The organism is Motilimonas pumila, from assembly GCF_003596335.1.
Taxonomy (GTDB): Bacteria; Pseudomonadota; Gammaproteobacteria; order Enterobacterales; family CBDFNC01; genus Motilimonas; species Motilimonas pumila.
Genome location: NZ_QZCH01000007.1, coordinates 1 through 57,268 on the forward strand (window position 1 = coordinate 1; position 57,268 = coordinate 57,268).

Genomic DNA, 57,268 nt, shown 5'->3' on the forward strand with positions numbered 1-57,268 from the left:
TTAAAAAAGCTGGTTGGTGCGATGATTATAGAGCGCAAGTCTTCTTTGGGCTATAAATTAACCAAAGTATGCTCGCGCCCTGTGGTTTGCGGCGGGTTCGGTATTGCGTTGCTCAACCCTTAACAGGGCGTTAGAACTCTTAATTATGCGTAAAACTACAGTATTAATACTCTTACTAATGAACTGGAATGCTATGGCTGCTTACAATTTACATATCAAGCGTGAAAATGAAATTTTGGATTCTGAATGGTTAGCAATTTGCGCTCAAGATAAAACTTTAAGTGTTCAGCATGTGGCTATTGCAATTAACCCTCAGACCGGTGAAAAAATTGAAATATCTACTCCCAATAGCTGTGTATGGACTAGCCCTGCTTCGTGTAATAAATACTACTTCAGTTACTTTAATGGCAGAATTACCTTCGGTTCAGATGAAATACAAGTTAACAAAGCAAAAGAAATCGCAAAACTACTCAGGGCAAAAGTCGTAGGTGATGAAGGCGAAGAGTATTAGAAATATAACAAGAGACTAAAGCAGGACTCGTAACCGTTGGCTAGGTTTCGCTTCGCTATAGATTTTAATCAATTGTTTACGTCCGCTAAATGCTAGGCTAAGTGCTATTCTCCCTTCTCTAAATTTTGTAGGTGTACAAGATGTCAAAAATGTATACGAAACATGCTGTTAAGTATGCTGAAGTTGTAAAAGGTAATATTTACAACGCATTGTTAGAACGACCGTCAACGATGAGTTTGCTGGACAACTTACAAGGTAAAGATGTCGTTGATATGGGCTGTGGTCCAGGTGAGTATGCTCAATGGTTTCTCGAACAGTCAGTCAATCGATTGACTTGTATAGATATATCACAAGAGATGGTGGCTCTAGTTAAGAGCAAGTTCGGCTCCAATGTTCACGCTTACTGCCAGAATATATCCCAAGGTTTACCCTTGGAGAAGGATAACAGTGCAGATGTGATAGTTTGCCCGTTGGTACTTCATTACGTTGAAGATTTAACGCCGGTTTTTGAGTCGGTTTATCGCATCTTGAAACCGAGTGGTTATATGGTTTTCTCTACTCATCACCCATTTGCTGACTTCGAATGTTCTGAATCAGGCAACTACTTTAGTCGTGAGCTTGTTGAAGAAGAGTGGAACACAGTTGGAACTCCGGTAAAAGTGCAATATTATCGCCGTTCATTAACTGAGATCAGTGAAGCTATTACGCACTCTGGGCTACTGATATCAAAAATGAGTGAGGGGGTGATTGATGAAAAGGCAAAAGACTTGTCTGAATCAACCTACCGCCACCTAAAGAATAACCCAAACTTTATATTCTTTAGGTGTGAAAAAGTGCGCACGTCACAAAGCAATGAAGTCTTATTCCATGCGCGCCAACTTGCTTACATTCAAAAATAGCACGCGTAAGTCACCGCTTAAGGCGGCGTGAGTTACACAGGGAGGTATTGTGGAAGCATTATCAGGCGGCAGAGAGTCTGCCATATATCGAGATGGTGAAGTTGTCTATCGACCACTACAGCCGTGGAGCGCTACCATTCACCTGATTTTGGCGCACCTTGAACAAGCAAACGTAAAGGAAAGCCCCAAGTTTCTTGGTCTCAATCAAGGGCAAGAAATGTTAAGTTTTGTTGCCGGTAATACCTACAATTATCCGTTAATCGGTGCAATTGCAACAGATGAAGCACTTATTTCAGCGGGTAAGTTACTACGTAAAATCCATGACTCGAGTGTTTCATTTATAGAGCAACTTGATGTCAATGCACACCCATGGATGTTAGCGCCAAGAGAGCCATTTGAGGTGATCTGTCATGGTGATTTCACCCCATACAACGTTGCCTTACTAGAAAATACAGTTGTAGGCGTGTTTGACTTTGACACCGCGCATCCAGCCCCAAGAATATGGGATTTAGCCTATTCAGTTTATTGTTGGTCGCCTTTCAAAACAGACAGCAATGACAAGCTAGGAACAATCGCAGATCAGGTGGCCAGAGCTAAGTTGTTCTGCGACAGTTACGGTGCAACTGAAACACAAAGGGCGCAATTAGCTGACGCCATGGTTTTACGGTTACAGGCTTTAGTCACTTTTATGCGGGGAGAAGCCGAAAGGGGTAATGAATCATTTGCTGAAAACATAGAGCAAGGACATCTTCAAGCTTACTTAAATGACATTGTATATATCACTGAAAATAAGCAAAAAATTAAGAGCTCTTTGGGCAATTAACAATAGTATGTTAGCGTGATTTTCAACCCTTGGCGTTTTCGCCTCGCTCAAGTATGGCCAAGGGCTGCCCACGCCTTAATGTGGCGCTATGTGACATAGAGTAACGCATGGTATTAAACACTCAGGCTAAGCTGTCGAAGTATCTTGAGGAAAATCAGATGACTTGTGTTCTCAATAACACGCAGTGGTAATCCTTGTTTGAAGAACTAAAAGAAATCAATAACGGATTGATTTGCAACCAAAAGCCCTCGATGGAGCAGGGCCCAGTCCAGATAACTGGGAATGGCACCAGGTTACAAGCTATCTTTGGGCTCGCCGCGAAAACACTTAATACAGCCCAGCGAAAAGCCCAGCATACTCGTGCGGCCGGCTTCAGTCATCACCCAAGGACGTTGGATAAAAGGCGGCTGGTGGCGCACATGCTGAAAGTGACCGCATGCAAGCTCAGCCACCCAGTCGTGTTTTTCGTCTAAGTGATAACCACAAATGGCTTGTGGAATGGCATCTTTGTGTGTTGGCATTTTGACTTCTGGTTATCCTACCGTGATCTGGTATTGTACTTCGAGGTGAAAGCCTTCGTTGTTACATACTCTGAAGAGCATGTTCGACAGAGCCTTCGGTTTTAGCCCTAGGTTTTGAAATATCTTGTTTGCCTAATGGTAGAGAGTGCAAACTGGCTTGGCGCTGTCAGCTGACCTAGTCGGCCAAAGATAGGCGTGAAGCCTATTCACGCCTTGGCTTTTGTGGTTATACCCAGCGCCGCACCGTGGTTTTATAGTGACGGTATTCTTGGGTAAATGCTTGTTCAAGGTGGTGCTCTTCTACCAAGGTTTGGCGATAAAGCGTGCTCCAACCAATTACAAGGCAAACGAGGGTAAAGACCGAAGGCAGCGCCAAGAAAAAGCCAAGTTGCGCCAGTGCCACGCACACAAACATGGGGTTACGTGAATAGCGATAGAGGCCCGTTTGGATCAAGCGAACCGGGCCGCGAGGGTCTACCCCTGAGCGCCAAATTGTCCCCATTTTCCAGTGCACTACAGCTGTGATGGCAAATCCTACGGTTAATAAAACGAATCCTAAGCATTGAATGAGTGGCTGTATTAATGGCGCTATAATGCCTAAATATTGATCCCAGTGAGGCGCAAATAATCGGCCCACGCAAATGAACCAGATTGCCGCTCTAAAGCTTTTAAAGAGCATGTGATTCCACCAACTTGCGCTAAATCGTTGGCCTGGGAAAATAACTTCTCCGCTGCTGACCTGGGGCTTTATTAATATAATGCGTGCGGTATAAAACACCGCGACAAAAGTAAAGAAAGCGGCTAAATATAGTCGGCTGAAAGCGAGGACCTCCGCGCTCAGTGGGCTAAGGTGTGTCATGAGCATAAACCTGGCTGAATGAACCGCGTTACCCGCACCGCCGTGTTGCTGGCCTTGTTGCTGATTGTGCCTGCCTTGATGTGAACCTCCTTGTTGGTCGCTAATCTATTTCGATAAGCTTGCCGATAAGGTATCACAAACCGCCATTTTTTGTTCATTGCGAGCCTGCAAAAGCCTTCGTTACACATTTTATTCACTGTTGGCTAGGTGCTATTTAGGGACTGAGCTGAGCACTTTGGCTTCTGACGCTTTGCCTATGTCGATTGCTAAAACGTAAGGTTCATATCTGAGGAGTCCTGCTTGATAAAGGCTGGCTAAAGGCTGTTTATCAACTACCCACACAATAGAGCCTTGATCAGTGGATGCAAACTGTATAAATCGGCTGCGGCGCTGTTCTTGTTGGGCCACTTTATTTAGCAAGTCGAGCACTGCCACGACATCATACCAATCGCCATAATTTTGCGCCTGTTGTTGATAGCGATGGCCATTAACTTCTGCAAAAAGCTGGTAGGGCTGGCGGTCTGACGATGAGTATGGCGGTGCAACTTCTTCAAATTTAACATCGCTTAAGTCGGTATGTTTGGCCAGCATATGCAATAAGCCATCATGCTCATTGGGGAAAAAGCCGGTCTCGGTGTCAAACCAAGCGACGGCGGCCAATGATGACAAGTAATCACTGGCGGTTATCGCATATTCGGGAGAGGGCAATTGTTGCCAGTTATGAGCAAGCAAGCCAAGCGAGGACAAATAGTCGAGTAATTGACCCGGTTGAGGATAAAGGTGCATGGCTGCAATCAGCTCTGGTAAATCAGAGTTGGGCACCAATTTTATCGGCCAGTCAGCCATAATAGTCGCTTCTGCGACGGCCTCAGCCCGGTTGGTGCGGGCTAATTCGCGCAAACAATAAGCGACATCTTGCTGCTTTTTACCCTCAGAAAGGCTGCGTTGCCAACCGGCGCACTTGCCTTGTGCGGGCGGGTGATTCTTCAGACCGTTGTCTTTGTGATGGGTATTCAAGGTAGGGTTATCACTGCAGGCAATAAGCCCAATTCCCACTGCCAACAGGCAAAGGCTACGACGGAGCGGGACTATATTCATGGTCATGCTTACACTGCTGTTGAGAAATGGAATAGGGTAAACACAAACAAGGTGAGCATGGTAAAGCCGATCACTTTTTGAGATTGGCGAATATCATCGATTTCTGCTTCAGATTTGTGTGCCATGCTGGTAGGGGTAAAACGGTTAAAGCCAATTAATAAGGTATAAATTGCGACGAGAGGAGAGAGGGTTAAAATGATTAAGGTCATTGGCTTATCTCAATAAATAGGATGAAAATACAGTATTAAGTAGCGTCAATTTTTTATCAATGAGCGAGTGTGAAACTTGTGCTCTTGCCAATTTTTTTATAAGCGGCTTTTTATAATTGAAATTGACCATTTTTATGATGGCAGCAGCGCGTAATGCTTCAGGCAATGGCGTTAAGATAGGGGGCTCACGCTATGAATGACCATATAAGTAAAACCACTGTCATCTTTGGTACGGTATGCGCCAATGGCGTTGAGGTGTTTTGCCATTACCGCGGTCATTTCCCAGCCATCTGTTTCATCGGCCGGCCAAATAGCGGCTTCTAAGGCCAAAAAGCTATTGGCTTCTCCCAGTTGTTGTAGCGCTTTAGATTGTGCTTTTATATTGCTAAGTAATGAGGTGTTGGCCCATGCCCACATCCATGTATTCGACTTGGATGAAATACTGCCTGAAAAGCTGACTTGGGCCGCGAGTTGCTGTTGACCATTCAAACTGAAAATTAAGTGTTCACTGGCTTGATCCCAGTCCCATCTGTCGTATTGATTTAAGTCATGGCGGGCAATAAGGTCAGCTTGTTTATGTTGTAAGTAGTGAAAGCTGTCACGAACTAATTGGTGATAAGCCGCATCATCTTGACGCCAATTAGCTTGCCTTGCGCTGTGGTAGCAATGGCTACAATGAGCGGAAAAAGCAGCAAAATCCTCAGCAATTTGGTTCCACTCCCCTTGTTGCATCAACACTTCTAAGCACTTATCGCACCATGCATCCGGGTACAACACATCAGGGCTCTCTTCGTCATAAGCGGTATTAAAGCCAGCTTGCTTTGCGGCGATCAGGTGCTGACATAAGTAGGTGACTTGTTGAGAGTGTGGCTGATGGCAACCTGAGCAAGACATGAATGAACCTTTGCGTAAATTGGGGTTGAGACATCTTAGCAAGATATAAAGCCGCAAGGTTGATGAAGCTACAAGAATTTGATTCGCGATCGCATTTTGTTACCGCTTTGACAAGGCATCATTAGACGGTTTTTCTGAATATGCGGTAAACCAGCGCCATGAGGCCACAAATGCTCGCCGGTAATAATAGTGCATTGACGCCAAAGGACTTAAATAAACCAGCGCCAAGGGCACCGCCAATGATAAAACCGCTGATAATACACAAAAACAGCTTGGCTTTGCGCTTGTCTAGGCCTTCGCCTTTTAAGTACTTGCCTAACATTATGCCTAAATCGGTAAAAATGCCGGTAACGTGAGTGGTTCTTATAATGGCGCCGCTATAGGTGGTGGCGAGTGCATTTTGTAAACCGCACGCCGCCGAAGCCAAAAAATGACCGTAGATGCTGCCTGAATTCAGCTGCCACAATGCCGCAAACAATAACAGAGACTCTAACATTAAAGCCGTATCATAATGTCTGCCTAGTTTTAAGCTGGCACTCGATAGCAGCAACCCGGCCATAGCCGCGCCAATCACAAAAGACAGCAGCACGCCTAAGAGATGCCATATCAGAGTGGTGTTTTGAGTTATGACTTGCGCGCCCAGTAAAGTGGCGGTGCCGGATAAATGGGACACAGACTGATGCTCAAAACTCAATAAGCCAATTGCATTTATAAAACCGGCGATAAACGCCAATAACCACGCCCCTGTTTCTACCCATTTTGGAAGTGTTGAGATCAAAGATGGTTTCCTTTGTAAAAATTAAACGGGTTCACCATTGCACCAGCGTTTAAGTATAACCTGCATTATTTTTCCCACTACTACGATGAGTATGGCGCCAAGCAATACTGGCGTGAACAAAAAGGTCCAACTTTGGCCAGAAAGCATGATCAGCATGGGGTTCGCTCCCGCCGGCGGGTGAGTGGTGTTACTGAGAAACATGGCGGCAACGGCTAAGCCGGTTGCTAACGCTAAGGTGAAAGGCGTAACGGTCAAGTATTGTACGAAGGCGATGCCGATGGCGGCGGTAATAAGGTGACCCCAAATGACATTTTTTGGTTGTGCCAACGGACTTTTCGGCAATCCAAAAACCAGTACGGTAGAGGCGCCAAACGGTGCCATCACCAAAGCCACTTGGCTAAGGTTTGCCTCGATAGCGGACAACGCAAAAATGGCTAAAAAGGCGCCGAAGCCAGCAGTGAGAGCAATAACGGATGTTTTCATGGGTTTCCTCTTTATGAAAGTAGACCGACTTGTCTACCTCTTGATTGTAGACAGACTGGTCTCCTTTTGTCAATATGGCAATTAAAGGAGCACATTTATGAATGCCAAACGACAGTTACTTATTGATACTGCGCTCACCCTGTTTTATCAACATGGCATTAACGCCATCGGGATCAATGAGGTGTTGAGTGTTTCAGGTGTCGCTAAGCGTACCCTTTATAATCATTTTGAGAGCAAAAATGCGTTGGTATTAGCCGCGTTACAGCAACGTCATGAAGTATTTATGCTTTGGCTAAAGCAACAGTTGCATGGTGCCAACTCTGACCATGAAGTGATCGCTCGGCTATTTGAGTCCTTGGCCCGCTGGTTTAACCATCAGGCTCCGGAACTTGGTGTTTTCCGCGGTTGTTTTTTTATTAATACCTCAGCCGAGTTTACCGAGCCGGAGTGCAAGATTTTGCATTTTTGTCACCAACATAAACAAGCAGTTCGTGAGTTACTTGCTAGCTACATCAGTCATGACAATACATGTTTATTGAACGCGGTTTGCTTAATGAAAGAAGGTGCCATTGTATCAGCGCACCTTGGGGGAGAGGGCGACAAAACGTGCAGGCAATGTATTCAGGCGCTGAACGTGATGATGCCAAGCACTGGTGAGTGATTACGCGCTTCTCAATCATTCGCTGCTGCCGTCATTGACCATTCATAACGACGTCACGCAGTCCCTGCCTTAAATAACGCAGTGGCCGGTTCACATCAGCTCAATGTCGCCAAAACATAAGCTTCTGGGCCATTACATACGCCAGCACTGGCGCATAAAAACAGCCAACACTCTGTTTTATATGTTGTTTTTAAAGAAGGTGAATCACGTATTATGCTGGAGGGTGCTGTTCAGAACATGGCTTTGTTCAGGCGCTTTATGTAATGAATATGCTGCGCCAGTATGATTCTGGTGCACCGAGTCAAAGCAATAAGCTTAAACGTGTGGGCTGGGACGATGATTACAGGGCTAAAGTGTTCTTTGAATGAAAAACACTCAAAGTATACTCCCGCCCTGCGACTAATGAACTGGCTTCTTTGTTGCTGATATAGCTAATTCCGGCAGGTTGCTAATAATGGAAGCCGCGGCAATTTTCCCAATGCCTTTCATGTTTTGTAAAAGTTAATTAGTTTGACAAAATAGCTTGAAAAATACGGGGTCGACAGCCAATGCGCTCAGTTTAGGTGGTGACACGCCATAGAATATCGATTTTATATTTATTTGATTTCGACTGTTTTGTGTTAATCTTTCTCCATTCTTTTCTACTATCAATATCAATTTTATGTACCGATTAAGAGCCCTACTTTTTGCTAGCTTGCTTTCAACCTCGGCGGTTGCTGGAAACGTGTATACTTGGACCGATGAGAATGGCACTGTCCATTACAGCTCGCAGCCTTTGAATTCAGGTGAGTCTAAACAAGTAAAAATTCCCACAATTAATACATTGAAGTCTGAGCCACAGCCCATAGTTTCAAATACTAAAAAAGAAAATCGCCTCCAGACAAGCAGAAAAAAAGTCGATACAGCGAGTATGATCTCTTCTGATTTGTGCGCGGGGGCGAAACGAAAATTAAAGTTTAGCTCCGAAATGCTCGCTTCGGGAAACTTTGTGTGGAAAGGAAATACATTTAAAAAAGAAAACCTTATAAAAGCGAAACGTTCAGCGAAGAAGCAAATCAAAGATTACTGCTAGCGATGTTAGATAGTGCCATTGAGTTTGTTTGATTGTTTTGGCAACCTTCTTTCTGAGATATTCACTATGACAATTAAGTTCATAAATGGGCTGAAGATAGACGCTTGTTTCTGTCTCAAAAAATAGCGTGGTTGAGCGCTAAGCTAAGGTGCAAGATAGCGATCTTGGCGCTGTGCTGCGGTTGCAGAAGGCAATACAAATATGGCTAAGGCCCCTTATTTAAAGTCTATCAGGAATCTGAGCAGAACCACGAAGAAGATTTAGGGTTTGGTTAGGCCTGGAATTCCTAGACACTTTATAAATGAAACTGGCTACAGGCTTGAGGTAGTTAGAGAGTTCGCCCAGAAGCGAAATGCCCTTGTATATCGAGGTGTTGAATTTGAATAAAATGGCTTACGTTTCGATTCATTGCACACTCTCGGTCACTGTTTTTTTGCCTAAGTTCTAACTCGTTAATGTGTAATAATACGCCAGAATAAAAATCAGCCACATACAACCTGAAACAAGTTTCAAACCGATTGTCCAACAGTTTGACCGCTAAGCCGAGTAGGGACGCAGAGCCGGCATCAAAATCAACTAATGCTTGCAGTCATCCCGATGTATGACTGCAAGTTATGGTGCGGCTTATGGGCAGGTTACTTGCTCCCAAAACCAAGAGCCAACACGAGGTGTTTCCCAAGTACCAGGGCTATTTTTAGCCGCGTAACAACTGGCTTTGTAGCTTACTACGTCACCATTGCTCACTTTTGTTTGCCCTAGCACAAACGGCACCGCGCTAGTAGGAGGCTCGGTTGGCACTTGCGTAGGCTGCGGTGGCTCTGTTGGCGCGGTGGTAGGTACCGGCGTTGGTGTCGGCGACGGTGCTAGCGTTGGCTCAGGAGTAGCGGTTGGCTCAGGTGTTGGTGCCTGTGTTGGGGCTTGAGTTGGAGTGGCACACGCAGTCTCAGTCCAGAACCATGATCCAAGGCGCGGCGTTTCCCATACTCCAGGGTTGTTTTTCGCTTGGTAGCATTTGCCATCATAGCTGACTACATCACCATTACTGACTTTGGTTTTACCCGGTACAAAGGCGATGATATCGCCCGTAACCGGTGGCGCTGTTGGTGCTGGTGTTGGTTCAAGTGTTGGCGCTGGCGTTGGTGCGGTAGTCGGTGCAGTTGTTGGCGTTGGCGTCACACTTGGCGTTGGTTCAACAGAACTAGCACAGACAGTGTCATCCACCTGATTGATTACATCGTCCATAGCACTGAGTAAAGAGTATTGACCAAAGCTATCTTGGCCGAGCTCCCAATTCATAATGCCGCCAACATTGTCGATGGCATATTGGGTTTTTTGGCGAATGGTAGGAATACCGTTGTATTTTTTACCGCCAGCATCATCAACACAAGCATTGTCGGTGCTTTGTTGAATAATTTGCGCGTAGGTTTGCACGGCTGCACCGCGTGAGTAAAACGGCACCCCGAGTACCAGTTTGTTGGCGTCGATATTTCGGGATTTCCAATAGCTCACTGAGTCAATGGCGACTTGCATGGATGAATGGTGTGGGCCTTGGGCGTCGTATGCCATTAGGTTCAAGAAATCGACTTTCGCTAACACGCCATCACGAATATGGCTGGCTAATGAGCCGTAAGAGACCACAGCAGCCGATAAGAACAAGTTCTCAGCGTGCAGCGCATCTCCCAGCTCAATCATAAAGGTTTCATAGTTAGCAGCGGAGCTTGCGGTAGGGTGCTCCCAGTCCATGTCAACGCCATCAAGTTGATGCTGCTTGGTAAAATTGACAATGTTTTGAATTAAGTTGGCGCGAGTTGTTGGGTCAGCAGTGAGGTTTTCAAAAATCCGCGCGGTGCTGTAGTTATCGTCCCAGCCCCCTAATGCAATACCTACTTGGGTACCTACTGCATGGGCTTTTTGACGAATGTTGGCTAAGTCTGCCGCGCTGCCCCCATTCATGATGTAGATATTGCCGTTGGCATCTGGGCGGGCAAACGAGTACATCACGTGGGTAAGCTTATTAAACTCTATTTGGTTAATGGTATAAGCGCGATAAATAGGTAAATACCCCACGCTTTTAAAGCTATCGTCAGCCACTGCTGCACTAGCACTGGTGCTAAATAATGGTGCGGATAATACAGTGCAAAGCGCCAGTGAGCGCGCTATCTGGGTCAATTTCATGATTACATTCCTTGTAAACGAGTCTGATTGTAAGTTGCGTTGTTTAATTTATGAGCAAATATTATTGCTGTAAAAGTTCAGGCAGGCAAATACGAGTATTGAGTTTGAGGGCGAAATCACTGTTTTTTCATAGTGTTATGTTAGCTGTTAATAGTAAAGGATGATTCTGGCGAGGATTTTTTTCGCCGTGTGTTATGTGAAATATCAGCTAATATGGATACCTTGTTGTTGATTATTTTATGATATTCACTGGCGTTATATAAAAACACATGGGTTTTCAATGGCTTCTATTAAATATGTGACGGTTGCTCTCGCGCTTATGGGCCTTAGTGCGATGCCTTCTTATTCACTTGCGAAAGAGTCATTCGCTGCTCAATCCGTTTCAAGCGGATCCGCTACCACAATAGGTAATGCAGCTGCCCTGCAAGGGTTTGATAGCCATGCAGAGGCGAAAGCTTGTTTAGAGGATGCGCTGTTAAAAATGGAGGCGCTGGATTTTAAGCGCTACTCGCGTGATTGGCCTGCTATCAAACGCGCAGTTTTTGAAAAGTATCCCGCGCCGCTGTATAAAACCCAAGTCTATAACGCCATTAATTATGCGGTGGAGCTAACGGAAGAAAAGCACACTTCGTTTGTTCCAGCTTATCAATTAGCTCAAATTGATGATTACAACAAAGCAAACCAAGAAGCCATCACGAGTTTTATGCTCAAAGACGATATCGCCTACTTAAAAGTGATGGGGTATTTATCGTTAGATAACAACATTGAACATGGGCAGGCGTATCTAAGTTCTGTGCTACGTGCAATTAAACAAGTAGACTCCGCCAGTTTATCTGGCTGGGTGATTGACTTGCGGTTTCATAGAGGCGGAGTTATGTCATGGATATACGCTGCCATGAGCCCTTTTTATCCGCGTGGGCGATTAGCGTATACCGTTAATGCCTCTGGTAATAAGCGCTGGGTCATTAATGGTAAAAGCCACTTATCGTCTTTGGGGTATGGGATTGATACTCCTGGCTACCAATTAAAAAGCCCATCGGCAAAAGTTGCCGTGTTGATTAATGGCGGCACTGCGAGCATGGGAGAAGTCACTGGACTCACTTTACAACAGAACCAGGCCAAGCTATTTGGCAAGCCCAGTTATGGGGTGATTTCTGTAGTTACTCCAAACGTTTTATTGGACGACTCACAAATATGGGTGACTTCAGACATCTTTTTAGACTTAGCCGGTAATCCGGTTGACACTGTACTTACGCCAGATTTCTTGGTTGACTCACCGCTGGATGAAAATGTGTTTGATGCCAGCTTGCTGCCTGCTCCCGAGGATGATGCCGTGATCCAAGCTGCGTTGGCATGGATTGATGATAAACAAGTCGCTTCGGCAGATTAGCCATGACTTGCCCGTGGGCGATGGTGTGCACGGGCAAGTGGTATGCACTTTCTTGGTTAGCTTTCCATTGCGATATTGCTGACAGCACCCTGATCATCAAAAGTGACGCTGAGCAGATAGTCGCTGACCTGATTGAGTAAAGCAAAATCATAGGTTTGCTCCCATTGATCTACCAGATCTAAGCTGGCGATCATGTCTTTGGCGCTGGGGGCCGGTTTACCTATTAATTGCTGCCAATCGTCTTCGCTTAACAGGTTTAAGTGATGGCTGATAAACAAGTCGATGCTGTATTCGCCTTGTTCAGTGCCAATGGCTGCTTCAATGGCGTTAAGGGCTTGGCTAATTTTTGGTCACTATTCCAAATTATGTTTGTAGGCTAACTCTGGCGAGTATTATTGGCTTTTAAGTTGTGATGATAGATGCCAGAGGGTGTTTCAGAACGCCCTCTAAGTGAGATAGCCGTGTTCAGCTAACTAAGGGTTTAACCTTACCACTTGCCACCCGTCGCCGTGTTTTTGATAGTCAAAGCGGTCGTGTAACCGGTCTGCTTTACCTTGCCAAAATTCAATACGCTCTGGGATCACCCGATATCCGCCCCAAAACTCGGGTAACGGGATAGGTTTGCCGGCAAACTCTTTTTCGTAATGTTTTACTTTGTCCATCAACTCTTGGCGGCTTTGGGCAACGTCACTTTGGTGCGATGCCCAAGCGCCAATTTGGCTGCCGCGACCACGGGAGTGAAAATAAGCCTCTGACTCGGCTTGGCTAACCCGTTCTAACCGGCCTTCGATGCGTACTTGGCGTTGTAAAATGTTCCAGTGAAACAACAAGGCGCAATGCGGGTTAGCGTCTAGCTGCTGCGCTTTACGGCTGCCATAGTTGGTGTAAAACACAAAGCCGCGGCTGTCGACTTCTTTTAATAACACCATACGTGATGACGGTTTACCTTCTGGCGTGCAGCTGGCCACTGACATCGACTCGGGCAAAATAATGCCGGATTCTTCGGCTACCTTGAGCCAACCGTTGAAAAACTCAATTGGATCATCCGTTGGTTGTAATTCTGGCATATCAATTAATACGCCTTGGCCCAGCGTAAAGGCACATTTTAGCTTGGTTAACAAAGACATGATGTTCTTCTTAGTAAACGAGATGATGCTAAGTATACGATAAAGCCAGGTAAATGGATGACCATTAACCGGTTAATTTTAAGGGCAAACGCACACCTGGTATGGCAAGCTCAACGTCGCCTTTGGGTTTGCTACAGCAGGTTAAGATATGACCGCTGCGTACATACGCCATGGGCGTTTTGTCGTAAGCCACTTCGCCGCTGAGCAGTTTGCACTGGCAAGCGCCGCAGTGGCCGTCTCGGCAATGGTATTCTGAACCAATACCATTGCGCTCTAACGAGTCGAGTATCGTCTGCTTGGGGTCAATGGCAAACGCGATGCCGTTAATGGTCAGTTTGACTGCCATTAGAGCTCAAAATCACCCAAGTCGTCGTGGTCAATTTCAGAGTCGATTTGACCTACTAGGTACGAGCTAATTTCTGACTCTTGCGGCGCCACTTGGACGTTGTCACTGACCAGCCAGTTATTGATCCACGGAATGGGGTTGGAAGTGGTTTCAAACGGGGCATCGAAACCAATGGCTTGCATACGCACGTTAGAAATATATTCTACGTATTGGCACAAGATGTCTTTGTTAAGGCCGATCATCGAGCCGTCTTTGAACAAGTATTCAGCCCATTCTTTTTCTTGTTGCGCAGCGCGCATAAAGATGTCTCTGGCTTCTTGCTCACATTCTTTGGCAATTTCAGCCATCTCAGGGTCATCTGCGCCGTCTTTCCACAGGTTTAGAATGTGCTGAGTAGAGTTAAGGTGCAGCGCTTCGTCACGAGCAATTAAGCGAATGATTTTGGCGTTGCCTTCTAGCAGGTGGCGCTCGGCAAAGGCAAATGAACACGCAAAGCTCACATAAAAACGAATGGCCTCGAGTGCATTAACTGAGTTGATACATAAAAACAGTTTTTTCTTGATGTTACGTACCGTAATTTGTTCCTTGCTGCCGTCTTCTTTGGTCAGTTCGCCAGCACCGTTTAGCTGATAAAACTGGGTGGCGGTGATCAAGTCGTCGTAATAACAAGAGATATCATCGGCGCGCTTTTGGATTTCTTCGTTGACCACGATGTCATCAAAAATTTCGCTTGGGTCGGTAAACAGGTTGCGAATGATGTGGGTGTAGCTACGACTGTGAATGGTTTCGGAAAACGCCCACGTTTCAATCCAGGTCTCTAATTCAGGGATAGATACTAAAGGCAGCAGCGCAACGTTAGGGCTTCGGCCTTGAATTGAGTCGAGCAACGTTTGATATTTCAGATTAGAAATAAAAATATGTTGCTCATGCTCTGGCAGCTCTTGGAAGTCAACACGATCACGGCTGACGTCCACTTCTTCAGGGCGCCAGAAAAAGCTTAATTGCTTTTCAATTAGCTTTTCAAAGATCTCAAATTTTTGCTGGTCATACCTAGCCACGTTCACTGGGTTGCCAAGAAACATAGGCTCTTTCAGTGGGTTGTTTTGCAGTTTTGAGAAGGTGGTATATTTATTCATTGAGTCTGCTCTAATACATCTATATTTAGTGGGGAAGACAAGCTTCCCCTGGGCTAGGATTAAATTTTACACGCGCCGCCGGCACAGCCGTCGTCTTCTTTTTGCACGTCTGTTTGGTTATCTTCTGCGCCGTCACGGGTGTTATGGTAGTACAGGGTTTTGAGGCCCATTTTATAGGCGTTTAGTAAGTCTTTAAGCAACAGCTTCATTGGCACTTTGCCGCCTTCAAACTTACTTGGGTCGTAGTTGGTGTTGGCAGAAATGGCTTGGTCAACAAACTTTTGCATAATGCCAACTAGCTCGATGTAACCCGTGTTATCTGGGATATTCCACAGTAACTCATAGTTTTCTTTTAGGCGCTCATATTCAGGTACAACTTGCTTTAAAATGCCGTCTTTACTGGCTTTCACACTGATATAACCGCGCGGCGGCTCAATGCCGTTGGTGGCATTTGAGATTTGGCTCGATGTTTCAGAGGGCATTAAAGCGGACAGAGTTGAGTTACGTAAACCGTGAGTTTGAATGCTACCACGTAAGCCTTCCCAGTCGAGGTGCAAGCCTTCGGTGCATATTTTGTCGAGCTCAGATTTGTAGGTATCAATTGGAAGAATGCCTTGAGCGTAAGTCGTTTCGTTAAACGCCGGGCACGCGCCTTGTTCTTTCGCTAGCTCGTTAGACGCTTTCAATAGGTAGTATTGAATGGCTTCGAAGGTACGGTGAGTGAGGTTGTTAGCGCTGCCGTTTGAGTAGTATACGCCATTCTTGGCGAGGTAATAGGCGTAGTTAATCACGCCCACACCTAAGGTACGACGGTTTAAGCTGCTGGTTTGCGCTGCTGGAATTGGGTAATCCTGGTAATCCAACAGGCTGTCTAGGGCGCGTACGATCAAATCGGACAGCTCTTCGAGTTCGTCTAGGCTTTCAAGCTTACCGAGGTTAAACGCAGAAAGCGTACAAAGAGCAATTTCGCCGTTTTCATCGTTAACATGCTCTAATGGCTTGGTCGGCAATGCAATTTCCAAACACAAGTTACTTTGACGTATTGGCGCCACTTTTGAGTCGAATGGACTGTGAGTATTACAGTGGTCGACGTTTTGAATGTAGATGCGGCCCGTGCTCGCACGCTCTTGCATTAGCAGGGCAAATAGGTCGACGGCTTTAAGGGTTTTCTTGCGAATACTGTCGTCTTGCTCATATTGCAGGTAAAGCTGCTCAAATTTTTCTTGATCTTCAAAAAAGGCGTCGTAAAGGCCCGGTGCATCGGATGGGCTGAATAACGTAATGTTACCGCCTTTGATCAGGCGAGTGTAAAATACTTTGTTTAATTGCACGCCGTAATCTAAGTGACGGACACGGTTTTCTTCTACACCACGGTTGTTTTTAAGAACCAGCAGTGACTCTACTTCCATGTGCCAAATTGGGTAGAACACGGTGGCTGCACCGCCACGTACGCCGCCTTGCGAACACGATTTTACGGCTGTTTGGAAGTATTTATAAAATGGAATACAACCCGTGTGAAATGCTTCTCCGCCACGGATTTCACTGCCAAGGGCGCGAATGCGACCGGCGTTGATACCAATACCGGCGCGTTGTGATACGTATTTCACCACGGCGCTTGCGGTGGCATTGATTGAGTCTAAGCTGTCACCCGTTTCAATCAGTACACACGAGCTAAATTGACGGGTCGGGGTACGCACGCCAGACATGATTGGCGTAGGCAGCGATAACTTAAAGGTAGATATCGCATCGTAGAAGCGGCGTACGTAGTCCATGCGCACGTTTTTATCGTAGTTGGCAAATAAACACGCCGATACCAACATGTATAAAAATTGAGCGCTTTCAAAGATTTCACCGGTGACACGGTTTTGTACCAAGTATTTCCCTTCCAGCTGCTTAACAGCGGCATAAGAGAAGGTCATGTCACGCCAGTGGTCGATAAACTCATTCATTTGCTCAAACTCTTCTCGGGAGTAATCGTTAAGCAAATGGCGATCGTATTTGTCGGCTTCACACATTTTCACTACGTGATCATAAATATGTGGTGGCTCAAATTGACCGTAGGCTTTTTTGCGTAGGTGGAATATGGCTAAACGTGCTGACAAATATTGGTAGTCAGGCGTGTCTGGCGAGATTAAATCGGCCGCGGCTTTGATGATAGTCTCATGAATATCTTCAGTTTTAATGCCGTCGTAGAACTGGATGTGAGATTTTAGCTCTACCTGAGACACGGATACGTTATTTAAGCCTTCTGCTGCCCAGGTAATGACACGATGGATTTTATCTAAATCTATCGCCTCTTTTTCGCCATCACGTTTGGTAACCAACAGATTTTTATTCATGAAACAAGCCTTTTTGTAGTGATTGGTAATCTAGTGACCAGCTAAAGACACAAAAGGCTCTATCAGGTATAGGTTTTGGATAACTTATACGCAATACAGCCTTTCTCTAAGAATTCGCGCTAGACACTACATCTAGTGTTTTAATTTTTATTTTATACAAGATAATGAGGTATTCGGATTTTTGCAAGTTGACCGAGAAAGCAATTTTTGTGGATAAAGTGTGAAAAAAACCGCTTTGTTAGTGACTGCTAACTGCATTTGGCCTCGCCCGTTTGTACGATGCAAAATTCAAGTAATATTTCTGCTTAATTTCAAAAAAATAAAATTTTATATTTGTTTTTTTTTGTTGCTCAAATTGCCATCAAAGCCTACGTTGAGCTGGCTAAGGCTTGAGCAATTTGTGACGAAAAAATGACGGCAAAAATCCATAGAATTCTCGCGCCAGAGTGTGCGCGAGATCGAAGATCATTTATTTACTTAGCGAGGTCGACACATCAGCATGTAATTGGTGTCGACATTTTGGTCAAGATAAAAGCGTTGGCTCAGCGGTTGATACAATACGCCCGTTAAATCTTCACACTTGAGGTTCGCTCGGTCGGTGAAATTAAGCAGCTCAGAAGGGCGTATAAATTTGTCATGTTCATGAGTGCCTTTTGGTACCCAGCGCAATACATATTCTGCGCCCACTATCATGGTCAAATACGATTTTAGGGTACGATTAATGGTAGAAAAGAAGATCATGCCATCAGGTTTTAGTAATGCAGCGCAAGCTTGAATCACAGAGGCTGGGTCGGGCACGTGTTCGAGCATTTCCATGCAAGTGATCACGTCATAATGCGCTGGCTGCTCCGCTGCATGCTGCTCTACGGGCATTTGAATGTAGTTCAGTTCTGCGCCGGTTTCTAAAGCGTGCAAACGTGCTACTTCAAGTGGCTCAGTGCCCATGTCTAGGCCGGTGACAAACGCCCCTTTATGGGCCATGCTTTCAGATAATATGCCGCCGCCGCAGCCAACATCCAAAACCGTTTTGCCGAATAATCCACCGCAACCTCGGTTGATATAAGCCAATCGTGTGGGATTGAGGCGATGTAAAGGTTTAAATTCGCCTTCTAGGTCCCACCAGCGTGATGCCATGGCTTCAAATTTTGCAATTTCTTGTTCATCTACATTCATGGTTTTGTTGCTTTTTTAATCGTTGCGGCTGATGCGGGCTATTATAAGCGCGAGTTAGATCTAAAAACCCCATTTTTTTTAAAAAACTTCCACTTTTTCCACCCAGTTGAACGCTGCCTCCGTCATGAAACTGTGGTAGAATCTTCGGCTCGTCAAATTAGACTGAAATAATAGATTTAGGGATTTAAGCTTATATGAGCGATCTTGCAAAAGATATTACGCCGGTAAATATTGAGGATGAGTTAAAGAACTCCTATCTCGATTATGCCATGAGCGTCATCGTGGGCCGGGCACTGCCGGATGTCCGCGATGGTTTAAAACCTGTTCATCGCCGTGTGCTGTATGCAATGAACGTACTGGGCAATGACTGGAACAAACCCTATAAAAAATCTGCCCGTGTGGTAGGTGACGTAATAGGTAAATATCACCCACATGGTGATACCGCTGTTTATGACACAATCGTACGTATGGCGCAGGACTTCTCACTGCGTTACATGCTAGTAGACGGCCAAGGTAACTTTGGTTCTGTAGACGGCGACTCTGCCGCGGCGATGCGTTATACCGAAATACGCATGGATAAAATCTCCCACGAATTGTTGGCAGATTTAGACAAAGAAACCGTGGATTTTGTGCCTAACTATGACGGCACAGAGCAAATTCCAGCAGTACTGCCAACCAAGGTGCCTAACTTATTAGTTAACGGTTCTTCTGGTATAGCCGTAGGCATGGCAACCAATATTCCGCCCCACAACCTGACCGAAGTGATTAACGGTTGTTTGGCGCTGATTGAAAATAACGATATCACCATTGACGAGTTGATGGAGCATATCCCAGGCCCGGATTTCCCGACTCAAGGCATCATTGCTGGCCGTAAAGGCATCGTTGACGCATACAAAACTGGCCGCGGTAAATTGCGTATTCGCGCCCGTGCCGATGTTGAAGTTGACGAGAAAACGGGTCGTGAAACCATCATAGTGCACGAACTGCCTTATCAGGTTAACAAAGCAAAACTACAAGAAAAAATTGCCGAGTTAGTCAAAGATAAAAAGATTGAAGGCATCAGTGGTCTGCGTGATGAATCGACCAAACAAATTCGCTTAGTGATTGAAATCAAACGCGGCGAAGTGGGTGAAGTGGTGTTGAATAACCTGTATGCGCAAACGCAAATGCAGGTGTCTTTTGGCATTAACATGGTTGCCCTTGACGATGGTCAGCCAAAGTTATTTAACCTAAAAGAAACCCTCGAAAGCTTTGTGCGTCATCGCCGTGAAGTGGTGACACGTCGTACCGTGTTTGAGCTGAAAAAGGCCCGTGACCGTGCGCATATCTTGGAAGGTCTAGCGATTGCTTTAGCCAATATTGACCCCATTATTGAGCTCATTCGTGAGTCCGCTACGCCAGCTATTGCTAAAGCTGAGTTGCAAGCGCGCGGTTGGGACTTAGGTAACGTTGCTGCGATGCTAGAAACGGCCGGTAACGATGCAGCGCGACCAGATTGGTTAGCGGCTGAGTATGGCATTCGCGAAGGGCAATACTTCCTGACCGAGCAACAAGCACAAGCTATCTTGGACTTACGTTTGCATAAGCTAACCGGCTTAGAGCACGAGAAGATCCTTGATGAGTATAAAGAGCTGCTTACGCTGATTGCTGAATTACTGCACATCCTAAACAGCCCTGAGCGTTTGATTGAAGTGATTCGCGAAGAATTAGAATTGATTCGTGATCAGTTTGGCGACGAGCGCCGTACTGAAATTACTGCGATGAGCGGAGACATTGATTTAGAAGACTTGATCAATGAAGAAGATGTGGTTGTGACGCTTTCTCGCGAGGGTTACGTTAAATACCAACCGCTCACTGATTATGAAGCGCAACGTCGCGGCGGCAAGGGTAAAGCTGCAACCAAGATGAAAGATGAAGATTTCATCGAACGTTTGCTGGTTGCTAATACCCACGACACGATTTTATGTTTCTCAAGCCGCGGTAAGCTTTACTGGCTTAAAGTCTATCAGTTGCCATTAGCTTCACGCGCCGCGCGTGGTCGTCCAATCGTGAACATTCTGCCACTAGAAGAAAATGAACGTATTACGGCTATTTTACCGGTCCGTGAGTACCAAGATGACAAGTTTATCTTGATGGCAACCGCTTCAGGCACGGTCAAGAAAACCGTTCTGAGCGCATACAGCAAGCCTCGCAGTTCTGGCTTAATTGCGGTGAACTTGAATGACGGTGATGAGCTAATTGGTGTCGCTATCACCAACGGTGATGATGAAATCATGCTGTTCTCAGACGCCGGCAAAGTGGTACGCTTCAAAGAGTCGGAAGAGATCCCGGTATTGGATGAAAACGGACAGCCTGTGCTAGATGAACATGGTCAGCCGGAAATTAAGTTCCGTGGTGTTAGACCTATGGGTCGTACTGCGACGGGTGTTCGAGGCATTAAACTGGCAGACGGTCAAAAAGTCGTTTCACTGATTGTCCCGAATGACCATGGCGACATCTTAACCGTGACTGAAAATGGTTACGGTAAACGTACTCCACAATCGGAATACCCAACCAAAGGTCGTGCGACCCAAGGGGTGGTTTCGATTAAGGTAAGCGAACGTAATGGCTTAGTTGTGGGCGCGGTGCAAGTGGATGAGTCAGAAGATATTATGCTTATCTCTGATAAAGGCACTCTGGTTCGCACCCGCGTAGAGGAAGTCTCTACCGTAGGCCGTAATACCCAAGGCGTTACCCTTATCCGTACTGGTGAAGGTGAGTCTGTGGTCGCGTTGCAGCGTATTGAAGAGGTCACAGAGTCTTGCGAAGACGATGCCGAGACTGGCCAAGAAGCGCAGCCAGTGGAAGCGTCAGCCAGTGAGGCTGGGTCAGAGCCTGACCAAGAATAAGATAATAAGTTAATGACTAAATGAGCGGCGTTTGCCGCTCGTTTTATTTTCTGGAAAGTAAAAATGTCTCAGGTATATAACTTTTGTGCCGGTCCGGCGATGTTGCCAACGGCAGTAATGGAACGCGCGCAAGCAGAAATGCGCAACTGGAATGCACTGCAAGTGTCAGTAATGGAAGTAAGCCATCGCAGCAAAGAGTATATTGCGATGGCCGAACAAGCTGAGCAAGACTTGCGGGATTTATTAGCCATTCCGGACAACTACAAGGTGCTTTTCTGCCAAGGTGGCGGTCGTGGTCAGTTTGCGGCTGTGCCATTAAATCTTTTTGGTGACAAACTGGAAGCGGATTACATTATTACCGGCCAGTGGGCTAAATCGGCTGCTGAAGAAGGCAAAAAACACGGTAAAATTAACCAAATTGATATTCGAGAAACGGCTGAAGACGGCTCAGTGAGCTTAACGCCTAGCACTAAGTGGCCGCTGAACCCCGACGCGGCTTACGTGCATTACTGCCCTAATGAAACCATAGAAGGCATTGAAATCAGCGATATTCCTGATACCGGTGATGTGCCTTTGGTAGCCGATATGAGCTCAACGATTTTGTCGCGGTCGATCGATGTGTCTAAATTTGGTGTGATTTATGCTGGAGCACAAAAAAACATTGGCCCATCAGGCTTGGCCTTGGTCATCGTGCGCGAAGACTTGCTAGGCCGTGCGCGTCAAGCTATTCCTTCTATTTTAGATTACCAAGTGTTGGCCAACTCTGACTCCATGTATAACACGCCACCAACTTACAGTTGGTATTTGGCGGGTCTGGTTTTCCAGTGGTTAAAAGAGCAGGGTGGCATTGCCGAATTTGCCAAGCGTAATGAAGCCAAAGCCAATTTACTGTATGACTACATAGATGGCAGTGACTTTTACCAAAACCAGGTAGATAAACAATACCGTAGTTGGATGAACGTGCCTTTTCAGTTGGTGGATGAATCATTGAATGAAGCGTTTTTGGCTGAGTCTGCTGAGGCCGGGTTATTAACCCTTAAAGGACATCGTATTGTGGGTGGCATGCGCGCCAGCATTTATAACGCCATGCCGATTGAAGGGGTTGAAGCTTTGGTTTCTTTTATGCAAATATTTGCCAGCAAACACCAAGCTTAAGACGTCAACTACAGATTTAAAGGAATCAGCATGAGCTGTGATTTTTTAGCATTAGCCAATTTAGGGGTGCAAGGACTGCATCCATATCAAGCGGGTAAGCCCGTTGACGAGTTAGAGCGTGAACTGGGTATTAGCGACATCGTAAAATTGGCGTCAAATGAAAACCCTTTGCCGTTGAGCGAACAAGTAAAGGCGGCCATCACCGCAGAGCTGTCTGAGTTAAGTCGTTACCCGGACGCGAACGGATATCACCTAAAACAAGCCCTTGCCAGCGAATATGGCGTGACAGCTGAGCAAATCACGTTAGGCAATGGCTCTAACGATGTGTTGGAACTGCTAGCTCGCGCTTATGTTAGCACGCAAGACGAAGTGATTTTTGCTCAGTATGCATTTGTGGTCTATCCATTAGTGACACAAGCCATTGGCGCCAAAGCCGTGGCGGTGCCTGCGAAAGACTGGGGTCATGATTTAGACGCCATGCGCGCGGCGATCACTGAGCATACGCGAATGATTTTTATCGCCAACCCCAATAACCCGACGGGCACATTTTTAGCCAGTGCTGATATCTTAGCCTTTTTAGAACAAGTGCCAGAGAATATTGTGGTGGTGTTAGATGAAGCGTACTTTGAATACGTGGAGCAATCTGAGCGTGCCGACAGTATCAATTGGTTGCAGCGTTTTCCTAACTTGGTAGTCACTCGCACTTTCTCAAAAGCTTATGGCTTAGCGGCACTGCGGGTGGGATATGCTATCTCAAGCCCTGCTATCGCTGACATTCTTAATCGAGTTAGGCAACCCTTTAACTGCAACTCAGTGGCCCTTGCTGCGGCTTGCGCTGCATTACAAGACAAGCAATATTTGGCTGAGAGCGTGGCGCTTAATCAACAAGGCATGGAAGATTTGGTGGCATTTTTTGAGCAGCATAATCTTGCTTATATTGCATCAAAAGGCAACTTTATCACTTTTGATACCGGTCGAGATGGTCAGCAAGTGTATCAAGCACTGCTAGCGCTTGGCGTCATTGTTCGTCCGATCGGCGGTTACGGCATGCCGGCCCATTTACGTGTTAGTATTGGCACCACTGCCGAAAATCAAAAATTCAAAACAGCGCTTGCTCAGGTTTTAGCGCTCTAGAAAAGAGATAGAAAGGAAACAGATGGAACAGTTAACCCTAAACCCGATTCATAAAATCGATGGTGAAATTAACTTACCGGGTTCAAAAAGTGTATCGAACCGCGCTTTGCTGCTGGCGGCCTTAGCAAAAGGCACCACAACCCTGACTAATTTATTAGACAGTGACGACATTCGTCATATGTTAAATGCCCTTACCAAGCTGGGTGTGCAATATCAGCTGTCTGCAGATAAAACCCAATGTGTGGTTGAAGGTTTAGGCCGAGCGTTTGAAACTTCACAAGCGATGGAGCTGTTTTTAGGGAATGCTGGCACTGCGATGCGCCCACTTTGTGCGGCGTTATGCTTAGGCAAGGGTGAGTATGAACTTACCGGTGAGCCTCGCATGGAAGAGCGTCCAATTGGAAGCTTGGTGGATGCTTTGCGCCAAGCCGGCGCTGACGTGACGTATTTAAAAAATGAAGATTACCCGCCGCTTAAAATAAAAAGTACCGGCCTACGTGGCGGTAAAATTTCCATTGATGGTTCAGTCTCTAGCCAGTTTTTGACCGCATTTTTGATGGCGGCACCTTACGCCGATGGCGATACCGAAATTGAAATCGTTGGTGAGCTAGTGTCTAAACCTTATATCGAAATCACTCTACACATCATGTCGCAATTTGGCGTGCAAGTAGAAAACATCGATTATCAGCGCTTTATTATCAAAGGCCAACAAACCTATACCGCGCCTGGTCAGTTCTTGGTAGAAGGTGACGCATCATCTGCATCATACTTCCTTGCGGCAGCGGCCATCAAAGGTGGCACGGTAAAAGTGACTGGCATAGGTAAAAAATCGGTCCAAGGCGACGTTCAGTTTGCAGACGTGTTAGCGGCAATGGGCGCTGACATTGAGTGGGGTGATGATTACATTAAATCTACCGTTGGCGAACTCAAGGCGGTAGACATGGACATGAATCATATTCCTGATGCCGCCATGACCATTGCAACCACAGCACTTTTTGCCACAGGTACTACAGCCATTCGTAACGTTTATAACTGGCGGGTAAAAGAAACCGACCGTCTTGCTGCAATGGCCACAGAGCTTCGTAAAGTAGGTGCTGAAGTGGTAGAAGGTCATGACTTTATTGAAGTTACACCAGCGCAGACGTTGCAACATGCGGCCATTGATACGTATGACGACCATCGCATTGCGATGTGTTTCTCCTTGGTGGCCCTCAGTGATACACCGGTCACCATCAATGACCCGGGATGTACTTCAAAGACATTCCCTGACTACTTTGACAAGCTCAAACAAGTCAGCAAGTAAAACTAAGGAGCCAAACGGCTCCTTTTTTTGTACCTAAAATTAAGTATTTCAAATTTTTTACAATAGGCTCAAGGTTGAGTCTAGGCTTATAGAAGGGATGGTAAACAACTAATAGAAGGCATCAAGATGGCTGAGAATATGAAAACCTTGGGTGAATTTATCGTCGAAAAACAACTGGATTTTCCAGATGCGTCTGGCAGCTTGTCACAGCTACTAGGGGCGATTCGGCTTGCTGCAAAAGTCGTTAACCGAGAGATTAATAAAGCAGGCTTGGTCGATATCATCGGCAGTGCTGGGCAAGAAAATGTACAAGGTGAGCAGCAACAAAAGCTGGATATTTACGCCAATGATAAATTTAAAGCCGCAATGGAAGCTCGTGGCGAAGTCTGCGGAGTAGCCTCAGAAGAAGAAGATGACTTTGTGGCTTTTAATAATACCCAGTCAAAAAATGGCAAATACATAGTGTTGATGGACCCTTTAGATGGCTCATCTAACATTGATGTCAATGTCTCGGTGGGCACCATTTTCTCTATTTATAAGCGTGTCAGCCCAGTGGGCTCAGAAGTAACAGAGGCGGATTTTTTACAGCCTGGGCGCAAACAAATTGCTGCAGGCTATGTTATTTATGGCTCCTCAACCATGTTGGTATACAGCACGGGCAATGGTGTACACGGTTTCACCCTTGATCCCTCTATCGGGGTTTTTTGTTTGTCACACCAAGATATGAAAATTCCTACCGACGGTAAGATTTACTCTATTAATGAAGGCAATTACATCAAATTCCCGGAAGGAGTAAAACGCTACATTAAGTTTTGCCAGCAAGAAGCGCCTGAGCAGGGGCGGCCTTATACGTCACGCTACATAGGCTCTTTGGTGTCTGACTTTCACCGTAACTTGCTCAAAGGCGGTATTTTCATTTACCCGACCACAGCCAGCGCGCCAAAAGGCAAGCTCAGGCTGTTATATGAATGCAATCCGATGGCTTTTTTGATGGAGCAAGCCGGCGGTAAAGCCAGTGATGGTTTTTCATCCATTCTGGATATCAAACCCAGTGAGCTGCACCAGCGCACCTCTTTTTTTGTTGGCTCAACCAATATGGTCAACACTGCCGAAGCCATGATGGCCGACTTCAGTGGGCCAGATGCTGAAACAAATCTATAATTAAAAAATGCCACCTTGGCCATGGCTTGACCTAGCACATGGCCAATGCCTTGGGTATAATCGCCGCGGTTATTTGCATAGGAGCGTGACAATCTGTCACCGGTGCGATGGGAGGCGAGAAATATGGTGGCAAGTGCCCCAATTATTACGATTGATGGTCCAAGTGGCTCAGGAAAAGGCACCTTATGCCAAGCGTTAGCCCAGCATTATGATTGGCAATTACTAGACAGTGGCGCAATTTACCGAGTGCTGGCACTGGCAGCTATCCACCATAACGTGGATGTCAGCAATGAAGACGCCGTGTCATTGTTGGCCGGTCACTTAGACGTTGTATTTAAACCGTCAGATGAAGGCGTCAAAGTATTCTTAGAGGGTGAAGATGTAAGCCGTGAACTTCGCACCGAAGAAACCGGCAACGCCGCTTCTAAAGTGGCGGCTTTTCCGCGTGTAAGAGAAGCTTTGTTAAGGCGCCAACGCAGCTTCCGTCAAGCCCCTGGCTTAATCGCTGATGGCCGCGACATGGGCACTGTGGTATTTACGGATGCACCAGTGAAAGTATTCCTAGATGCCAGCGCGCAAGCCCGAGCAGAAAGGCGTTATAAGCAATTGCGTGATAAGGGGTTTGATGTTAATATCGCGCATCTTTTAGCCGAGATTGAAGAGCGAGATCACAGAGATCGTAATCGACCTGTGTCTCCTTTAAAAGCGGCCGAAGACGCATTAGTGATTGATTCAACTTCGCTCACCATAGAGCAGGTTATTGAACAAGTCATTGACTATGCGGATAAAAAGCTAAACCAAGGCGAGGAATAATCCCCGTCGATGTTGATTCCACGGAAGGAATGAACTTTGTATCACAACCCCACTCACGATGGATTATGAGTGGTTGTAATTAACTTAAAGTGTTAAATAACATGACTGAATCTTTTGCTCAACTCTTTGAAGAGTCTCTAAACGAAATCGAAACGCGCCCAGGTGCGATCATCAAAGGTACTATCGTTGCTATCGAAAACGGTATCGTACTAGTAGACGCAGGCCTTAAGTCTGAATCTCCTATCTCTGTTGACCAGTTCAAAAATGCTTCTGGCGAACTAGAAGTTAGCGTAGGCGACGAAGTAGACGTAGCCCTAGACGCAACGGATGATGGTTTCGGTGAAACTCAGCTATCTCGTGAGAAAGCGAAACGCCATGAAGCGTGGATCGTTCTTGAGAAAGCTTACGAAGAGCAAGAAACTGTTATTGGTGTTATCAATGGTAAAGTTAAAGGCGGTTTCACTGTTGAACTAAACGGTATCCGTGCTTTCCTACCTGGTTCTCTAGTAGACGTGCGCCCAGTTCGCGACACTGCTCACCTAGAGTACAAAGATCTAGAATTTAAAGTTATCAAGCTAGATCAAAAACGCAACAACGTTGTTGTTTCTCGCCGTGCAGTTATCGAAACTGAAAACAGCGCAGAGCGTGACGAACTTCTTGAGAACCTACAAGAAGGTCAATCAGTTAAAGGTATCGTTAAGAACCTTACTGATTACGGTGCGTTCGTTGATCTTGGTGGTGTTGACGGTCTTCTTCACATCACTGATATGGCTTGGAAACGCGTTAAGCACCCAAGTGAAATCGTTAACGTTGGTGACGAAATCAACGTTAAAGTGCTTAAGTTTGACCGTGACCGCACTCGTGTATCACTAGGTCTTAAGCAACTAGGCGAAGATCCATGGGTAGCAATCGCTAACCGTTACCCAGAAAGCACTAAGCTTACTGGTCGTGTAACTAACCTAACTGATTACGGCTGTTTCGTAGAAATCGAAGAAGGCGTTGAAGGTCTAGTACACGTTAGCGAAATGGATTGGACTAACAAGAACATCCACCCATCTAAAGTGGTTAACGTTGGTGACAGCGTTGAAGTTATGGTTCTTGATATCGACGAAGAACGTCGTCGTATCTCTCTAGGTCTTAAGCAATGTATTGCTAACCCTTGGGAATCATTTGCGGGTACTCACAACAAAGGCGATCGCGTTAGCGGTAAGATCAAGTCTATCACTGACTTTGGTATCTTCATTGGTCTTGACGGTGGTATCGACGGTCTTGTTCACCTATCTGACATCAGCTGGAACGTGGCTGGCGAAGAAGCCGTTCGCGACTTCAAGAAAGGCGACGAAATCGAAGCTGTTGTACTACAAGTTGACCCAGAGCGTGAGCGTATCAGCCTAGGCGTTAAGCAAATTGCTGAAGATCCGTTCAACAACTACCTAGCTGATAAGAAGAAAGGTACTGTTGTTGTAGGTAAAGTTCTTGAAGTTGACGCAAAAGGCGCAACAATTGAGCTAGCTGAAGGCGTTGAAGGTTACATCCGTGTAGCTGACATCTCTCGTGACCGCGTTGAAGATGCAACAACTATCGTTGCAGTTGGCGATGAGCTAGAGTCTAAGTTTGTAGGTGTTGACCGTAAGAACCGTGTTGTTAGCCTATCTGTTCGTGCTAAAGATGAAGCTGAAGAAAAAGCAGCTATCGAAGGTCTGAACAAGCAGCAGCAAGATGACGGTGCATTCAGCAACGCAATGGCTGAAGCTTTCAAAGCAGCTAAAAACGACTAATTACAAACTTCAAAAGCAATATTTTATCAATACTGCGATTGAAAATTTGTAAACTGAGCTACATAGAGTAAACTGAAAATTAGTTGCTTGTTAGGTAGTTACAGTATCTAAAGAGGGGCTTGCCCCTCTTTATTGTTTTTAGGCAACTGGAAAAGTCATAAACTTAAATGGGAGAACCTATGACCAAGTCAGATCTCATTGAACGACTCACCAGTACTCATTTGCAGCTTTCAGCAAAAGAAGTTGAACTAGCGATTAAAGAAATCCTAGAGCAAATGGCGGATACGCTCGCCAGTGGCGAACGCATTGAGATCCGCGGTTTTGGTAGTTTTTCATTACACTATCGTGCTCCGCGTGTAGGACGTAATCCGAAGACCGGTGATAAAGTTGAATTAGACGGTAAATATGTACCGCACTTTAAGCCTGGTAAGGAATTGAGAGAGCGCGTCAATTTAAGCATTGCATCTTAATGATGCGTGCAAATATAAAAACGGCCATGTGCCGTTTTTTTATTGCCTTTGGCATAGGATGATATGTCTATCTGTTGTACCCTATGTGTATAATTAGTTGATAGATTTTCCAGTGACTTAGGAGGCTATGTGAAGGCATTTTTAATTGCAGTTGTGGTATTTTTATTTTTCGCCGTTGCGGTGTTTCTCGGCTTAAAAAATGAAGCCTTGGTGAATTTTAATTATTTGATCGCACAAACTGACATTCGTTTATCCACCTTGTTAGCCATCGTATTTGGCATCGCTTTTACCTTAGGTGCGATTATCAGCAGTGGCCTCTACATGAAGGTTAAACTGGCTAACGGCCGGCTGCAAAAGAAAATCAAACGTCAGAATAAAGAGCTGGATGAGCTAAGGACATTACCGTTAAAGGACTAATGTTGCCATGCTAGAGCTGCTCTTTTTGTTGTTACCCATTGCCGCCGGCTATGGCTGGTATATGGGCCGCAGAGGCTTGCATCAAACCCGGCAAAAAGATTCCAACAAATTGAGCCGTGATTATGTCACCGGCTTGAATTTTCTGTTAAGTGATGAGCCTGATAAAGCGGTAGATTTATTTATCGATTTGTTAGAAGTTGACAGTGAAACCATAGAAACCCATCTGGCTTTAGGCAATCTTTTTCGACAACGCGGTGAAGTTGACCGTGCCATTCGTATACACCAAAACCTGATTGCCCGTCCTACCTTAACCGCAGAGCAAAAGCATTTAGCCATGCTGCAATTAGCTAAAGACTTTACCGCTGCGGGGCTAATTGATCGCAGTGAAGAAATTTATTTACAACTGGTGTCGGAGCCTGAATATAAGGTGACCGCATTGCAGCAGTTACTTGCAATTTATCAGCAAACTAAAGATTGGCAACGTGCAATAAAAATCGCCGAGCAGCTAAAACATGCACAGCAGCCAACCGCCGTTAAAGATATCGCACATTTCTATTGCGAAATGGCCAATGAGGCCCACCTAGCAAAACAAGATAAACAAGCCATTAACTATTGTAAAAAAGCCTTAACAGTCGATCCTGATTGTGTCCGTGCCAGCATTGGTTTAGCTGATTTATACATCGCGAAACAAGATTACAAAGCTGCGATCAGGCAACTTGAGAATGTAGTGAAACAAGACGTTGATTTTGTTACCGAGGTTTTGACCCGATTAGAGCAATGTTTTAGCGAACAAAAAGACCCACACGCTTTTTTACATTGGCTGGATCATGCCTGGAGCCAAGGTGCGGGTGCTTCTGTGGGACTCAAATTAGCAGAATACTTGGCACAATCTCAAGGCATTGAGCAAGGTGAGTCGCTCGTTGCTAAACAGTTACAGAAAAACCCTACGATGAAAGGTTTTTACCAGCTAATGGTGTACCATTTAGAGTTGGCAGAAGAGGGCAGGGCGAAAACCAGTTTAGACAGTTTACGTAAATTGGTGCGCGAGCAATTGAAAATTAGCCCCAACTTTCGTTGTAGAAAATGTGGATTTGCGACAAAATCCATATATTGGCAGTGCCCATCGTGTAAAAGCTGGGGCACGGTAAAACCCATTCGTGGACTAGACGGAGAATAACAGTAAAGATTATGACGACAGCAGTAATAACAGATCCAAAAGTGATCGTAGCGTTGGATTACGCCGATCAACACGCCGCCCTCAATTTTATTGATCAAATAGATCCAGGCAGCTGTCGCCTTAAGATAGGTAAAGAGATGTTTACCCATTTCGGCCCTGCTTTTGTAAAACAAATTGTCGATAGAAAATTTGATTTATTCCTCGACTTAAAATTCCATGATATCCCTAACACTGTGGCCAAAGCTGTGGCAGCATCCGCCGATTTAGGCGTCTGGATGGTCAATGTTCATGCCAGTGGCGGTCGCCGTATGATGGAAGCGGCAAAAGCTTCTCTCGAGTCTTACGGCAATGACGCTCCACTGTTGATAGCGGTAACGGTTTTGACCAGTATGGAGCAACAAGACTTAGCTGAAATCGGACTCAATGTGGACCCGCAAACCCATGTTAAACGCTTGGCTCAGTTGACCCAACAAGCTGGCCTTGATGGTGTGGTATGCTCAGCACATGAAGCCGCAACTCTGACGCAACAATTAGGCAGTGAGTTTAAGTTAATCACTCCTGGTATTCGCCCTGCGGGCAGCGATGCTGGCGATCAACGCCGTATTATGACACCTGCGCAAGCGGTGGCAGCTGGCAGTGATTATTTAGTCATTGGCAGGCCTATCACTCAAGCTGAAGATCCCGCTAAAGTTCTCTCTCAAATTAACCTTACAATATAATAATCCTCTAAATCAGTGCCTTGAGAGCCTTGCCTCCAATCTCAAGGCTTTTTTATAAATCCGCCATATGTATGATTTTTATCAAAAAGTCATCCGAAATTCTCATATCAAATCATTAATTAATCAGTTTTACATCACATTACCATGAAGTTTAATGGATTGAATCGATATCTATCGATTATCCTTACAACTGTAATATTTCTGAAATGAATAAGAATTTCACTTTTTAGATTCGCTAGTTATTGCTACTCATAGCAAAAGGACTAACAAGCTTTCTAACCAATGAGTGAAAAACTTAACAACAGTATTTTGCATGGATGCGCTTTTGATACCCGCTTAGGGTTTAAAGGATCAATGTGCGTATAACAACTTCGATGATTAAAAAAGTACCTACTAGTCGTGGCTTTTGTCTACTAGAAGTACTTGTGACTACATTTATAGTTGCTTCTGCTCTCGTGGGCTTAATGGCTATGCAGGGAGTGATAAAAAAATCCACCTATGCCAGTAAACAGAGAACACAAGCTACCTTTATTGCTCAAAGCATTATGGAAAGCTTAAAGATAAACCGAAGTGTGCTCAAAAATGCTGCCAACCTAGATTTATTAAAAAGCATATCTCAAAGTGCCGGTAGCCTTTCTGAACCAACTTGCTCAAGTTGCTCCCCTCAACAACGCTTAGAAGCAGATATTGTTAAGTGGCAACACCATTTAACTGGCTCAAATGTAAAAAGAAGCGCAAAAGCCATCGCCGGTTTAAGTAAAGCTGACGCCTGTATTACTCATGACCTTGCAACGGGCAATACGATGATTGTGGTCAGTTGGCATGATAGAACTGAGTCGAAGGATGCACGCACAGCTTCGGGAAGTGAGTGCGGTACTGACAATGTCTCTCGGCGCCAACTCGTGCTAAAAAGCACCATTCTACAGGCATAAAGATGAAGAGTTCTAAATTCCAACAGGGCTTCAATCTCATCGAGTGGATGGTAACTATTGCGATTGCTTTGTTTATTATCGCTGGTATGACCTCATTTTTTGTGGCAAGTAGAACGTCAAATATTGCCACAAACGAATCCGCTGAGTTACAAGAAACGGGCCGCATCGCTTTACAGTTATTAAGTCAAGATCTACGCCAAGTTGGTTTTTGGGGCTTTTCCACTCGTCATATTTTGACAAACCAATTATCCGTCAAAAACCAACAGGTGAGATCTCCTGCCTCCATTCCGAATAATCGAGACTGTATCGATGTTAATGGGGTTGGGAGCTTTCCAAAAGATGACATCAGAATGAATGATATCTGGAGCTTTGAGGTCAATACCCCCCTGCAAATGGGGTGCATAGATGACCAGGATAGCAGCACTAAGTTGGCACAAGAAACAGATGCTATTGCAATTAGAAGAGCAAGAGGCCAACAGGCTTTAGCCCCTTTGACTCCGCAATATCATATTGCTTTAACAGGCTCAGAAGCTTATATCTTTGCGGCGCCCACAGAAGTGCTTCCCATTAAGCCTCAGTGGCAAGGGGCTCATGTTTATCAATACATTCACAATGTTTATTACATCGATTATGACGTCGCCAGCAACGTGCCTAGGTTGCGACGTAAAATGCTAAATATTGATGCCGGGAATGTTGGCGAGATGAAACTACAACCTCCTTTACTCGAAGGGGTTGAAAACATGCAAATTGAATACATAGTCCGAGACAGTAATGGTCATACATCGTATTCAGAATTTGTTGCGGGAAGTAATCTTGAAAACGTGATTGGCGCAAGAGTTTGGGTGCTAATTCGAGCGGAGCAGCCGAAAAAAAGCCCAGGTGAGAAAGATATCAGCTACCAAATGGCGGGGAAACAAATCACGTTAAAAGATGATTATCGCCGTTTGTTGATGTCAACCGTTGTGAGTTTTAGTAATCCCATATGGTTAGGGTAATCAAATGAAGAATCAAACAGGCGCTGCCTTGGTATTAGCAATGTTAATGGTGGCATTGTTGTCAGGAATGACGGTGATGCAGATGAGAACATCAACGATGGATTTAAAGATGGCTGGGGCTGGCACATTAAAAGTAAATGCAGATGCAATACTTGAAGGTAATGTAGAACAGTTAATGGCTGTTAAGACCTCTCAGCAACAGTTTTCAGTGATTAAGGCCGGTGAAGCTTATGTCGCACCAAATACTCCTGGGCTTAACATTGATGTCAAAGATCCAAAAGAAACCTTGTCTTGTGGGCGTAAAAGGCAAGCCAGTTCAGACAGTGTATTTAGCTGTCGATATATTCATTTGCAATTATCTAGGGAGTATGGCCGCAAAAAGCAAGCCGGGCGAACGGGAACAAATGCCTTGGGTTTGGGTGTTGAGCAAAGAATTATCAAAACTTAATAACTAAAAAAATACAAGTTTAAATACAGATAGGGAAAAGTCTAATGGGATCCTCAAAGCTAACAGCGTTAGTACCTTTGTTTTTTTGTCAGCTTGCTTTTGCAGATGATACTGAGCTGTACGTAACCGATATTGCGAGTCGCAATAATCTAAAACCTCAAGTGATGATCATTTTTGATACTTCAGGCAGCATGAAAACCAATGAGACGGTATCAAAAGCAGCGTTTGACCCCAATGAAGATTATGCAAATGGCAATGCACCGACAAAAATATTCTGGGCAAAAGAAGGAGAGGCTGTTCCTTCCTTATCCAGCACTCAGTACTTCGATGTCGCGGTCAACTTTTGTAATGCATCAATTAACCCACTATCAAAGACGGGCCGTTACACCGGAAATGTCAGAAGGTGGAACAGTGGTAACCAACAATGGATGAAGCTTAACGGAACCCAGGGCCGTCATTTTGAATGTAAGGAAGATGTGCTCAATAACGACAGCGCTAATCCCGGTGATGGATACAATGACTCTGGCTTTCCTGTAAACAATGAATCAGACCCTTTTAGTAAAGAAAGTAATGGTAACGTTTTTACGGGAGATGACGCGGTTGCGCTTTATACCGCTAACTATCTTGCTTGGTACGCGAAAGATAACGAAGAAAATAAAAGCCGCTTGTCGATTGCGCAGGAAACAGTCTCCGACTTGGTAGCGTCGACCCCTTCAGTCAATTTTGGCTTAATGGCGTTTAACTTAAACTACGGTGATACGAGTCAAGATGGCGGTCGAGTCATTACTGCTTTAGGTGATATGGAAGCTGCCGACAGAGCGGAATATTTAGCTCAAATTGCAAGCTTAAAGGCAAAAGGCAATACACCATTATGCGAGAGCCTTTACGAGGCATATCGATATTTTGGCGGTAAAAAAGTCCATTTTGGCGATAACGATACAGTGAGTAAGCCTAAACCGGACGATACGGCGTACGATAGCCAAAATCGTTATGTATCGCCTTTTAAAACTTGTCAAGATAGGGCGTATGTTATTTTAATGACAGACGGTCAGCCGATTGAAGATAGAGCGGCCGACAGTTTAATCTCCTCGTTAACAGGAGAAAGTGCCTCTTCAAGTTATTTACCAACTTTAGCTGGTTGGTTAAATGGTAAAGATATAAATACAGAAAAAGAGGGCGAGCAAAACCTTACCACCTACACGATTGGTTTTGGTGAGAATGCTACTTCTAAAGCTGGCTCATTATTACGCAATACCGCCTTAAAAGGTGGGGGGGCATATTTTGCAGCATCAGACTCAAAAGATCTGCAACAAGCTTTTCAACAAACCATTATCGAAATATTAAATCAAACCTCAAGCTTTAACGCGCCTGCTGTATCTGCGAGTAAGCTGGATAAAACACAACATAATAATTCAATCTATTACTCTATGTTCACGCCAAGTAAAAAAGCGGTGTGGAATGGCAATCTAAAGAAACTGAGCATTAATGACCAAGGTATCCTCGTCGATAGAAATCAGCAACCGGCGATTGACTCCAATGGCCATATCAGTGCTAAAGCTTCTACTTTCTGGAATGGTAAAGAAGATGGCGCTCAGGTTATGTCCGGAGGGGTGGCGCAAGCACTAGCCAATGCCAAGAGTAGAAAAGTACTGAGTAACTTAGGCGCAAACGGGGCATTAGTAGAGCTGAATATCGATAACCTGTTAACTCATTTTGAATTGACTAAAAAGACAGAGCTAGCCAGCGAACTGGGATTAACGATTGAAGAACTGCCTAAGGCGGTCTCATGGTTACAAGGCTATGATGTCGATGATTATGATGAAGACAACGATCGTAAGGAGTTTCGAAATAATATCTTCTCCGATCCATTACACTCAAAACCTTTACCCATAAATTTGTCCGATAGCACGGACTCAGATACCCATATTATGGTGGGCACAAACTCTGGTTTCTTGCACTTTTTTACTGATACGGGAGATGATGTATCTGAACAGTGGGCGTTCATTCCTGCAAGTAAAATAAAGTCAGCGGTGAATTTAAAACGGCAAAAAGACAGCAGTCAGCACCATTACGGTATTGATGGCTCGCCAGTGGTAATGAAGTTGTTTGGAAAAACAGGTAACTTACGTAAAGCGATTGCGCTAGTTGGCATGCGCCGAGGTGGCGACGCCTACTTTGCATTTGATATCACTCGTGCAAACTTGCCTAAGCTATTGTGGCAAATAAATGCCAAATCGAATGGCTTTTCTGAACTAGGTCAAACTTGGTCACAGCCTGTGGCCAGCCAGATTTTACATAATAGTACGGGAGAAGACGAAGCGAAATCCGTGTTTATTTTTGGCGCGGGCTACGACGATAAGCTTGATACTTGTAAGCGTTCTGAAAGCGAAAATTGTGCGACTGACAAAGGTCGAGCTATTTACATTGTCGAAGCCGAAACGGGCGATAAAGTTGCTGAGTTTGGGGTAACAAGTTGCCAGAGTACGTCTTGTATCAAGCATGGTATAGCCGCACCAGTCACGCTCTTAGACAGTAATGAAGATGGCTTCACAGATAGGATATATGCCGTAGACACAGGCGCATCAGTTTGGCGTGTAGATCTCCCAAGCCCTAAAAAACAAGATTGGAGCATGATTCAACTTGCTGATTTAGCGGAAAATGCGAAAGCGGATGATCGTCGCTTCTTTAACCCTCCGACTGTGGTGCGTACATATCACCAAAATGTCGTAAAAGCTGGCACCACCTATGATATTACAGATGTGCCTTTTGATGGAGTTTTAGTCGGAAGCGGAAATAGAGCGGCGCCGGCGACGGACAAAACAACGTCTGACCAATTTGTAATGTTGCAAGATAGGTTCATTTTACCTACTCAGTTTGGTTCTGATGGTGTTCAGCCTCCTGAGGTTTTGACCTTAAATGACTTATATAACATCACCAATGACCCTGTCGGTAACTTTAAAGGCGGTAATATCTTAGATGTAAAAGCTCAATTAAGTGATAAACGAGGTTGGAAATACAACCTTCTAGCAGCGGGTGAAAAGTCATTAGGCGGTGCTCTAGTCATTGACGGTACGGTTTACTTTACATCTTTTACACCTAGCATCGATGACAGTAAAGAATGTGGTATCAATGAGTTAGGAACAGGAAAGATGTATGCAGTTAATATCTATGATGGTACGGATACCCACTCATGGCGAAGCCGTGAGATTGGCAGTCATGTACCAGATACCTTAGTCGTGCATTCTGGAACCAACGAAGCTGGAGATTCAACTTTACGTATCTTAGGTGCAGGTAAAGGGGAAGCCATTACCATTGAAGATGTCGCAACTGGAGATCAAAAAACGGTGAACTCAGGGACTCAAACCACCAATGGCTCTATGGCGCCGAGTCGTATTTATAGCTTTTTTGAGGAAATGTAAGTGAAAAAGCATACCGGATTTACATTAATTGAAGTAATGATAGTGGTCGCAATCATGGGGATACTTGCTGCTATTGCTTTTCCCTCGTATCAACAGTTTATGCTAACCAGTAAACGCGTTGAAGGGGCCAAAGCATTGGTTGAAATTGCCAACCTTCAAGAGCAATACTACTTAGACTATAACCGCTTTACGGGCTCATTGTCTGACCTTAATTACCCTGAAGAAACAGAAACTAAAAGGTATAAAATATCACTTTCAAGCGTGGATGAAGAAATGGATTTCATTGCGACTGTCACCGCTCAAAACCAGCAAACCTCAGACAGTCAATGCTTAAGCTTTACGATTGACCAGGATTTAACAAAAGGAGGTAACAATGAATGTTGGCAAAATTAGTTGTTTTTTAGGAATGCTGATTTTCGGCACCTCTATGCAAGTGGTAGCTGAAGGTGGTCTTTGGGCTAAATGTGCAATAGAGACTGCAACAGGCTCCAAACAGGTCGCACAATTTAAAGTGTCTGATACTGAAATTAATGAGGCCTTATTAGATAGAAAAGGCCGGGAGCTGAGCCAAAGTGGCTTTGTATATGCCGAAGACGGCAAAACAAAGCTAAAGATTAGTACTGTATTTCAGTGTGTTACTTTAGAGGGGGACTTTACTCAGGTTGCAGCTCTTGAAATTGAGCAAGCTTACCCTGAGTAATACCGCCCCTGTATTGCCCTGACAGCTTTTGCCCTATACCAGCGGCTGTCAGGTGCATATTTTCCGAATTTTTGAGTGGTTGTAACCAAACATTGCATTCGAGTTGGTCAGCTCCTGTGGCTAAACCCCCAAGTAGGCCTATTCACTTTCGCGTGAAGGTATATCTCAGAATACAATCGTGATTCATTATTTTTGAGCTCGCTATTGTGAACTTGAAAATAGCTTTTGTATAAAACCCTGCGCGCATTTTTAGTGCCGTTAAAAATGGGAGGATTACTTACTGGAATATAAGGAAAGTCGGCTTTATCGCTAACTTTGATTCTGAGCCTGCATCAAGGGGAGGCTAAATTCTACAACAAAATGGTCTAAGGACCTTTTTATCCACCTTTTTTGTCCAACACTTACATCGGTTTATGATAAGAGACCGATCTGATTTTACAGACTAAAATTCAACGTGGTATTACTAGGTTTATATTGCTGTTTCGTGTCATGAGCAATGAGCTCTTATGTTACTTTAGCTTTAGGGTAAACAACGCTCGAGTGGTGGCTTAAATACCTATCCTTTTGGCAAAGGTTTGTTTAAGAAAGCTCACCTATCGCTTAATGACCATGCAATCCTGTCGCTAGGACGCAAGGTTATTCAGCAAAAGAATATAAGCTTGAATATTTACAATACCTTAGTTGCCTAATGTGCTAAACAAACAGTTTTAACTGCAGCTTACTTGGTTCTGTGTGATAGAGGCTTTCCCGGATGCTTGTATGTTAATAGTGCTGCCGCTTTTGTCGGCGCAATATGTGATGGCTAATGAGCCAGGTAAATTGCTTGTTAACCCATCAGGTTGGTATTGTACCGAGTATAATTGTGAGCTGAATTGAATATCGTCTTTTGTTGAAAATGGCTCTGAACGCTTGAGCAACATATCATCAGGATCCAATTGTTCATTTTTATTAAAATCAATGAATACGTCCACTCCATTAATCCAGTTATCTTGGCATTGCTTACTCGCATTAAGGCTACAAATTGTTACATTTTGGTTATTGCTAACGGCTTGGTTCCTAGCAAAAGTGATGTCTTTAAGAAGACTATTCGCTGAGTCGTATGAACGAGAGTTACTGGACAAACTTCCTAAACCTGCAGCGGTCATTGCCATCAAGACAGACGCGATAAGTAAAACAATAGTTAACTCAATTAAAGAAAAACCTTGGATTGCCTTTGAATAAAAACGCATTGCTGTCTCACTACTATTTGGTATTTACTGGATTAATATTATAAACCACTGTATCAACCAATAAAGTAGGCTAGATCACTTTGTTAAATTACTTTTATTTGATTTCAGTCTAAAGGCGGCTTCTAGCACAAAGTATGCTACTCCAGCCATTGCGCCGATGACATGAGAAGATGTCATGACATTTGCTTCAATGAGTTGCGCTATCCATATACTTTCAAAAGCGTGTTCGTAGATGAGTTTGACAATGAGCCCACAGAGGAGTAACTGCCCAAATTTTACTTTCTTATGTATGTCTTGCAATGCGCCATAAGCAAATAATGCGTGTAAGCTTCCTGACAAGCCAACATACCAATTTACGGTAGGCTCAAAAATATACAAACCCACTGTGACACACAAAGAAGAGATAAGAAGCAACAAGATTAACTTGCGACTAGTAAAGTGAAATAATTGCTGCAGTAAAATCAAGCCGGCAAGATTGAATACTAAATGGTAGCCATTGGTATGGCAGATATTAGCTGTGATGAGTCGCCATGGCTGACTCCATAAAACTTCGCGTTGGTATGCCAATAAATCATGTGCCGATTCATCAAATAAATACAAGCAGGTTGCTAGTACAGACAAAGAACAGAGTATAATGGTCGGGTTATGGCTGAACAGCCTCTGGTATAGGTAATTTAGGTAGTACAAGTATGGCTCGTCAATGGTGTGAAAAGTGCAACAAAGCGCAATCTATGTGTATTTGCCACATGATTACTCTAATTGATAACAAATACAAACTGATTATTCTACAACACCCATCAGAAGCGAACAAAGCGATTGGTACTGCACGTATTTTGTCTTTGAGTTTAACGCGTTGTGACCTTTATTGTCAGGAACAACTGCCTGTTTCACTGCTCGAAAATCGCCCAAGCTTTTTATTATACCCAGCCGCAGGCGAAGAAGTGCCTGTTAAGATTGCCAACTATCATTTTCCTGCCGATAGCCAATTTATTTTGTTGGATGGCAGCTGGAAAAAAGCGTTTCGTTTATTACAGCTTAACCCCGCTTTACAGGCCTTACCTAAGGTGGCTTTATCACACGTAAAGCCCACTCAATATACCATTCGTAAGTCAAATAAAGACGATGGTGTGTCCAGCGTAGAGGCAGGATTTTACCTAATGAGTGAGCTTGAGCAACAGAGTATAAAATTCCAACCCTTGTTAGACGCTTTTCAAGGCATGGTCAAAAATCAGCTCAGTTGTATGCCATCGTCTGTTCGCCGACAGCATTACGGCTATGATTGAGCCCTACTTATTCGTAGCTTAAAGGATCCGTTTCGCCAAAATGGGCAAAAGCCGCTAGGCGCTCTATACATGAGCCGCACTGACCACATGCCTGTTCTCTGCCGTTATAACATGTCCAGGTATCGCCATAATTAAGCTTCATTTCTATGCCGGCTTGTAAAATTTCAATTTTACTGCTGTGTAAAAAAGGTGTTTCAATGGTCACCTTTTCAAAGTTAGCGATAGCAGCCACTTGATTCATCTGTTCAACAAATTCTGGCCGGCAGTCTGGGTAGATGAGGTGATCGCCTGAGTGTGCGCCATAAAATACTTTTTCGGCTTTAATGGACACCGCATAACCAATTGCCAAAGACAATAAAATCATATTGCGGTTAGGTACAACGGTAGATGCCATGTTGTCGTTATCATAGTCACCAGTGGGTACATCGATATCTGAGGTGAGCGATGAACCGGCAATAATTTCATTTATTGCTGAAATATCAATCACTTTATGGTTAATATTTTGACGTTGGCAAAACGCTTTAGCGACTTCTACTTCTTTTACATGGCGCTGGCCGTAATTAAACGTCAAGGCAAATACTTGATAACCTTGCTGTATCGCTTGGTTAAGCACAGTGAAAGAATCCATGCCGCCGGAATAGATAACTACTACTTTTTTATTCATAAGCCTTGAGTTTCAATTATTATTCACATATAAACCACGATTTTACGCAAAACAGGCATACAAACCAATGGCTCAGCAGTATCGAATCAATGAAATGTTTCAAACTATCCAAGGGGAAGGTGTATATACTGGCGTGCCTGCAGTATTTATTCGCTTACAAGGGTGTGATGTCGGCTGCCCGTGGTGCGATACCCAACATACTTGGCATATAGCCGATCAAGATAAAACCGACTTGATCATTATTACTGATAAAAGTAACGAGTCGTCTCGCTGGGCACAAGTAGACAGTTGCGGCATCATCAAAGAAATGCAGCGTTTAGGTTACGTGGCCAAACATGTTGTGATAACCGGCGGTGAGCCGTGCATGTATGATTTGCGAGAATTGACGTTGGCCTTGCATCAGCAAGGGTATAGTACGCAAATTGAAACCAGTGGCACTTATAAAGTACAAGTGGCTGACGCCAGCTTTGTAACGGTATCACCTAAGGTGAACATGAAAGGCGGCTTGAGCGTGCGAAAAGACGCGCTCTTACGAGCAAATGAAATCAAGCACCCCGTTGGTACAGCCAAGGACATTGACGCTCTGGATGCGTTAATACAACCCTTACACAAACAATTACAGGCGCAAATTTGTTTACAACCCATCAGCCAAAAGCCCCGAGCTACGCAACTGGCCACGCAAGTATGTATTGAGCGTAATTGGCGATTGTCTATTCAAACGCACAAATACATAGGAATTGATTAATGGACCAAGCGACAACGCAAGCTATGTTGGCAGCGATGATGGCAACAATGCCTTATGGTAAATATCGTGGGCTGCCCTTGATTGATTTACCTGAACCATATGTGGTGTGGGTCTCTCAGCAAGGGTTTCCTGCAGGCTTGTTGGGGCAACAACTAGCCCTAGTTTATGAAATAAAACTCAATGGCCTTGAAACCATGCTTCGGCCTATGCTGGCCCAAATGACAAAGTAAACATTTTTCATGCTTCTGTCATGAGACTTCTTTATAATATAACGCCATAAATCAAACACCTCGATAAAATTAACACTACAGGGAGCGTAAATGACCATATTAGTGACAGGTGGTGCCGGGTATATCGGTAGTCATACTCTTGTTGAACTATTAAATGAAAATCATGACGTTGTTGTGATAGATAATTTGTGTAACGCCAGTTTAGCATCCCTTGAAAAAGTGGAAAAACTAACAGGTAAAAAGGTGCCATTTTACCAAGTAGATATTCGTGATGCTGAAGGCTTAGCGACAGTTTTTTCTAAGCATCAGTTTAATAGTGTGATTCATTTTGCCGGCTTAAAGGCCGTTGGCGAGTCCAATGAAATGCCGCTGCATTACTACGATAATAATATTTCTGGTACGGTTAATTTATGCCAAGTCATGGCGAAATACCAAGTAAAAAATATTGTATTTAGTTCGTCAGCAACCGTTTATGGTGACCCAGCTAGCGTGCCAATCAAAGAAGATTTTCCGACGTCTGCAACGAATCCATACGGTCGTAGCAAGCTTTTCATTGAAGAAATCTTAGGTGATTTATACAAAAGCGATAACAGTTGGAATGTCATTAACTTAAGGTATTTCAACCCCGTTGGCGCCCATGAAAGTGGCATTATGGGTGAAGATCCCAATGGCATCCCAAACAATTTAATGCCATATGTTGCGCAAGTTGCAGTGGGCAAATTGCAGCAGCTGAGCGTTTTTGGTGATGATTACGACACTGCCGACGGCACGGGTGTTCGCGATTACATTCACGTGGTGGATTTAGCAAAAGGCCACGTTAAAGCGGTTGAGAAACTGACTCAAAAGCCAGGTTTAGCAACATATAACCTTGGTACCGGTCAAGGTTATTCAGTTCTTGAAATGGTGGCTGCATTTGAAAAAGCATCAGGCAAGACTGTTGCTTATAAAATTGCACCACGAAGAGCGGGTGATATCGCGCAGTGTTTCGCTGACCCAGCATTTGCCAAGCAAGAGCTGGGTTGGCAAGCAGAGAAAAATATCGAAGATATGACCAAAGATGGTTGGCGTTGGCAGTCAGAAAACCCGAACGGTTATAAATAAGCAATAATTAGAATGCCGATAAAAAAAGGTCTGCATTTGCAGACCTTTTTTATTGGTATAACTGCATTACGAAGTTAGATTAAAAAATCTTCTAAAGATTTACCTTCATCAAGGGCTTTTTGAATTGGGCTTGGTTTGCGACCTTGACCTGTCCAAGTTTTCTCATTGCCATCTTCGTCAATGAACTTGTATTTTGCAGGACGTGGTTGACGTTTTTTAGTTTCCATACCACCGCTAAGGTTTAGAAGCTCACTTGGGTCAATACCATCGGCTTTAAGCATTTCTTTATATTCTTCAAGCTTACGGATTTTTTCCGCATTTGCTTCACGCTCAGCTTCATGTTCTGCGCGACGATCGCCAACAATTTTGTTGAACTTTTCTGCAACTTCTTCCAATTGTTCAATAGAAAGTTCTTTTGTAGCAGCTTTTAAACTGCGGGCATTTAGAAACGTTTTTAAAAAATCGCTCATTATTATTTTTACCATTAGTTAAGAGAGAGAAAGAAGTAATATAGACTTATTTGAGCCTTATTTCCAGTATCTTAAAGTACTAACTTTAGTTGAAAGTATTTATTCTACAAGGTTATTTGGTTTTATATTTTTTTGACCTTAAATTGTTTAAAGTTATAAAAATTTTAGCAAAGTCGCAAAAGTCCTTAATTGTACCTATGCTATAAAATTGCTATATTGCCATACTTAATAGTAGAGGTGCGCATTTTATTAGTATATTTGGTTAGGTTGACGCCGGTAAGCCAAATGGAAAGGAAACTGTGCCGAAGCGATGTAAGGCCGTCATGCCAACTCGCTGGTGATGCACTTAATAAGTGTATTACTGTCATAGTTTTCACTATGGGGAGCTACCGCACACTTTTGTTGCTTGCTTCTCATTCAAGTAATGAAAGAGGACCAATGGAACTCACCAGTTATTCTCAATCGATTTTATCGTTATTACCTCCTGTCGTAGCGGTACTATTAGCCATCATTACCCGTAAGGTTTTACTGTCATTGGGAATTGGCATTATTCTAGGCGCTTTATTATTAACAAACTTTCAGTTGATCGATACTTTTACTCATATTGGCCAAGTGTCTATCAGCTTATTTTGGGATGATGGTGCATTAAATAGTTGGAATATCGATCTGATAGTGTTTTTGTTAATACTGGGGGTCATGACGAGCTTATTGACTATTTCGGGCGCCACCAGTGCCTTCGCCAATTGGGCGAGTACAAAAATAACGAGCCAGCGTGGCTCAAAAATACTCACAGTGGTATTAGGTATCATCATTTTTATCGACGATTACTTTAATAGTTTAGCGGTGGGGAGTATTTGTCGACCAATTACCGATAAATATAAAGTTTCTCGTGCCAAGCTAGCCTATTTATTGGACTCAACTGCTGCGCCTATGTGTGTGTTGATGCCTATTTCAAGCTGGGGAGCCTATATTATTGGCATTATAGGAACCATTTTTGCAACGCACAAACTCACAGAATACACGGCGTTAGAAGCGTTTGTTACTATGATCCCGATGAACTTGTATGCCGTGTTTGCGCTGTTTCTAGTGGTGTTAACCGCTTATTTTAAGTTAGACATAGGCGCGATGAAATCGCGCGAACAAAAAGCCACCCTAGGCGAACTCTATAACGCACAAATGGGCGTACCCGCAGGTGAAATTGAAGCCGTTGCCAGTTCTGATAAAGCCAACGTTTACGATTTGATTTTGCCTATCATGGCGCTGATTATTGGTACTGTTTTCTTTATTATTTACACGGGCATAAATGCAACCGAGGGCCAAGTGACGGCTATCAGTATTTTTGCTAATACCGATGCATCCGGCTCATTAGTATACGGTGGTTTAACCGGCTTAGCGGTAACATTGATGATGGCATTAAATAATCGGTTGGCACTGCCTGTGTTAATACAAGGAATTTGGCAGGGCTGTCGCGCCATGTTACCGGCCATTCTCATTTTATTATTTGCTTGGTCCATGGCATCGATGATCAGTTCGATAGAAACCGGTAAATACCTATCGAGTTTAGCTGATGGTAACATAGCTGTGAGCTTGCTACCTCTGTTGTTATTTATACTTGCTGGTTTTATGGCTTTTGCCACGGGTACCAGCTGGGGTACATTTAGCATTATGTTACCCATTGCGGCTGATATGGCGATGGGCAGCAATACCGGTTTATTACTTCCTATGATGGCCAGTGTGCTAGCGGGAGCCGTATTTGGCGATCATTGCTCGCCGATTTCAGATACCACTATTTTGTCGTCAACTGGGGCAGGCTGTCACCATATTGAACACGTCATTACGCAATTACCTTACGCTTTATTGGTCGCACTTATCAGTGCGTGCGGTTATTTAACATTGGGCGTGACAGAATCGCTTTGGGCAGGCTTTATCGCGAGCGGGGTGTTGTTTATTATCGCCAGTGTCAGTTTAATAGTCTTTGTGAAGCGTAAATCTTGAGTAGGGCTATTGCCAGGGCTTTAAAAAAGGCCTGAGTTAACGGGCCTTTTATTGTGACAAGCCGGTCGTTTATTGGCTGGTTGATTCAGTGAAGCTGTTGGCCCAGCTAAGCGCTTCTAAATAACACTTAGACATTTTCTCTGTGGTTAATCCGAGTGCTGCGGCAATCTCGGATATATCCTGCCATTGTCCTTTTTCAAAATAACCAATGGCCGCAATATACTGGGCCAGCGGACCTTGTTGTTGCAACAGCGCAGCTACTATTTCATCATCAATGGGAATATTCTCTAGTAAACTTTCCAAAGGTTGGTCAAGGAGGCTATCAAGCAATGAGAATAATCCTGCAAGAAAAGCGTTAGACGGTAATATATTGGTTTTATGCAGCGCCGCCAGGTTTTCGCAGAACCTGCCACGGGCCACTGACATTAAATAAAGCTCTGAAGGTTTATCTAAGTCAGTTTGTGTGGTAGCAATTAGCGATACAAACTTCTTTAGCTGCTCTTCGCCAAGATACACGGCCGCTTGGCGAAATGAAGTAATGGATTTGGCGTTCGATTTAACCAGTTTATTAACAAACATGAGCAGTTTGTAAGATAAGCTGACATCGCGAGAGAAAATATTATCAATCCGACTAAAGTTGAGTTCAGCTTTGTTTACTTCTGCGAGTAGCTCCATAATATTAATCTGGCTGTGAGATAACTCTTTTTGTTGCAACATTTCTGGTTTGCTAAAAAAGTACCCTTGGTAAAAATCAAAGCCTAACGCTTTGGCTTGTTGAAACTCTTCATGAGTTTCGACTTTTTCTGCCAGGTATTTCATTTTGTGTGGGCGGCAACGATCCATGACTGCTTTAATGCTCGCCATGCTGCTTAATCTTAGGTCAAACTTAATCAGCTTGATGTAGGGGAAAAAGCGCTCCCAAGCATCGTTATATTCAAAATCGTCTAAAGCCAATTTATAACCTCTTTGGGCTAACATTTTGACTTGTGCTAATAATTCATCGCTGGGCTTTATATCTTCTAACAGCTCAATAACCACGTGCTCTTTGGGTAACAATAGCGGCAGGCTCTGCAAAATAGCCGTTTCAGTGAAGTTAATGAAGCACACTTTATCATTGGCTATTTTATTGAGGCCGAGATTTAAAAAGGTGTCTGATACAAGCTTTTTTGTGGCGTATTCTGAATCGATTTGTGGGAACACATTTTCAGCACTGTCACGAAACAATAGCTCGTAAGCAACGAGGTTTTGGTGTTGATTCAAGATAGGCTGACGAGCAACAAATGAATACATAAAAACTGATTATTTACCGATGTTAATGTTGAGTATATTGGAAAAAGCTTAGCTTTGCTTAACGCCATTGAACGTTAGAGGGAAGAGCTCACTTAGACCCTGCGTTCAATCATGATTGTCAGAAGGTTAATATAATATAGGCTGGAAAACACGGATCTTGCTCTGATTTTTTTGATGATTTTCGGTATTTTATGCTGCGGATGTGCGTCTGAATAGTATCCGCAGCATATTTTATATTAAATTGACCAATCAATGCGTTGTGACAGTTTTTGTTCCAGTTTTTCCATCGGCTCATCTTTATGAGCAACCAGCACTAGATTAGCGTGTTTGACGGGGGTAACCATGGCTTGCATATCCCCTTGGGTCAACATAGGTTGCGTGGCCATCTTTGTCGATTTAGGCACCACAAATACGGTTACTTTGTCATGCTCACCTTGCAAAATCATATGAAAAGCGGCTGCGCCACCGAATGAGCAATGATTCACGTAATAAACGTGGCCCAGGGTTTGCTCTACTTGACCACCGTATTTGGCAAGCTTGGCATTGACCGTGTGTAGGTCAGCGGCCTCATCGATATGTTGGGTGAATATCAGCTCATTTTTAACGTGCTCAATAGCCACTTCACCTATGCTCGGATTTTGCTCAAAGTTAATCAGATTAAGACTCAGGCCAATGAAAAAGGCCACGCTCGCGGCTATTGCCAGGTGCCAGCGACTGTGCTTTTGATTGTCTTGGTATTGCTCGAATGTTTGATTGAGTAATATTTTATCTGCTAAACCTTCAGGCACCTCAATGTCTTTAAGGCCTGCTTCTAAGGCGTCATCAAAAGCTTTCATTTCATCTAGAAACTTTTGGTTCTGCTCACTTTCTTGAGCTGAAGCTAAAAATTCCGGAGATTGATTATTGGGATCTGCATAAGCGTTGCGACGAAATTCTAACTCATCCATTACTTTGCCCCTTTATCGTGTTTTGTTGCTCTAGTGCTTCTTTTAGCTGGTTTTTAGCTCTAAACAAGCGTGTCATGACCGTATTTTTGTTAAGTTTCAGCTGCTGAGCAATTTCTTCTCCGCTCAGCCCTCCCACCATTTGCAATAGCAAAGGCTCTTTGTATTCTGGACTCAACTTTTCAATTTGCCGGTGCAGCCATTCACTCTCGATTACCTGTTCACTGCTACTTGATACGTCATCAGCGACCGTATCGGTTTCAATATCAACAATATCAAAACGTTTTCTTTCAAACCTGCGTGCATTTTCGCGCCGTAAGATGGTGATAAGCCATGCTTTGGCGGCTTTTTCATCTTGCAAGCTATCAAGAGCACGCCAAGCACGTAAAAATGTGTCTTGCACGATATCTTCTGCGATGTGCTTGTCGCGGCATAACCAGTATGCGTAGCGATATATATCACCATGATAAGCTTGCACTAAGGCTTCATAGCGTTTTTGTTTATTAGCCATATCTTGTATGACCGGAGGGGGGGCATTTTTCTTTCCAAGAAATTTTTTTATCATGCAGCATCTCCTTTTCCTGATGCCATAGGCTGGCATCAGGGCATGCTTGTAATTATGCTAGCTTGGATTAAGTGGCGCGATTGTCTCAGACTCTGTTGCCGTTTTAGACACAGTATTGATGCTTCGTGCTAATTCGTCACCTTGCCAAGGCGCATTTTGTGCGATGGCCGCTTCTAATTGTTTCAGTGCCTGAGCCAATTCATGATGAATGCCTAGGGGAGAGCGATCATGTGGCCATTGATCTTGTTTAAATACTAACCATGCTTGCCACGCTTGGCTTTTGTCATTCTGTTCGCAGGCCGCTAACAGCTTTTGCTTAGGCAAGTTATTGGCAGTTGCAGTGCGAGGAGTCGTTGCAACAGCAAGGCGCGGTCGATTAAAATAAAAAATCAAGGTGACTAGCCAGCCCAAACCGAGTAGCGCGCTTAACCAAGGCCAAAAACCGGCATCGCGCTCTACGATTGTCGTAGGACCATGACTCTCAATAATGGCTTGTTCAGGCTCTTGCGCCGCCGCGATTACAGTGACCGTTTGTGCGGGCACAATGGCGTATTCTATTTTATCGGTTGCGCTGTTCCACCAAGGAATTTTTACTTCTGGTAACACCAACTCACCGGCTTGCTCGGCAATAATAGCATGGCTACTGATACGCTGTGCGTACGCTTGACCTTGATGGGTAAATTGGCTTAATTCGTCTTTATCAGGGTAGATCCGGACGCCGTCTGGGTATTGAAAGTTGAATTCAGGTAACGCGGCCTGAGGTGTGTCTGCCGCAATCAAAGTGAAGGTGCGTGTGACGGGCTGACCGACAACCAGACTTTGCGCTTTATTTTGTAACTCAGCATTGAGCATGACTTGTGGGCTGACTAACCATTGGCCGGCAAAGCCTGCCGGTTTGGCTTTGACTTCCAAGGTCAACGCTTGACTGGCTTCGTTGATATTGGAGCGGATCATACGGTTGTAGCCTTGATTATTGACGCGCTTATAACCATCACCAGTTAATTGTGCCGGCGCAATATCAAACTGGCCCGATTGGCTGGGGTTAATGGCAAAGCGACGCGTAATCTTGTGATACTTTAAGCCATCTTTAATGGCTATTTCTTTTTGATCTTGGCCAATTTGAGATATGTCTGCCCCGGTTAACTTAGGGGCATTCAAATTGGCATTCTCCAGATTTACAGCGGTATATACTTGCACCGTATAAATCACTTGCTGACCTGGGTATACACTGGTTTTATCAAGCTCTGCGGTAATGAATACGTCTTTTGGTTCATCTGCTTGCTCGCCTTGAGAAACGACTTTCACCGCGATAGGGCGGGTCAATTGCCCTGCGACGTTTAACGCGGGGATCTGAGTCATGCCTTCGGTTTTAGCCGATAGAGAGACTCTCCAACGTGTGACGCTGGTAAACTTACCGTTTATCATCGATTTTTGGCGGCTAACGGAAGGCCTGAACACGTCAAAGTTTTGCTCTAGCGGACGGGTGTCTAAAGCGTCGGGGTCGGCGCTCTCGTCCACTTCTATTTCAAGGGTAAATATTTCTCCTTGATACACAGGGTTTTGACTGATGCTGGCGCTAATAGCAGCAAAAGCGGAATGCGGCGCCCACATTAGTATCAGGGTCAGATAAAACCATAATCTACTCACCAGGTTTCTCCTTCTTCGGTAAATTTATCGCGCTTTTGGTATTCCAAGCGCATTTTATTGCGTAGCAAGATAGATGGATCATCCGCCATCTGTTGTAACCATGCTGGTAAAGGCTCTGTGGGTTCAGCTGCGGCTTCATCGTTGTTTTCAACACCCTGCGCAATAGATGGTTGTGCATCTGCTGGCGCAGGCTCTGGGCTAGGTTCAGGGGAAGCGACGGCTGATGCTTGCTGATCTTCACCTTGCGGTGAGACCTCTGGTTGCGTTTGTGCTTGTTGACTCTCTTCACTTTGGGATTGTGGGTCTTGAGCATCTTGATTTTGTGAGTCTGGCGCGTCTTGGTTTTGTTGCTCATCTTGATTCTGTGAATCTTGTGCGTCTTGGTTTTGTTGCTCATCTTGATTCTGTGAATCTTGCGCGTCTTGGTTTTGTTGCTCGTCTTGACTTTGTGAGTCTTGCGCGTCTTGGTTTGGTTGCTCATCTTGATTCTGTGAATCTTGCGCGTCTTGGTTTGCTTGCTCGTCTTGACTTTGTGAGTCTTGAGAATCTTGACTTTCTTGCTCATCCTGGCTCTGTGAGTCCTGTTGTTCTTGCTGCTCCTGTTGTGCTAGCCAGTCTTTTAAGCGGGTCAAGTTTTGCTGAGCACTGACATGGCCTGGTTCACGCTGCAGTGCGGTTTCATAACTTTTTAGGGCGGCGTCATAATCTTCTAATTTAACTTGAGTATTACCGAGGTTATACCATGCATTGGCGCTATCAAGTTTGGAAAATTGCGCTTTCGCTTCGTCGTATTGTTCGGCTTTAAAGTAAGCGGCGCCTTTAGCGAGAGGCTCTTGATACAGCTGCGCTGCAGTTTCATAGTCTTGTTGTTGAAACGCCTGATACGCATTTTGTTGCGTATTTTGCCAGATGCTTTGGCTTTGGCTGTAGCCGGGCTTAGGTAGAAAGCAGGCCGCAATCAAGGCGACGCTAAATAAATGGCCACGCCTAAAACCGAACAATACAAATGGCGCCAATAAAAACATCAACCAATAGCCATCATCAATGGCTTGTAAGCTTTGCTGCTCGCTCTTTTCAGCTGCGTCTTTGGCCACGTTAAAAGCAAACTGATTGAGTGCAGAAATGTCTTTGTCTGAGCTTGAGAGCGTCACTAATGTGCCACCTGTTTGTCTTGCTAACTGTCTTAACGGCGCCAGCTTTAGTTGCGGGATCACAATATTGCCGGCGTTATCCTTAAGTAAATCTCCATTGGGTTGTGTTATGGGCGCCCCTTTTTTACTGCCCGCAGCTAAAAACGAAAGCCGCCATGAGCTTTGACCGACAATGTCAGCCATTTGCTGGCTATGAGCGCGGCTAATGCCATCGGTAATAAAGATAATGTCACCGTCTTGATACCCTGCATTTTGCAATAGGGCGATGGCGCGATGTAAACCCGCAACAGGATTTGAACCCGGTTTAGGCATGATGTCTGGGCTTAAATTAGGCAATAAATTTAAGATGGTTGCATTATCTTGCGTCAACGGTGAAATGGTAAAGGCGTCACCTGCATATGCGATTAAGCCTTGCTCTCCCTCGGTTTGCTGGCCAATTAAATCCAGCGCTTTATATTTTGCTTGGGTTAGGCGGTTAGGCGTTAAGTCTGTGGCGTACATACTCATGCTCATGTCCATCACTATCACTCTGGCTTGTTTGAGTTGCACAATGGGCACTTCTACTTGTCGAAAGCTTGGCCCAGCAAGGGCAATACTGGCTACTATGCCCAAGTACAACACCCACCAGTGCAGTTGGTTATGGCCACGTTGTCCTTGGATTAACCGTGTGGCAAGGTGCGGCGCGATCAGGTGTTTTAAGCTGGCTTGTCCTTGATGGCGCTTTAGCCAGATAAACAATGCCATCACGACAGGGATTAATAATAAAAAAAGCGGGCGTAAAAATTCAAACATGCCTTAAGACTCCCGGCGCACTAGCGTAGCGCAGCCAAATAAAGCAACAGCAAAGGCGAGTGGCCAATAAAATAGGTTCTTTTCTGGGCGATAGCTGCGAGCTTCAGAAGCGACCGGTTCGAGTTTATCCAGCTCTTGATAAATAGCGGATAAGTCATCGGGATCACGTGCTCTAAAATACTGCCCGCCCGTCATACTGGCAATCTTAGATAAGCTTTCTTCATCCAAATCGGCGCTGGGGTTAACCTTGACGCTGCCAAATAAACTGCGTTGTAACATTTCGTCAGCACCGAGTCCTATGGTGTAAATTTTTACCCCTTGTTCTTTCGCGTATTCTGCAGCTTTTATGGGGTCGACCGTACCCGAAGTATTTTGGCCGTCGGTCAGCAAAATTAGCACTTTTTGTTCGTTGTCTGCTTCGATAAAGCGTTTTACCGCTAGGCCAATACCTTCACCAATGGCGGTGAGCTCGCCGACTAAACCGATTTCAGTTTCTTGCACCAGTTGTAATACGGTATTGAGATCATAAGTGAGTGGCGCTTGCAAATAAGCATGGTCGGCAAACAATATCAAACCTAGGCGGTCCCCTTCGCGGCGACTGACAAAGTCCGCCAGTACTTTTTTACTGACGCTGAGGCGATCCGTGGTACGCATGGTTAATTGCATATCTTCAATTTCCATACTGCCAGACAGATCCAATGCCAACATAACGTCTCTGTGCTGCTGCGGCACTCGCACTGGTTCGCCAATCCAAGTTGGTCGCATCATGGCTATCACTAAGGCCAGCCAGCCCAGTAAAAAGAGCAGGGCGGGCCAACGGCGCGTGGGTACTGTGTTGTGCTGTGTAGGCGTGTTTGGTGCTTGCGGCAGCCACAAGGTAACCTGCTGGCTTGTTTTAGCGGGTAAGCGCCAAAGCAGTAACGGCAATAACGCGAGCAATCCGAGCCAAGGATAGTAAAACTCAAACATTTGTTTGCTCCTGGTTCGGTAGATTTGTAAGTCGTGAAACCTTTACAGGAATCGCCGACTTAATCCAACGTTTTGCCAATGCAATATCTTGGTCATCGGCAACTTGCGAAGTTTGATAAATGCCTTGTAACCAAAGGTGCTTAACGGCATTGAAATCGGCTTTTTGTTGACTTGATTGAGATAAAAACTCAAACCAAGCGTCGCCGCTGAGTGCGGCGACTTGAGTGCGGCCATAGGCGCTGATGGCAATGCGTTTAAGCAACTCACTCACTGCTAATAAAGTGGGGGATGTTTGACTTAACGCGTCTAACTGCACTAACGCGGCGCGTCGTAATTTGCGGCGGTGCCAGTATCGCCATAATTGCCAACCAACTAAAGCCAGTAATGCTAACACTGTGAACGCGGCCAGCCCCGCAGCTAAAGACGGAGGCCAAGGTGACGCTGGCACTGGCATGACAATATCGAGAAGCTCTAAGGGAGCAGGTTGAGGCAGGGACATAATTACATTTGTTCCAACAAAGGCAAACCCGCGCTGATGGTATGGTGGCTAATGGCGCGGCGTTTGAGGCGGTGACTTAATTGATCACGTTTAGCCTGGGCAGCGTCAGCATAAGTTTGACGCTGCTGCGAGAGGTTGAGCAAGCTTTCACCAAAGAAGGAGCGAATTTTCAATTGGCCTTTGGCACTTTTTGGTAAGCTTATTTCAAGGGGATCTTCAATTTGCCATGCGCTCACTTGATTATGACGCTGCATCAGGGCTAATTGTTTTTCGCCTTGCTCGGTCAAACTGGCAAAATCACTGATAAGATGAATTTGAGAGCCGGTATGAGCTAGACGGCGCAAGCGGGTCAGTTCAGCAGTAAATTGTTCGTGGCTGTGAGCAACTAGCTTTGTGTCTTCTTGCTGGAAAATGCTTGGCTGTTGTTGTTGCAAGCTACACAGTCCATGAAGCAGTTGCAAAACGCCAGTGGTGCGAGCCTTGGGCTTTAATTCCAGGTGCTCAGCTTGATTAAACAATACCGCGCCAACACGGTCGTTACGTTGTTTGGCTTGCCAAGCGAGTAATGCGGCTAAGTGCGCCGCTTGTACTGATTTGTACAACAAGGTTGAACCAAAAGTCATGCTGTCAGACAAGTCGACTAAAATAAACACCGGACGTTCTTTTTCTTCTTTGAACACTTTGGTGTGGGTTGAGCCTGTGCGAGCGGTTACCCGCCAGTCAATTGAGCGAACGTCATCGCCCGGTTGATAGTGGCGCACTTCATCAAACTCCATGCCTCGACCTTTAATTAATGACCGATATGGCCCTGCCAGGGTGCGACCCCCCATACCTTGACTGGCTTTAGCAGGTTTGTTTTTTTGATACGACAACAGCTCTTTTAACGACACAGCGATGCCATTGCTGTGTGGCAAAGCGGGGTGGATCATGCTGCTAAAGCCACTTGTGAAATGATATGATCGATCACCTTATTGGCGCTGATGCCGTCGGCTTCTGCTTCATAACTCAGCAATAGACGGTGCCTAAATACGGGGTAGCAACAGCTGACGATATCGTCAGGGGTGACAAAATCGCGACCATCAAGCCAAGCTCGTGCGCGACTGGTTCTGGCTAATGCTAAAGTGGCGCGAGGGCTGACACCAAAGCTTATCCAATCTGCAAGTTGTTGAGAGAACTGGCCTGGATGACGTGTGGCCATCACCAGATCAATCAGATATTGCTCTAAATGCGGCGCCATAGTGACGTTGAGCACTTCTTGGCGTAAAGCAAAAATTTGCTCTGCCGGCAGCTTTTGAATGCCTTTGGCAAAATTCCCCATCACTTCATTTTGGTTGAGCTGCAAAATTTCACGTTCTGTTTTTGCGTCCGGGTAGTCGAGCTCAAGGTGCATGATAAATCTATCAAGTTGCGCTTCAGGTAGCGGGTAGGTACCTTCTTGCTCTAAGGGGTTTTGGGTTGCCATGACCAAAAATAGCTTAGGCAGAGCGTACGTTTTTTTGCCAACAGTTACTTGGTGTTCGGCCATTGCTTCAAGCAATGCTGATTGCACTTTGGCCGGAGCGCGGTTAATTTCGTCCGCCAAAATGATGTTATGAAACAAAGGGCCGGACTCAAACACAAACTCGCTAGTTTGTGGTCGGAATATGTCTGTGCCGGTTAAATCTGCCGGCAGTAAGTCGGGGGTAAACTGAACCCGGTGAAAGTCACCTTCGATGCCATCAGCCAACGCTTTCACTGCTCGCGTCTTGGCCAGTCCAGGCGGTCCTTCCACTATGATGTGGCCATCGGCTAATAGCGCAATTAATAAACTATCGACTAATTCACTTTGCCCCAAAATGGCTTTGTTGAGATGGGCTCGGAGCGCTTGGATATGTTGTTTCGACATGAGAAAAAGTTCAGTTTTAAAAGAATATCATTCGATATTACCCCTATGCGGCAATTCATCCAAGACTGGCTATGCTTAAATAACTGAAATTTAAAAAACATTTACACAAATTTACGGTTAGTTCTTGTACAGGAAGCAAGCATGGAGCAGTCTCATAACACAGAGCCCAGCGCACAAAACCTACCTGCATGCGCCGCCATTCGCACGGCGCCAATGCCGCGGGTGGCCATTGTTGCAGGCCTTCGAACCCCATTTGCTCGTCAACTCACCGCGTACCAAGATGCTAGCGCCTTAGATTTAGGCATCAGCTTAGTCAGTGAGATATTGCGCCGCTCGCCAGTGGCGCTTTCTGAGTGGCAGCAAGTGGTGTTTGGTCAAGTGATACAGATGCCTCGCGCACCCAACATCGCCAGAGAAATTGTGCTCGCCAGTCGTTTGCCCGTGTCGACTGACGCATATTCGGTGACGCGGGCCTGCGCCACCAGCTTTCAAGCGTTGACGAGCTTGGCTCAAGGCATTCAAACGGGCGCCATTGATGCCGGTATTGCCGGCGGCGCGGATTCATCGTCTGTGTTACCCATTGGGGTTAGCAAGCCTTTTGCGAAAGCCTTAGTGCAGCTAAGTAAAGCCAAAAACATGGGGGCGAAGATGAGTATCTTGCGCCGCTTGCCATGGCGTCACTTGTTACCTGTTGCTCCCGCTGTGGCTGAATACTCAACCGGCTTAACCATGGGGCAGTCAGCTGAGCAGATGGCAAAAAGTTGGCATATCAGCCGCCAAGCACAAGACGAATTTGCATTTCGTTCCCATCAACTGGCAGCAAAAGCTTGGCAAGAGGGGAACCATCGAGATTGGGTCATGCCCACTTGGGTGCCTCCGTTTGCAGCGGGCATTAGCCAGGACAATACCATTCGAGCTGATGTGGCTTTAAAGCGTTATCAAGATTTTAAACCGGCGTTTGACAAACGAGGGGGCAGTGTCACTGCGGCTAATTCTACGCCGTTAACTGATGGCGCCGCAGCCATTGGCTTAATGTCAGAACATAAGGCTAAAGAATTAGGCATCCCTGTGCTGGGTTATATCCGCAGCTGGGCTTATCACGCGAAAGCGGTGCAGCAAGATATGTTAATGGGGCCTGCGTTTGCCATTCCAAAAGTATTAGACATGGCGGGAATGACGCTGGCTGATTGTAATGTGATTGAAATGCACGAAGCGTTTGCTGCTCAGACCTTGGCTAATGTGCAGCGTTTAGAAAGTAAGCAATTTGCTGCCGAGATAGGGCGCACAGAAGCGATTGGCAATATAGATATGGACGTATTTAATCCGTATGGTGGGTCGCTGGCGTACGGCCATCCCTTTGCTGCTACGGGAGTCAGGTTAATATTGCAGGCTTTGCAGTTCCTTAAACATCGTGGCGGCGGAGTGGGACTTACCTCGGCGTGTGCCGCGGGTGGACTGGGTGTGGCAATGGTCGTGGAGGTAGAGGAATGAGTGATAAAGCAATGGCAGCCCAGTTGCTGCAAACTCCTACTCTCAGGCTACATTACCGAATTGATAGCAGCGGTTTGACTGCAGAAGACGAGTATTATCAAGCGCACAGCCAAACTAAAATTGCGCGCTTGGTGATATCCAGCCCTCAGCAGCGCCATAATACGTTTGATCAACAAAGTATCGAGGACATGGCCTTGATACTTGATGCTTTGGAATCAGACAACACCCTAAAAGGCTTGATCATTACCAGTAATAAATCAGGCTGTTTTATCGCCGGGGCCGATATCAATATGCTCGATGATTGTCGTCAATATC

The 57,268-nt window shown here is 44.9% G+C and carries 57 protein-coding genes, 2 pseudogenes and 1 riboswitch (1 of these 60 cut by a window edge); of the genes and pseudogenes, 31 read left to right on the top strand and 28 right to left on the bottom strand.

Going from position 1 to position 57,268, the window contains the following annotated elements:
• Positions 1-145 precede the first annotated feature (145 nt).
• The 3 genes from D1Z90_RS07130 to D1Z90_RS07140 all read left to right on the top strand — a co-directional run bounded on the left by D1Z90_RS07130 (position 146) and on the right by D1Z90_RS07140 (position 2,233).
• A complete protein-coding gene (locus D1Z90_RS07130; protein WP_232525215.1) occupies positions 146-511 on the top strand; it encodes a hypothetical protein in 366 nt (121 codons plus the stop codon).
• Positions 512-651: 140 nt separating this feature from the next.
• Positions 652-1,410 (top strand): class I SAM-dependent methyltransferase, encoded by a 759-nt coding sequence (locus tag D1Z90_RS07135; protein WP_119910067.1) that lies wholly within the window; start codon positions 652-654, stop codon positions 1,408-1,410.
• A 49-nt stretch (positions 1,411-1,459) separates the two neighbouring features.
• Entirely contained in the window at positions 1,460-2,233 is a 774-nt protein-coding gene (locus tag D1Z90_RS07140) for an aminoglycoside phosphotransferase family protein (RefSeq protein ID WP_119910068.1), read from the top strand.
• 293 nt (positions 2,234-2,526) lie between these two features.
• On the opposite strand, the gene D1Z90_RS07145 is transcribed toward D1Z90_RS07140, so the two are convergent.
• The 7 genes from D1Z90_RS07145 to D1Z90_RS07175 form a co-directional block, all read right to left on the bottom strand.
• Positions 2,527-2,754: a DUF3565 domain-containing protein gene (locus D1Z90_RS07145; RefSeq protein ID WP_438941739.1), complete on the bottom strand. Its 228-nt coding sequence runs from the start codon at positions 2,752-2,754 to the stop codon at positions 2,527-2,529.
• Positions 2,755-2,980: 226 nt separating this feature from the next.
• Positions 2,981-3,613, bottom strand: a complete 633-nt coding sequence (locus tag D1Z90_RS07150) for a methyltransferase family protein (RefSeq protein WP_119910069.1) — start codon at positions 3,611-3,613, stop codon at positions 2,981-2,983.
• A 210-nt stretch (positions 3,614-3,823) separates the two neighbouring features.
• Positions 3,824-4,711, bottom strand: coding sequence for a hypothetical protein (locus D1Z90_RS07155; protein ID WP_147378738.1), 888 nt, complete (start codon positions 4,709-4,711; stop codon positions 3,824-3,826).
• 8 nt (positions 4,712-4,719) lie between these two features.
• A complete protein-coding gene (locus D1Z90_RS07160; RefSeq protein ID WP_119910071.1) occupies positions 4,720-4,920 on the bottom strand; it encodes a hypothetical protein in 201 nt (66 codons plus the stop codon).
• Between the two features lie 171 nt (positions 4,921-5,091).
• A complete protein-coding gene (locus tag D1Z90_RS07165; RefSeq protein WP_119910072.1) occupies positions 5,092-5,814 on the bottom strand; it encodes a DUF6882 domain-containing protein in 723 nt (240 codons plus the stop codon).
• Positions 5,815-5,935: 121 nt separating this feature from the next.
• Positions 5,936-6,592 (bottom strand): YoaK family protein, encoded by a 657-nt coding sequence (locus D1Z90_RS07170; RefSeq protein WP_119910073.1) that lies wholly within the window; start codon positions 6,590-6,592, stop codon positions 5,936-5,938.
• A 21-nt stretch (positions 6,593-6,613) separates the two neighbouring features.
• On the bottom strand, positions 6,614-7,075 hold the full coding sequence (locus D1Z90_RS07175) for an HPP family protein (protein WP_119910074.1): 462 nt from the start codon (positions 7,073-7,075) through the stop codon (positions 6,614-6,616).
• A 97-nt stretch (positions 7,076-7,172) separates the two neighbouring features.
• Between D1Z90_RS07175 and D1Z90_RS07180 the strand changes: the two genes are divergently transcribed.
• Together D1Z90_RS07180 and D1Z90_RS21650 are read left to right on the top strand one after the other, a co-directional pair.
• Entirely contained in the window at positions 7,173-7,736 is a 564-nt protein-coding gene (locus D1Z90_RS07180; protein ID WP_119910075.1) for a TetR/AcrR family transcriptional regulator, read from the top strand.
• 91 nt (positions 7,737-7,827) lie between these two features.
• Positions 7,828-8,104, top strand: a pseudogene (locus tag D1Z90_RS21650) (transposase); the annotation flags it as partial.
• Positions 8,105-8,133: 29 nt separating this feature from the next.
• On the opposite strand, the pseudogene D1Z90_RS07185 reads toward D1Z90_RS21650, so the two are convergent.
• Positions 8,134-8,237: pseudogene (locus D1Z90_RS07185) on the bottom strand (IS110 family transposase); the annotation flags it as partial.
• A 160-nt stretch (positions 8,238-8,397) separates the two neighbouring features.
• Between D1Z90_RS07185 and D1Z90_RS07190 the strand changes: the two are divergent.
• Positions 8,398-8,808 (top strand): DUF4124 domain-containing protein, encoded by a 411-nt coding sequence (locus D1Z90_RS07190; RefSeq protein WP_119910076.1) that lies wholly within the window; start codon positions 8,398-8,400, stop codon positions 8,806-8,808.
• Between the two features lie 624 nt (positions 8,809-9,432).
• Here the strand turns inward: D1Z90_RS07190 and D1Z90_RS21940 are convergent.
• The gene (locus D1Z90_RS21940; RefSeq protein WP_119910077.1) at positions 9,433-10,983 is read right to left on the bottom strand and encodes a glycosyl hydrolase family 18 protein; all 1,551 of its coding nucleotides are present in this window, start codon (positions 10,981-10,983) and stop codon (positions 9,433-9,435) included.
• 280 nt (positions 10,984-11,263) lie between these two features.
• On the opposite strand from D1Z90_RS21940, the gene D1Z90_RS07200 reads away from it, so the two are divergent.
• Complete coding sequence (locus D1Z90_RS07200) at positions 11,264-12,373, top strand: S41 family peptidase (RefSeq protein WP_119910078.1); 1,110 nt, start codon at positions 11,264-11,266, stop codon at positions 12,371-12,373.
• Positions 12,374-12,429: 56 nt separating this feature from the next.
• Here the strand turns inward: D1Z90_RS07200 and D1Z90_RS07205 are convergent, their stop codons facing one another.
• The 6 genes from D1Z90_RS07205 to ubiG all read right to left on the bottom strand — a co-directional run bounded on the left by D1Z90_RS07205 (position 12,430) and on the right by ubiG (position 18,494).
• Positions 12,430-12,651, bottom strand: a complete 222-nt coding sequence (locus D1Z90_RS07205; protein ID WP_232525216.1) for a DUF2004 domain-containing protein — start codon at positions 12,649-12,651, stop codon at positions 12,430-12,432.
• Positions 12,652-12,846: 195 nt separating this feature from the next.
• Positions 12,847-13,500: a pyridoxamine 5'-phosphate oxidase gene (pdxH, locus tag D1Z90_RS07210; protein ID WP_119910080.1), complete on the bottom strand. Its 654-nt coding sequence runs from the start codon at positions 13,498-13,500 to the stop codon at positions 12,847-12,849.
• Between the two features lie 64 nt (positions 13,501-13,564).
• A complete protein-coding gene (yfaE, locus tag D1Z90_RS07215; RefSeq protein WP_119910081.1) occupies positions 13,565-13,846 on the bottom strand; it encodes a class I ribonucleotide reductase maintenance protein YfaE in 282 nt (93 codons plus the stop codon).
• Complete coding sequence (nrdB, locus tag D1Z90_RS07220) at positions 13,846-14,982, bottom strand: class Ia ribonucleoside-diphosphate reductase subunit beta (RefSeq protein WP_119910082.1); 1,137 nt, start codon at positions 14,980-14,982, stop codon at positions 13,846-13,848. Before nrdB ends, yfaE begins: the two co-directional genes overlap by 1 nt.
• Before the next feature lie 59 nt (positions 14,983-15,041).
• Positions 15,042-17,321 (bottom strand): class 1a ribonucleoside-diphosphate reductase subunit alpha, encoded by a 2,280-nt coding sequence (nrdA, locus tag D1Z90_RS07225; RefSeq protein WP_119910083.1) that lies wholly within the window; start codon positions 17,319-17,321, stop codon positions 15,042-15,044.
• Positions 17,322-17,798: 477 nt separating this feature from the next.
• On the bottom strand, positions 17,799-18,494 hold the full coding sequence (ubiG, locus tag D1Z90_RS07235) for a bifunctional 2-polyprenyl-6-hydroxyphenol methylase/3-demethylubiquinol 3-O-methyltransferase UbiG (protein ID WP_119910085.1): 696 nt from the start codon (positions 18,492-18,494) through the stop codon (positions 17,799-17,801).
• A gap of 194 nt (positions 18,495-18,688) precedes the next feature.
• Here ubiG and gyrA point away from each other — a divergent pair, with 194 nt between their 5' ends.
• From gyrA to D1Z90_RS07320, 17 genes are all read left to right on the top strand, one after another.
• Complete coding sequence (gyrA, locus tag D1Z90_RS07240; RefSeq protein WP_119910086.1) at positions 18,689-21,382, top strand: DNA topoisomerase (ATP-hydrolyzing) subunit A; 2,694 nt, start codon at positions 18,689-18,691, stop codon at positions 21,380-21,382.
• A 63-nt stretch (positions 21,383-21,445) separates the two neighbouring features.
• Positions 21,446-22,537 carry a 3-phosphoserine/phosphohydroxythreonine transaminase gene (serC, locus tag D1Z90_RS07245; protein ID WP_119910087.1) on the top strand — a complete coding sequence of 364 codons (1,092 nt, stop codon included), beginning with the start codon at positions 21,446-21,448 and terminating at the stop codon, positions 22,535-22,537.
• 30 nt (positions 22,538-22,567) lie between these two features.
• On the top strand, positions 22,568-23,671 hold the full coding sequence (gene hisC / locus D1Z90_RS07250) for a histidinol-phosphate transaminase (protein ID WP_119910088.1): 1,104 nt from the start codon (positions 22,568-22,570) through the stop codon (positions 23,669-23,671).
• 22 nt (positions 23,672-23,693) lie between these two features.
• Complete coding sequence (gene aroA, locus D1Z90_RS07255; RefSeq protein WP_119910089.1) at positions 23,694-24,974, top strand: 3-phosphoshikimate 1-carboxyvinyltransferase; 1,281 nt, start codon at positions 23,694-23,696, stop codon at positions 24,972-24,974.
• Between the two features lie 138 nt (positions 24,975-25,112).
• Positions 25,113-26,135, top strand: coding sequence for a class 1 fructose-bisphosphatase (gene fbp / locus D1Z90_RS07260; protein ID WP_198419073.1), 1,023 nt, complete (start codon positions 25,113-25,115; stop codon positions 26,133-26,135).
• 123 nt (positions 26,136-26,258) lie between these two features.
• Positions 26,259-26,948 carry a (d)CMP kinase gene (cmk, locus tag D1Z90_RS07265; RefSeq protein WP_119910091.1) on the top strand — a complete coding sequence of 230 codons (690 nt, stop codon included), beginning with the start codon at positions 26,259-26,261 and terminating at the stop codon, positions 26,946-26,948.
• Positions 26,949-27,049: 101 nt separating this feature from the next.
• A complete protein-coding gene (rpsA, locus tag D1Z90_RS07270) occupies positions 27,050-28,726 on the top strand; it encodes a 30S ribosomal protein S1 (protein ID WP_119910092.1) in 1,677 nt (558 codons plus the stop codon).
• Positions 28,727-28,905: 179 nt separating this feature from the next.
• A complete protein-coding gene (gene ihfB / locus D1Z90_RS07275; protein WP_119910093.1) occupies positions 28,906-29,196 on the top strand; it encodes an integration host factor subunit beta in 291 nt (96 codons plus the stop codon).
• Positions 29,197-29,325: 129 nt separating this feature from the next.
• On the top strand, positions 29,326-29,613 hold the full coding sequence (locus tag D1Z90_RS07280; RefSeq protein ID WP_119910094.1) for a LapA family protein: 288 nt from the start codon (positions 29,326-29,328) through the stop codon (positions 29,611-29,613).
• A gap of 7 nt (positions 29,614-29,620) precedes the next feature.
• Positions 29,621-30,790 carry a lipopolysaccharide assembly protein LapB gene (gene lapB, locus D1Z90_RS07285; protein WP_119910095.1) on the top strand — a complete coding sequence of 390 codons (1,170 nt, stop codon included), beginning with the start codon at positions 29,621-29,623 and terminating at the stop codon, positions 30,788-30,790.
• An 11-nt stretch (positions 30,791-30,801) separates the two neighbouring features.
• The gene (gene pyrF / locus D1Z90_RS07290) at positions 30,802-31,509 is read left to right on the top strand and encodes an orotidine-5'-phosphate decarboxylase (RefSeq protein ID WP_119910096.1); all 708 of its coding nucleotides are present in this window, start codon (positions 30,802-30,804) and stop codon (positions 31,507-31,509) included.
• Positions 31,510-31,865: 356 nt separating this feature from the next.
• On the top strand, positions 31,866-32,441 hold the full coding sequence (locus D1Z90_RS07295; protein ID WP_158587073.1) for a type IV pilus modification PilV family protein: 576 nt from the start codon (positions 31,866-31,868) through the stop codon (positions 32,439-32,441).
• A gap of 2 nt (positions 32,442-32,443) precedes the next feature.
• On the top strand, positions 32,444-33,436 hold the full coding sequence (locus D1Z90_RS07300) for a PilW family protein (RefSeq protein WP_119910098.1): 993 nt from the start codon (positions 32,444-32,446) through the stop codon (positions 33,434-33,436).
• Positions 33,437-33,440: 4 nt separating this feature from the next.
• On the top strand, positions 33,441-33,884 hold the full coding sequence (locus D1Z90_RS07305) for a pilus assembly PilX N-terminal domain-containing protein (RefSeq protein ID WP_119910099.1): 444 nt from the start codon (positions 33,441-33,443) through the stop codon (positions 33,882-33,884).
• A 44-nt stretch (positions 33,885-33,928) separates the two neighbouring features.
• On the top strand, positions 33,929-37,303 hold the full coding sequence (locus tag D1Z90_RS07310; protein ID WP_119910100.1) for a pilus assembly protein: 3,375 nt from the start codon (positions 33,929-33,931) through the stop codon (positions 37,301-37,303).
• Positions 37,304-37,696, top strand: a complete 393-nt coding sequence (locus tag D1Z90_RS07315) for a type IV pilin protein (RefSeq protein WP_119910101.1) — start codon at positions 37,304-37,306, stop codon at positions 37,694-37,696.
• Positions 37,677-38,003, top strand: coding sequence for a hypothetical protein (locus tag D1Z90_RS07320; protein ID WP_119910102.1), 327 nt, complete (start codon positions 37,677-37,679; stop codon positions 38,001-38,003). The genes D1Z90_RS07315 and D1Z90_RS07320 overlap by 20 nt, the downstream gene beginning before the upstream one ends.
• Positions 38,004-38,710: 707 nt before the next feature.
• On the opposite strand, the gene D1Z90_RS07325 is transcribed toward D1Z90_RS07320, so the two are convergent.
• Entirely contained in the window at positions 38,711-39,232 is a 522-nt protein-coding gene (locus tag D1Z90_RS07325) for a GspH/FimT family pseudopilin (RefSeq protein WP_119910103.1), read from the bottom strand.
• A 75-nt stretch (positions 39,233-39,307) separates the two neighbouring features.
• Entirely contained in the window at positions 39,308-39,832 is a 525-nt protein-coding gene (rrtA, locus tag D1Z90_RS07330; protein WP_158587074.1) for a rhombosortase, read from the bottom strand.
• A gap of 89 nt (positions 39,833-39,921) precedes the next feature.
• On the opposite strand from rrtA, the gene D1Z90_RS07335 reads away from it, so the two are divergent.
• Complete coding sequence (locus tag D1Z90_RS07335; RefSeq protein WP_119910105.1) at positions 39,922-40,515, top strand: tRNA-uridine aminocarboxypropyltransferase; 594 nt, start codon at positions 39,922-39,924, stop codon at positions 40,513-40,515.
• Positions 40,516-40,522: 7 nt separating this feature from the next.
• Here D1Z90_RS07335 and queC read toward each other — a convergent pair whose 3' ends face one another.
• Complete coding sequence (gene queC, locus D1Z90_RS07340) at positions 40,523-41,179, bottom strand: 7-cyano-7-deazaguanine synthase QueC (protein ID WP_119910106.1); 657 nt, start codon at positions 41,177-41,179, stop codon at positions 40,523-40,525.
• A 67-nt stretch (positions 41,180-41,246) separates the two neighbouring features.
• On the opposite strand from queC, the gene queE reads away from it, so the two are divergent.
• From queE to galE, 3 genes are all read left to right on the top strand, one after another.
• Positions 41,247-41,924 carry a 7-carboxy-7-deazaguanine synthase QueE gene (queE, locus tag D1Z90_RS07345; protein ID WP_119910107.1) on the top strand — a complete coding sequence of 226 codons (678 nt, stop codon included), beginning with the start codon at positions 41,247-41,249 and terminating at the stop codon, positions 41,922-41,924.
• Positions 41,924-42,154 (top strand): DUF3820 family protein, encoded by a 231-nt coding sequence (locus tag D1Z90_RS07350; protein WP_119910108.1) that lies wholly within the window; start codon positions 41,924-41,926, stop codon positions 42,152-42,154. The genes queE and D1Z90_RS07350 overlap by 1 nt, the downstream gene beginning before the upstream one ends.
• A 90-nt stretch (positions 42,155-42,244) precedes the next feature.
• A complete protein-coding gene (galE, locus tag D1Z90_RS07355) occupies positions 42,245-43,255 on the top strand; it encodes a UDP-glucose 4-epimerase GalE (protein ID WP_119910109.1) in 1,011 nt (336 codons plus the stop codon).
• 74 nt (positions 43,256-43,329) lie between these two features.
• On the opposite strand, the gene D1Z90_RS07360 is transcribed toward galE, so the two are convergent.
• Positions 43,330-43,725 carry an H-NS family histone-like protein gene (locus D1Z90_RS07360; protein WP_119910110.1) on the bottom strand — a complete coding sequence of 132 codons (396 nt, stop codon included), beginning with the start codon at positions 43,723-43,725 and terminating at the stop codon, positions 43,330-43,332.
• Between the two features lie 224 nt (positions 43,726-43,949).
• Positions 43,950-44,122: riboswitch (Lysine riboswitch) on the top strand.
• A 41-nt stretch (positions 44,123-44,163) separates the two neighbouring features.
• On the opposite strand from D1Z90_RS07360, the gene D1Z90_RS07365 reads away from it, so the two are divergent.
• On the top strand, positions 44,164-45,720 hold the full coding sequence (locus D1Z90_RS07365) for a Na+/H+ antiporter NhaC family protein (RefSeq protein WP_119910111.1): 1,557 nt from the start codon (positions 44,164-44,166) through the stop codon (positions 45,718-45,720).
• A gap of 69 nt (positions 45,721-45,789) precedes the next feature.
• On the opposite strand, the gene D1Z90_RS07370 is transcribed toward D1Z90_RS07365, so the two are convergent.
• The 9 genes from D1Z90_RS07370 to D1Z90_RS07410 all read right to left on the bottom strand — a co-directional run bounded on the left by D1Z90_RS07370 (position 45,790) and on the right by D1Z90_RS07410 (position 55,462).
• On the bottom strand, positions 45,790-47,010 hold the full coding sequence (locus tag D1Z90_RS07370; protein ID WP_119910112.1) for an EAL and HDOD domain-containing protein: 1,221 nt from the start codon (positions 47,008-47,010) through the stop codon (positions 45,790-45,792).
• A gap of 236 nt (positions 47,011-47,246) precedes the next feature.
• Positions 47,247-47,957 carry a DUF3379 family protein gene (locus D1Z90_RS07375; RefSeq protein WP_119910113.1) on the bottom strand — a complete coding sequence of 237 codons (711 nt, stop codon included), beginning with the start codon at positions 47,955-47,957 and terminating at the stop codon, positions 47,247-47,249.
• Entirely contained in the window at positions 47,950-48,519 is a 570-nt protein-coding gene (locus D1Z90_RS07380) for a sigma-70 family RNA polymerase sigma factor (RefSeq protein ID WP_119910114.1), read from the bottom strand. Before D1Z90_RS07380 ends, D1Z90_RS07375 begins: the two co-directional genes overlap by 8 nt.
• A 57-nt stretch (positions 48,520-48,576) precedes the next feature.
• On the bottom strand, positions 48,577-50,166 hold the full coding sequence (locus D1Z90_RS07385) for a BatD family protein (RefSeq protein ID WP_119910115.1): 1,590 nt from the start codon (positions 50,164-50,166) through the stop codon (positions 48,577-48,579).
• Positions 50,163-52,109, bottom strand: coding sequence for a VWA domain-containing protein (locus tag D1Z90_RS07390; protein WP_119910116.1), 1,947 nt, complete (start codon positions 52,107-52,109; stop codon positions 50,163-50,165). The genes D1Z90_RS07385 and D1Z90_RS07390 overlap by 4 nt, the downstream gene beginning before the upstream one ends.
• Before the next feature lie 3 nt (positions 52,110-52,112).
• Complete coding sequence (locus D1Z90_RS07395; RefSeq protein WP_119910117.1) at positions 52,113-53,078, bottom strand: vWA domain-containing protein; 966 nt, start codon at positions 53,076-53,078, stop codon at positions 52,113-52,115.
• Positions 53,071-53,577 carry a DUF4381 domain-containing protein gene (locus D1Z90_RS07400; RefSeq protein WP_119910118.1) on the bottom strand — a complete coding sequence of 169 codons (507 nt, stop codon included), beginning with the start codon at positions 53,575-53,577 and terminating at the stop codon, positions 53,071-53,073. Before D1Z90_RS07400 ends, D1Z90_RS07395 begins: the two co-directional genes overlap by 8 nt.
• Positions 53,578-53,579: 2 nt before the next feature.
• Positions 53,580-54,506, bottom strand: coding sequence for a DUF58 domain-containing protein (locus tag D1Z90_RS07405; RefSeq protein ID WP_119910119.1), 927 nt, complete (start codon positions 54,504-54,506; stop codon positions 53,580-53,582).
• A complete protein-coding gene (locus tag D1Z90_RS07410) occupies positions 54,503-55,462 on the bottom strand; it encodes an AAA family ATPase (RefSeq protein WP_119910120.1) in 960 nt (319 codons plus the stop codon). The genes D1Z90_RS07405 and D1Z90_RS07410 overlap by 4 nt, the downstream gene beginning before the upstream one ends.
• A gap of 141 nt (positions 55,463-55,603) precedes the next feature.
• Here D1Z90_RS07410 and fadI point away from each other — a divergent pair, with 141 nt between their 5' ends.
• Both fadI and D1Z90_RS07420 read left to right on the top strand, forming a co-directional pair.
• The gene (fadI, locus tag D1Z90_RS07415) at positions 55,604-56,953 is read left to right on the top strand and encodes an acetyl-CoA C-acyltransferase FadI (protein ID WP_438941740.1); all 1,350 of its coding nucleotides are present in this window, start codon (positions 55,604-55,606) and stop codon (positions 56,951-56,953) included.
• Positions 56,950-57,268, top strand: partial view of a 3-hydroxyacyl-CoA dehydrogenase NAD-binding domain-containing protein gene (locus D1Z90_RS07420; RefSeq protein ID WP_119910121.1) — the 5' end (the start) only. It continues 1,862 nt past the right edge of the window; only the first 319 of its 2,181 coding nucleotides appear in the window; its start codon is at positions 56,950-56,952; its stop codon lies beyond the right edge, outside the window. The genes fadI and D1Z90_RS07420 overlap by 4 nt, the downstream gene beginning before the upstream one ends.

Bases quoted from the DNA above. Each gene is read 5' to 3' on its own strand.
- D1Z90_RS07130 (WP_232525215.1), top strand. From the start codon at position 146: ATGCGTAAAACTACAGTATTAATACTCTTACTAATGAACTGGAATGCT.
- D1Z90_RS07135 (WP_119910067.1), top strand. From the start codon at position 652: ATGTCAAAAATGTATACGAAACATGCTGTTAAGTATGCTGAAGTTGTA.
- D1Z90_RS07145 (WP_438941739.1), bottom strand. From the start codon at position 2,754: ATGCCAACACACAAAGATGCCATTCCACAAGCCATTTGTGGTTATCAC.
- D1Z90_RS07150 (WP_119910069.1), bottom strand. From the start codon at position 3,613: ATGACACACCTTAGCCCACTGAGCGCGGAGGTCCTCGCTTTCAGCCGA.
- D1Z90_RS07155 (WP_147378738.1), bottom strand. From the start codon at position 4,711: ATGAATATAGTCCCGCTCCGTCGTAGCCTTTGCCTGTTGGCAGTGGGA.
- D1Z90_RS07160 (WP_119910071.1), bottom strand. From the start codon at position 4,920: ATGACCTTAATCATTTTAACCCTCTCTCCTCTCGTCGCAATTTATACC.
- D1Z90_RS07165 (WP_119910072.1), bottom strand. From the start codon at position 5,814: ATGTCTTGCTCAGGTTGCCATCAGCCACACTCTCAACAAGTCACCTAC.
- D1Z90_RS07175 (WP_119910074.1), bottom strand. From the start codon at position 7,075: ATGAAAACATCCGTTATTGCTCTCACTGCTGGCTTCGGCGCCTTTTTA.
- D1Z90_RS07180 (WP_119910075.1), top strand. From the start codon at position 7,173: ATGAATGCCAAACGACAGTTACTTATTGATACTGCGCTCACCCTGTTT.
- D1Z90_RS07190 (WP_119910076.1), top strand. From the start codon at position 8,398: ATGTACCGATTAAGAGCCCTACTTTTTGCTAGCTTGCTTTCAACCTCG.
- D1Z90_RS21940 (WP_119910077.1), bottom strand. From the start codon at position 10,983: ATGAAATTGACCCAGATAGCGCGCTCACTGGCGCTTTGCACTGTATTA.
- D1Z90_RS07200 (WP_119910078.1), top strand. From the start codon at position 11,264: ATGGCTTCTATTAAATATGTGACGGTTGCTCTCGCGCTTATGGGCCTT.
- pdxH (WP_119910080.1), bottom strand. From the start codon at position 13,500: ATGTCTTTGTTAACCAAGCTAAAATGTGCCTTTACGCTGGGCCAAGGC.
- yfaE (WP_119910081.1), bottom strand. From the start codon at position 13,846: ATGGCAGTCAAACTGACCATTAACGGCATCGCGTTTGCCATTGACCCC.
- nrdB (WP_119910082.1), bottom strand. From the start codon at position 14,982: ATGAATAAATATACCACCTTCTCAAAACTGCAAAACAACCCACTGAAA.
- nrdA (WP_119910083.1), bottom strand. From the start codon at position 17,321: ATGAATAAAAATCTGTTGGTTACCAAACGTGATGGCGAAAAAGAGGCG.
- ubiG (WP_119910085.1), bottom strand. From the start codon at position 18,494: ATGAATGTAGATGAACAAGAAATTGCAAAATTTGAAGCCATGGCATCA.
- gyrA (WP_119910086.1), top strand. From the start codon at position 18,689: ATGAGCGATCTTGCAAAAGATATTACGCCGGTAAATATTGAGGATGAG.
- serC (WP_119910087.1), top strand. From the start codon at position 21,446: ATGTCTCAGGTATATAACTTTTGTGCCGGTCCGGCGATGTTGCCAACG.
- hisC (WP_119910088.1), top strand. From the start codon at position 22,568: ATGAGCTGTGATTTTTTAGCATTAGCCAATTTAGGGGTGCAAGGACTG.
- aroA (WP_119910089.1), top strand. From the start codon at position 23,694: ATGGAACAGTTAACCCTAAACCCGATTCATAAAATCGATGGTGAAATT.
- fbp (WP_198419073.1), top strand. From the start codon at position 25,113: ATGAAAACCTTGGGTGAATTTATCGTCGAAAAACAACTGGATTTTCCA.
- cmk (WP_119910091.1), top strand. From the start codon at position 26,259: ATGGTGGCAAGTGCCCCAATTATTACGATTGATGGTCCAAGTGGCTCA.
- rpsA (WP_119910092.1), top strand. From the start codon at position 27,050: ATGACTGAATCTTTTGCTCAACTCTTTGAAGAGTCTCTAAACGAAATC.
- ihfB (WP_119910093.1), top strand. From the start codon at position 28,906: ATGACCAAGTCAGATCTCATTGAACGACTCACCAGTACTCATTTGCAG.
- lapB (WP_119910095.1), top strand. From the start codon at position 29,621: ATGCTAGAGCTGCTCTTTTTGTTGTTACCCATTGCCGCCGGCTATGGC.
- pyrF (WP_119910096.1), top strand. From the start codon at position 30,802: ATGACGACAGCAGTAATAACAGATCCAAAAGTGATCGTAGCGTTGGAT.
- D1Z90_RS07300 (WP_119910098.1), top strand. From the start codon at position 32,444: ATGAAGAGTTCTAAATTCCAACAGGGCTTCAATCTCATCGAGTGGATG.
- D1Z90_RS07305 (WP_119910099.1), top strand. From the start codon at position 33,441: ATGAAGAATCAAACAGGCGCTGCCTTGGTATTAGCAATGTTAATGGTG.
- D1Z90_RS07310 (WP_119910100.1), top strand. From the start codon at position 33,929: ATGGGATCCTCAAAGCTAACAGCGTTAGTACCTTTGTTTTTTTGTCAG.
- D1Z90_RS07320 (WP_119910102.1), top strand. From the start codon at position 37,677: ATGAATGTTGGCAAAATTAGTTGTTTTTTAGGAATGCTGATTTTCGGC.
- D1Z90_RS07325 (WP_119910103.1), bottom strand. From the start codon at position 39,232: ATGCGTTTTTATTCAAAGGCAATCCAAGGTTTTTCTTTAATTGAGTTA.
- D1Z90_RS07335 (WP_119910105.1), top strand. From the start codon at position 39,922: ATGGCTCGTCAATGGTGTGAAAAGTGCAACAAAGCGCAATCTATGTGT.
- queC (WP_119910106.1), bottom strand. From the start codon at position 41,179: ATGAATAAAAAAGTAGTAGTTATCTATTCCGGCGGCATGGATTCTTTC.
- queE (WP_119910107.1), top strand. From the start codon at position 41,247: ATGGCTCAGCAGTATCGAATCAATGAAATGTTTCAAACTATCCAAGGG.
- D1Z90_RS07350 (WP_119910108.1), top strand. From the start codon at position 41,924: ATGGACCAAGCGACAACGCAAGCTATGTTGGCAGCGATGATGGCAACA.
- galE (WP_119910109.1), top strand. From the start codon at position 42,245: ATGACCATATTAGTGACAGGTGGTGCCGGGTATATCGGTAGTCATACT.
- D1Z90_RS07360 (WP_119910110.1), bottom strand. From the start codon at position 43,725: ATGAGCGATTTTTTAAAAACGTTTCTAAATGCCCGCAGTTTAAAAGCT.
- D1Z90_RS07365 (WP_119910111.1), top strand. From the start codon at position 44,164: ATGGAACTCACCAGTTATTCTCAATCGATTTTATCGTTATTACCTCCT.
- D1Z90_RS07370 (WP_119910112.1), bottom strand. From the start codon at position 47,010: ATGTATTCATTTGTTGCTCGTCAGCCTATCTTGAATCAACACCAAAAC.
- D1Z90_RS07375 (WP_119910113.1), bottom strand. From the start codon at position 47,957: ATGGATGAGTTAGAATTTCGTCGCAACGCTTATGCAGATCCCAATAAT.
- D1Z90_RS07380 (WP_119910114.1), bottom strand. From the start codon at position 48,519: ATGATAAAAAAATTTCTTGGAAAGAAAAATGCCCCCCCTCCGGTCATA.
- D1Z90_RS07390 (WP_119910116.1), bottom strand. From the start codon at position 52,109: ATGTTTGAATTTTTACGCCCGCTTTTTTTATTATTAATCCCTGTCGTG.
- D1Z90_RS07395 (WP_119910117.1), bottom strand. From the start codon at position 53,078: ATGTTTGAGTTTTACTATCCTTGGCTCGGATTGCTCGCGTTATTGCCG.
- D1Z90_RS07400 (WP_119910118.1), bottom strand. From the start codon at position 53,577: ATGTCCCTGCCTCAACCTGCTCCCTTAGAGCTTCTCGATATTGTCATG.
- D1Z90_RS07405 (WP_119910119.1), bottom strand. From the start codon at position 54,506: ATGATCCACCCCGCTTTGCCACACAGCAATGGCATCGCTGTGTCGTTA.
- D1Z90_RS07410 (WP_119910120.1), bottom strand. From the start codon at position 55,462: ATGTCGAAACAACATATCCAAGCGCTCCGAGCCCATCTCAACAAAGCC.
- fadI (WP_438941740.1), top strand. From the start codon at position 55,604: ATGGAGCAGTCTCATAACACAGAGCCCAGCGCACAAAACCTACCTGCA.